Annotated in this window: 55 protein-coding genes (2 of these 55 running past the window's edge); 35 read left to right on the top strand and 20 right to left on the bottom strand. The window is 67.9% G+C overall.

What is annotated here, in order from left to right; all coding sequences use genetic code 11:
- From ABID97_RS01370 to ABID97_RS01275, 20 genes are all read left to right on the top strand, one after another.
- Positions 1-979, top strand: partial view of a cytochrome P450 gene (locus ABID97_RS01370; protein ID WP_354396797.1) — the 3' portion only. Its footprint begins 239 nt before the window's first position; 979 of the gene's 1,218 nt are visible here — the last part of the coding sequence; its start codon lies beyond the left edge, outside the window; the stop codon is at positions 977-979.
- 3 nt (positions 980-982) lie between these two features.
- Entirely contained in the window at positions 983-1,921 is a 939-nt protein-coding gene (locus ABID97_RS01365) for an alpha/beta hydrolase (RefSeq protein WP_354396796.1), read from the top strand.
- A 28-nt stretch (positions 1,922-1,949) separates the two neighbouring features.
- Positions 1,950-2,120 carry a rubredoxin gene (locus tag ABID97_RS01360; protein ID WP_354396795.1) on the top strand — a complete coding sequence of 57 codons (171 nt, stop codon included), beginning with the start codon at positions 1,950-1,952 and terminating at the stop codon, positions 2,118-2,120.
- Between the two features lie 2 nt (positions 2,121-2,122).
- A complete protein-coding gene (locus tag ABID97_RS01355; RefSeq protein ID WP_354396794.1) occupies positions 2,123-2,434 on the top strand; it encodes a ferredoxin family protein in 312 nt (103 codons plus the stop codon).
- Between the two features lie 28 nt (positions 2,435-2,462).
- Positions 2,463-3,851, top strand: coding sequence for an FAD-dependent oxidoreductase (locus ABID97_RS01350; protein WP_354396793.1), 1,389 nt, complete (start codon positions 2,463-2,465; stop codon positions 3,849-3,851).
- Between the two features lie 7 nt (positions 3,852-3,858).
- Positions 3,859-4,662 carry a coniferyl-alcohol dehydrogenase gene (locus ABID97_RS01345; protein WP_354396792.1) on the top strand — a complete coding sequence of 268 codons (804 nt, stop codon included), beginning with the start codon at positions 3,859-3,861 and terminating at the stop codon, positions 4,660-4,662.
- Positions 4,663-4,709: 47 nt separating this feature from the next.
- The gene (locus ABID97_RS01340; protein WP_354396791.1) at positions 4,710-5,279 is read left to right on the top strand and encodes a RidA family protein; all 570 of its coding nucleotides are present in this window, start codon (positions 4,710-4,712) and stop codon (positions 5,277-5,279) included.
- 23 nt (positions 5,280-5,302) lie between these two features.
- Positions 5,303-6,577 (top strand): flavin-dependent oxidoreductase, encoded by a 1,275-nt coding sequence (locus ABID97_RS01335; RefSeq protein ID WP_354396790.1) that lies wholly within the window; start codon positions 5,303-5,305, stop codon positions 6,575-6,577.
- A 51-nt stretch (positions 6,578-6,628) separates the two neighbouring features.
- Entirely contained in the window at positions 6,629-7,567 is a 939-nt protein-coding gene (locus tag ABID97_RS01330; RefSeq protein ID WP_354396789.1) for a branched-chain amino acid ABC transporter permease, read from the top strand.
- Entirely contained in the window at positions 7,540-8,394 is an 855-nt protein-coding gene (locus tag ABID97_RS01325; protein WP_354396788.1) for a branched-chain amino acid ABC transporter permease, read from the top strand. The genes ABID97_RS01330 and ABID97_RS01325 overlap by 28 nt, the downstream gene beginning before the upstream one ends.
- Positions 8,391-9,152 (top strand): ABC transporter ATP-binding protein, encoded by a 762-nt coding sequence (locus ABID97_RS01320; RefSeq protein ID WP_354396787.1) that lies wholly within the window; start codon positions 8,391-8,393, stop codon positions 9,150-9,152. Before ABID97_RS01325 ends, ABID97_RS01320 begins: the two co-directional genes overlap by 4 nt.
- Positions 9,145-9,885, top strand: a complete 741-nt coding sequence (locus tag ABID97_RS01315) for an ABC transporter ATP-binding protein (RefSeq protein WP_354396786.1) — start codon at positions 9,145-9,147, stop codon at positions 9,883-9,885. Before ABID97_RS01320 ends, ABID97_RS01315 begins: the two co-directional genes overlap by 8 nt.
- Positions 9,882-10,817 (top strand): VOC family protein, encoded by a 936-nt coding sequence (locus ABID97_RS01310; protein WP_354396785.1) that lies wholly within the window; start codon positions 9,882-9,884, stop codon positions 10,815-10,817. Before ABID97_RS01315 ends, ABID97_RS01310 begins: the two co-directional genes overlap by 4 nt.
- 14 nt (positions 10,818-10,831) lie before the next feature.
- Positions 10,832-11,236 carry a RidA family protein gene (locus tag ABID97_RS01305; RefSeq protein WP_354396784.1) on the top strand — a complete coding sequence of 135 codons (405 nt, stop codon included), beginning with the start codon at positions 10,832-10,834 and terminating at the stop codon, positions 11,234-11,236.
- A complete protein-coding gene (locus ABID97_RS01300; RefSeq protein ID WP_354396783.1) occupies positions 11,233-12,003 on the top strand; it encodes a ribonuclease activity regulator RraA in 771 nt (256 codons plus the stop codon). Before ABID97_RS01305 ends, ABID97_RS01300 begins: the two co-directional genes overlap by 4 nt.
- On the top strand, positions 12,000-12,425 hold the full coding sequence (locus tag ABID97_RS01295; protein WP_354396782.1) for a cupin domain-containing protein: 426 nt from the start codon (positions 12,000-12,002) through the stop codon (positions 12,423-12,425). Before ABID97_RS01300 ends, ABID97_RS01295 begins: the two co-directional genes overlap by 4 nt.
- 12 nt (positions 12,426-12,437) lie before the next feature.
- Complete coding sequence (locus tag ABID97_RS01290; RefSeq protein ID WP_354396781.1) at positions 12,438-13,967, top strand: aldehyde dehydrogenase family protein; 1,530 nt, start codon at positions 12,438-12,440, stop codon at positions 13,965-13,967.
- Between the two features lie 9 nt (positions 13,968-13,976).
- Positions 13,977-14,882, top strand: coding sequence for a fumarylacetoacetate hydrolase family protein (locus tag ABID97_RS01285; RefSeq protein WP_354396780.1), 906 nt, complete (start codon positions 13,977-13,979; stop codon positions 14,880-14,882).
- A 37-nt stretch (positions 14,883-14,919) separates the two neighbouring features.
- Entirely contained in the window at positions 14,920-15,507 is a 588-nt protein-coding gene (locus ABID97_RS01280) for a flavodoxin family protein (RefSeq protein WP_354396779.1), read from the top strand.
- A 70-nt stretch (positions 15,508-15,577) separates the two neighbouring features.
- Entirely contained in the window at positions 15,578-16,570 is a 993-nt protein-coding gene (locus ABID97_RS01275) for a Bug family tripartite tricarboxylate transporter substrate binding protein (protein WP_503012736.1), read from the top strand.
- A 51-nt stretch (positions 16,571-16,621) separates the two neighbouring features.
- Here the strand turns inward: ABID97_RS01275 and ABID97_RS01270 are convergent, their stop codons facing one another.
- The 7 genes from ABID97_RS01270 to ABID97_RS01240 all read right to left on the bottom strand — a co-directional run bounded on the left by ABID97_RS01270 (position 16,622) and on the right by ABID97_RS01240 (position 23,556).
- Positions 16,622-17,752: an ABC transporter substrate-binding protein gene (locus tag ABID97_RS01270; protein ID WP_354396778.1), complete on the bottom strand. Its 1,131-nt coding sequence runs from the start codon at positions 17,750-17,752 to the stop codon at positions 16,622-16,624.
- A 182-nt stretch (positions 17,753-17,934) separates the two neighbouring features.
- A complete protein-coding gene (locus tag ABID97_RS01265; protein ID WP_354396777.1) occupies positions 17,935-19,287 on the bottom strand; it encodes an MFS transporter in 1,353 nt (450 codons plus the stop codon).
- 146 nt (positions 19,288-19,433) lie between these two features.
- Entirely contained in the window at positions 19,434-19,661 is a 228-nt protein-coding gene (locus ABID97_RS01260) for an acyl-CoA carboxylase biotin carboxyl carrier protein subunit (RefSeq protein ID WP_354396776.1), read from the bottom strand.
- Entirely contained in the window at positions 19,658-20,470 is an 813-nt protein-coding gene (locus ABID97_RS01255) for a LamB/YcsF family protein (protein ID WP_354396775.1), read from the bottom strand. Before ABID97_RS01255 ends, ABID97_RS01260 begins: the two co-directional genes overlap by 4 nt.
- Positions 20,457-21,407 carry a 5-oxoprolinase subunit C family protein gene (locus ABID97_RS01250; protein WP_354396774.1) on the bottom strand — a complete coding sequence of 317 codons (951 nt, stop codon included), beginning with the start codon at positions 21,405-21,407 and terminating at the stop codon, positions 20,457-20,459. The genes ABID97_RS01255 and ABID97_RS01250 overlap by 14 nt, the downstream gene beginning before the upstream one ends.
- A complete protein-coding gene (gene pxpB / locus ABID97_RS01245) occupies positions 21,404-22,150 on the bottom strand; it encodes a 5-oxoprolinase subunit PxpB (RefSeq protein WP_354396773.1) in 747 nt (248 codons plus the stop codon). The genes ABID97_RS01250 and pxpB overlap by 4 nt, the downstream gene beginning before the upstream one ends.
- Positions 22,147-23,556 (bottom strand): acetyl-CoA carboxylase biotin carboxylase subunit, encoded by a 1,410-nt coding sequence (locus ABID97_RS01240; RefSeq protein ID WP_354396772.1) that lies wholly within the window; start codon positions 23,554-23,556, stop codon positions 22,147-22,149. Before ABID97_RS01240 ends, pxpB begins: the two co-directional genes overlap by 4 nt.
- A gap of 209 nt (positions 23,557-23,765) precedes the next feature.
- On the opposite strand from ABID97_RS01240, the gene ABID97_RS01235 reads away from it, so the two are divergent.
- On the top strand, positions 23,766-24,704 hold the full coding sequence (locus tag ABID97_RS01235; RefSeq protein WP_354396771.1) for a LysR family transcriptional regulator: 939 nt from the start codon (positions 23,766-23,768) through the stop codon (positions 24,702-24,704).
- Between the two features lie 67 nt (positions 24,705-24,771).
- On the opposite strand, the gene ABID97_RS01230 is transcribed toward ABID97_RS01235, so the two are convergent.
- The 4 genes from ABID97_RS01230 to ABID97_RS01215 all read right to left on the bottom strand — a co-directional run bounded on the left by ABID97_RS01230 (position 24,772) and on the right by ABID97_RS01215 (position 28,427).
- Positions 24,772-25,686, bottom strand: coding sequence for an amino acid ABC transporter substrate-binding protein (locus ABID97_RS01230; protein WP_354396770.1), 915 nt, complete (start codon positions 25,684-25,686; stop codon positions 24,772-24,774).
- A 9-nt stretch (positions 25,687-25,695) separates the two neighbouring features.
- On the bottom strand, positions 25,696-26,073 hold the full coding sequence (locus ABID97_RS01225) for a VOC family protein (protein ID WP_503012798.1): 378 nt from the start codon (positions 26,071-26,073) through the stop codon (positions 25,696-25,698).
- Positions 26,074-26,249: 176 nt separating this feature from the next.
- Positions 26,250-27,431, bottom strand: a complete 1,182-nt coding sequence (locus ABID97_RS01220) for a M20 aminoacylase family protein (RefSeq protein ID WP_354396768.1) — start codon at positions 27,429-27,431, stop codon at positions 26,250-26,252.
- A gap of 9 nt (positions 27,432-27,440) precedes the next feature.
- The gene (locus tag ABID97_RS01215; protein ID WP_354396767.1) at positions 27,441-28,427 is read right to left on the bottom strand and encodes a tripartite tricarboxylate transporter substrate binding protein; all 987 of its coding nucleotides are present in this window, start codon (positions 28,425-28,427) and stop codon (positions 27,441-27,443) included.
- Positions 28,428-28,556: 129 nt separating this feature from the next.
- Here ABID97_RS01215 and ABID97_RS01210 point away from each other — a divergent pair, with 129 nt between their 5' ends.
- Positions 28,557-29,441 carry a LysR family transcriptional regulator gene (locus ABID97_RS01210; protein WP_354396766.1) on the top strand — a complete coding sequence of 295 codons (885 nt, stop codon included), beginning with the start codon at positions 28,557-28,559 and terminating at the stop codon, positions 29,439-29,441.
- Between the two features lie 110 nt (positions 29,442-29,551).
- The gene (locus tag ABID97_RS01205; RefSeq protein WP_354401639.1) at positions 29,552-30,562 is read left to right on the top strand and encodes a LacI family DNA-binding transcriptional regulator; all 1,011 of its coding nucleotides are present in this window, start codon (positions 29,552-29,554) and stop codon (positions 30,560-30,562) included.
- 6 nt (positions 30,563-30,568) lie between these two features.
- Here the strand turns inward: ABID97_RS01205 and ABID97_RS01200 are convergent, their stop codons facing one another.
- Together ABID97_RS01200 and ABID97_RS01195 are read right to left on the bottom strand one after the other, a co-directional pair.
- Positions 30,569-31,642 carry an L-idonate 5-dehydrogenase gene (locus ABID97_RS01200; RefSeq protein ID WP_354396765.1) on the bottom strand — a complete coding sequence of 358 codons (1,074 nt, stop codon included), beginning with the start codon at positions 31,640-31,642 and terminating at the stop codon, positions 30,569-30,571.
- A 19-nt stretch (positions 31,643-31,661) separates the two neighbouring features.
- Positions 31,662-32,582, bottom strand: coding sequence for a 2-hydroxyacid dehydrogenase (locus ABID97_RS01195; protein WP_354401638.1), 921 nt, complete (start codon positions 32,580-32,582; stop codon positions 31,662-31,664).
- A gap of 218 nt (positions 32,583-32,800) precedes the next feature.
- Between ABID97_RS01195 and ABID97_RS01190 the strand changes: the two genes are divergently transcribed.
- The 8 genes from ABID97_RS01190 to ABID97_RS01155 all read left to right on the top strand — a co-directional run bounded on the left by ABID97_RS01190 (position 32,801) and on the right by ABID97_RS01155 (position 41,823).
- A complete protein-coding gene (locus ABID97_RS01190; RefSeq protein ID WP_354396764.1) occupies positions 32,801-33,562 on the top strand; it encodes an SDR family oxidoreductase in 762 nt (253 codons plus the stop codon).
- 3 nt (positions 33,563-33,565) lie between these two features.
- Entirely contained in the window at positions 33,566-34,468 is a 903-nt protein-coding gene (locus tag ABID97_RS01185) for an NAD(P)-dependent oxidoreductase (protein ID WP_354396763.1), read from the top strand.
- Between the two features lie 35 nt (positions 34,469-34,503).
- On the top strand, positions 34,504-34,842 hold the full coding sequence (locus tag ABID97_RS01180; protein ID WP_354396762.1) for a putative antibiotic biosynthesis monooxygenase: 339 nt from the start codon (positions 34,504-34,506) through the stop codon (positions 34,840-34,842).
- Positions 34,843-35,034: 192 nt separating this feature from the next.
- The gene (gene xylF / locus ABID97_RS01175; RefSeq protein WP_354396761.1) at positions 35,035-36,057 is read left to right on the top strand and encodes a D-xylose ABC transporter substrate-binding protein; all 1,023 of its coding nucleotides are present in this window, start codon (positions 35,035-35,037) and stop codon (positions 36,055-36,057) included.
- Positions 36,058-36,066: 9 nt separating this feature from the next.
- Entirely contained in the window at positions 36,067-37,257 is a 1,191-nt protein-coding gene (locus ABID97_RS01170) for a sugar ABC transporter permease (RefSeq protein ID WP_354396760.1), read from the top strand.
- 1 nt (position 37,258) lies between these two features.
- Positions 37,259-38,035, top strand: coding sequence for an ATP-binding cassette domain-containing protein (locus ABID97_RS01165; RefSeq protein ID WP_354396759.1), 777 nt, complete (start codon positions 37,259-37,261; stop codon positions 38,033-38,035).
- Positions 38,036-38,075: 40 nt separating this feature from the next.
- Positions 38,076-39,236: an ROK family transcriptional regulator gene (locus ABID97_RS01160; protein WP_354396758.1), complete on the top strand. Its 1,161-nt coding sequence runs from the start codon at positions 38,076-38,078 to the stop codon at positions 39,234-39,236.
- A 142-nt stretch (positions 39,237-39,378) separates the two neighbouring features.
- Positions 39,379-41,823 carry a membrane-bound PQQ-dependent dehydrogenase, glucose/quinate/shikimate family gene (locus ABID97_RS01155; RefSeq protein ID WP_354396757.1) on the top strand — a complete coding sequence of 815 codons (2,445 nt, stop codon included), beginning with the start codon at positions 39,379-39,381 and terminating at the stop codon, positions 41,821-41,823.
- Between the two features lie 7 nt (positions 41,824-41,830).
- Here ABID97_RS01155 and ABID97_RS01150 read toward each other — a convergent pair whose 3' ends face one another.
- Positions 41,831-43,096 (bottom strand): helix-turn-helix domain-containing protein, encoded by a 1,266-nt coding sequence (locus tag ABID97_RS01150; protein ID WP_354396756.1) that lies wholly within the window; start codon positions 43,094-43,096, stop codon positions 41,831-41,833.
- 160 nt (positions 43,097-43,256) lie between these two features.
- Here ABID97_RS01150 and ABID97_RS01145 point away from each other — a divergent pair, with 160 nt between their 5' ends.
- Positions 43,257-45,377 carry a PQQ-dependent dehydrogenase, methanol/ethanol family gene (locus ABID97_RS01145; protein ID WP_354396755.1) on the top strand — a complete coding sequence of 707 codons (2,121 nt, stop codon included), beginning with the start codon at positions 43,257-43,259 and terminating at the stop codon, positions 45,375-45,377.
- A gap of 31 nt (positions 45,378-45,408) precedes the next feature.
- Here ABID97_RS01145 and ABID97_RS01140 read toward each other — a convergent pair whose 3' ends face one another.
- Positions 45,409-46,395 carry a LuxR C-terminal-related transcriptional regulator gene (locus ABID97_RS01140; RefSeq protein WP_354396754.1) on the bottom strand — a complete coding sequence of 329 codons (987 nt, stop codon included), beginning with the start codon at positions 46,393-46,395 and terminating at the stop codon, positions 45,409-45,411.
- 210 nt (positions 46,396-46,605) lie between these two features.
- On the opposite strand from ABID97_RS01140, the gene ABID97_RS01135 reads away from it, so the two are divergent.
- The gene (locus tag ABID97_RS01135; protein ID WP_354396753.1) at positions 46,606-48,705 is read left to right on the top strand and encodes a carboxypeptidase regulatory-like domain-containing protein; all 2,100 of its coding nucleotides are present in this window, start codon (positions 46,606-46,608) and stop codon (positions 48,703-48,705) included.
- An 80-nt stretch (positions 48,706-48,785) separates the two neighbouring features.
- On the opposite strand, the gene ABID97_RS01130 is transcribed toward ABID97_RS01135, so the two are convergent.
- Positions 48,786-49,760 (bottom strand): tripartite tricarboxylate transporter substrate-binding protein, encoded by a 975-nt coding sequence (locus ABID97_RS01130; protein ID WP_354396752.1) that lies wholly within the window; start codon positions 49,758-49,760, stop codon positions 48,786-48,788.
- Positions 49,761-50,050: 290 nt separating this feature from the next.
- Between ABID97_RS01130 and ABID97_RS01125 the strand changes: the two genes are divergently transcribed.
- Entirely contained in the window at positions 50,051-50,623 is a 573-nt protein-coding gene (locus ABID97_RS01125) for a type 1 glutamine amidotransferase domain-containing protein (protein ID WP_354396751.1), read from the top strand.
- Between the two features lie 24 nt (positions 50,624-50,647).
- Here ABID97_RS01125 and ABID97_RS01120 read toward each other — a convergent pair whose 3' ends face one another.
- Complete coding sequence (locus tag ABID97_RS01120) at positions 50,648-51,814, bottom strand: citrate synthase (protein ID WP_354396750.1); 1,167 nt, start codon at positions 51,812-51,814, stop codon at positions 50,648-50,650.
- Positions 51,815-51,893: 79 nt separating this feature from the next.
- Between ABID97_RS01120 and ABID97_RS01115 the strand changes: the two genes are divergently transcribed.
- Positions 51,894-53,084 carry a citrate/2-methylcitrate synthase gene (locus ABID97_RS01115; RefSeq protein ID WP_503012735.1) on the top strand — a complete coding sequence of 397 codons (1,191 nt, stop codon included), beginning with the start codon at positions 51,894-51,896 and terminating at the stop codon, positions 53,082-53,084.
- Here the strand turns inward: ABID97_RS01115 and ABID97_RS01105 are convergent.
- From ABID97_RS01105 to ABID97_RS01095, 3 genes are all read right to left on the bottom strand, one after another.
- A complete protein-coding gene (locus tag ABID97_RS01105; RefSeq protein ID WP_354396749.1) occupies positions 53,075-54,322 on the bottom strand; it encodes a phenylacetate--CoA ligase family protein in 1,248 nt (415 codons plus the stop codon). The genes ABID97_RS01115 and ABID97_RS01105 overlap by 10 nt on opposite strands.
- Before the next feature lie 166 nt (positions 54,323-54,488).
- The gene (locus ABID97_RS01100; RefSeq protein ID WP_354396748.1) at positions 54,489-55,301 is read right to left on the bottom strand and encodes an ABC transporter ATP-binding protein; all 813 of its coding nucleotides are present in this window, start codon (positions 55,299-55,301) and stop codon (positions 54,489-54,491) included.
- A 92-nt stretch (positions 55,302-55,393) separates the two neighbouring features.
- A protein-coding gene (locus ABID97_RS01095; RefSeq protein WP_354396747.1) for an ABC transporter substrate-binding protein crosses the window boundary here: on the bottom strand, positions 55,394-56,126 show its 3' portion. Its footprint extends 599 nt past the window's final position; the window shows 733 of its 1,332 coding nt (coding positions 600-1,332); its start codon lies off the right edge, out of view — the gene reads right to left on this strand; it ends in the stop codon at positions 55,394-55,396.

The raw sequence follows: 56,126 nt of genomic DNA, 5'->3' as shown, positions 1-56,126 counted from the left end.
CTGGCTGATGTTCAAGGATCCGCCCGAGCACACCACGATCCGCAGCAGCGTGCAGTCGCACCTGTCCAAGAAGGGCATCGACCTGATCGATGCCGCCATCGACCGCATCAACCGCGAGAGCTTCCAGTACCTGCTGGACGGCCGCGGCGGCGACGCGGCCACCTATTGCCAGCTGTTCCCGGCGGCGGTGGTCAACCACATGCTCGGGATCAAGATCGATCCGCAGCAGATCGACTACTGGATCGGCTGCTCGCTCAGGGCCATGGGCCAGGCCTTCGGCCTGCCAGGCAAGCCGGAAGACCACAAGGGCCAGGCGGATCTCGTCGCGTTCCTCGAGGGCGTGGTGCGCGACTACATCGCGCATCCGGAAGACAACATCGGCTCGCTGCTCGCGCAGAACGCGGCAGAGGGCGGCAAATTGTCCGTGCGCAACGTGGCCGACTTCATGAACATGCTGTTCACCGGCGGACATGAAACGACCACCTTCACCCTCAGCAGCGCCATCGGCATCCTGGCGCAGGACCCGGCGTTGTTCAGGCGCATCAAGGACGATCGCTCGCGCATCCCCGCCTTCATCGACGAGACCCTGCGCTACCGGCCCGTGCTGCAGTCGAACCCCCGCATCGCGGCCGAAGACATCACGATCCGCGGCGTGACGATTCCCAAGGGCTCCATCGTGAAGCTGTGCACCGGCAGCGGGAACATGGACGAAGACGTCTTCGAGAACCCCGAGGCGTTCAACATCGACCGGCCGAACGTGAGCGAGCACCTGTCGTTCAGCCGGGGGGTCCACACCTGCATCGGCGCCGTCCTCGCCCGGCGCGAGTTGTCCAAGGCCATGACGCACTTTTTCGAGACCATCGCGTCCATCCAGCTGGACGCCGATCGTCCCGTGAAGCCCCACCTCGGAGGCACGGGCAACGAGCACGGATTCGATTCCGTGCCCGTGCTGATCGAGACGGATGCGGCGAGGGCCTGAGCCGTGAAATACACGAGCATCGAACGATCGAGTGCGCAGTCGCTCGCAGTGCGTGAGAACACGCGCGGCTTTCGGGCGAGCTGCGAGCAGCCCGACGCGGTGTCGGTCCAGGAACGCAGGCTGGCCATCGCCGGGATGATGGAAGAGGGCTACAGCCAGCACGTGCGGCGTGACGGCGACGTCTTCGGCTCGGTCGACATGAACGGCGTGCCGGCCGAGGTGGTCGGCATCGCGGGGACGACGTCCGACTGCAACCTGCTGTTCATCCACGGCGGCGCCTATTGCCTCGGAAGTCCGCAAACGGCCCGCACCCTCTCGGTGCCATTGGCACGTGACGCCAACGCCAGGGTGTTCGTGCCCGACTACCGCCTGGCCCCGGAGCACAGGTTTCCGGCCGCGGCGGACGACGTGCTGGCTGCGTACAAGTACCTCGTCGAGGTGGAGAAAGCCGATCCGGCGCGCCTGTTCATCGGCGGCGATTCTTGCGGCGTCAACCTCGCGCTCGGCGCCGTGCTCAGGGCGCGGCAAGCCGGATTGCCCGCGCCGCGCGGCATCGTCGCGTTTTCGCCATGGCTCGACCTGACCTCGTCGCTGCCGTCATTCCGCACGAATGCGCAGCGCGATGAGTTCGTGCACCCCAACATCGTCGACACATGGGTCGCGCAGTACATGGGACAGGAGAGCTGGGCCCATCCACTCGCCTCGCCCCTGGGCGCGGATCTCGGCGGCATGCCGGCCTGCTTCATCGCCTGCGGCAGCACCGAGATGTGGCACGACGACGCTGCGGTGCTCGCGAACAGGCTGGACAAGCTCGGCGTCGATGTCGAACTCGAAGTCTGGAAAGACATGCCGCACGTCTGGCCCATCTTTGCCGGGCAGCTGCCCGAAGCCGACGAAGCCCTGGCGAATGCTGCGCGGTTCATGCGCCGCTGCCTTCGCTGATCGACCACATCCCCTGACTGGAAAGAACATGGACTTCAAGAGCTATATCTGTTTGAGCTGCGGCTGGGTGTACCACGAGAACGATGGCTTGCCCGAAGAAGGCATCGCCGCGGGAACGCGCTGGGAAAACATTCCCGACGACTGGCGTTGTCCGCATTGCGGCGACAAGAAGTCGGATTTCAACGTGGTGGAGTTCTGACCATGACAGTCATCGTCACGGAGAAGTGCGATGGGTGCCGGTTCACCGACTGCGTGACCGTCTGCCCCGTGGCCTGCTTCCATACCGACGGCACCATGGTCTACGTGAACCCGGTGGAATGCATCGATTGCGGCGCCTGCATCCCGGTCTGCCCGGTCCACGCCATCTACGAAGCACGCGACCTGCCGGCAGAGTTCGAGCATTGGAAAGGCGTGAACGCCGAGCGCGCCGCGGGCCTGCCGAACATTTCCGAAAAGCTCGAGCCCCTGCCGACGGCACTCAGCCGGCAGCAGGCCCTGGGCTACGGCAGTTGAGCAGCCATTGCACGCGGGAATGAACGCCATGCGAATCGCCATCATCGGTAGCGGACCTTCAGGCTTCTACGCTGCCGAAGCCATGCAGAAGAAGGTACCCGGCGTGGCCATCGACATGTTCGAACGCCTGCACGCGCCCTATGGCCTCGTGCGCTATGGCGTGGCGCCCGACCACGAGAAGCTCAAGGCGGTGACCAAGGTCTTCGACATGGTCGCGGCCAAGCCGGGCCTGCGATGGTTCGGCCAGGTGGAACTGGGGCGCGACATCCATCTCGAGGACCTCACGCGGCGCTACCACGCGGTCGTGCTCGCGACCGGCGCCCAGGCCAGCAAGAGGCTCGGCGTCCCCGGGGACGGCAAGCCGGGCAGCTACAACGCAGCGGACTTCGTCGCCTGGTACAACGGCCATCCCGATTTCCGCCACCTTCGGTTCGACTTGTCGGGCGAGACGGCGGTGGTGGTCGGCCACGGGAACGTGGCACTCGACGTCGCACGCATCCTGCTCAAGCCGGTCGACGAGCTGGCTTGCACCGAGATTGCCAGCCACGCGCTGGAAGCGCTTCGCAACAGCAAGGTGCGCAAGGTCTGCGTGGTCGGAAGGCGCGGACCGGCGCAGGCCAGGTTCACCAACAAGGAGCTGGCCGAATTCGAGCAGCTGGCGGGCGTGACCGCGCTGGCACGGGCCGACGAGATGGCCATCAACGAAGCCACCCGGTTCGAGCTGGAGAGCCCGGCTGCGGATGAGGCGCGCAGGAACGTGGCACTGTTGCGCAAGTTCGCCGACACGGCCAGCGATGCCGCATCTGCCAACGAGCGTTGCGTCGAGTTCAGGTTCTGCCTGGCACCTGCGAGGCTGGAAGGGACCGACGAGGTCGACGCGCTGGTGCTCGAACGCACGGCCTTGACCGGATCCGCTTTCCAGCAGGCGTCGCGCGGCACCGGCGAGTTTCTCCACGTGCCCTGCCATGCCGTGTTTGCGAGCGTTGGCTACCGGGGCGTTGCACCGGCCGGCATTCCTTTCGACGCGCGTGCATCGACCGTGCGCCACGTCGCCGGCAGGGTCGTCGACGAAGCAGGCGTGCCGCATCCGGGCCTCTATTGCACCGGTTGGATCAAACGCGGTCCGACGGGTGTCATCGGCACCAACCGCAACGACAGCGTGGAAACCGTTGCGACCTTGTTGGCGGACCTTCAGGCCGGCGCGCTGGGTGCGCCGGCGGCCGACGACGACATTGCCGACCTGCTGCGAGACCGCGGCGTCGACTTCATGGACTTCCGGGCGTGGTCCCGGCTGGACGCGTTCGAGAAGCAGGCGGGGGCGCACTCCGGCAAGGCGCGAGAAAAACTGGTCCAGCGGCACGAAGTGCGCGCAGCGCTGCAAGCGGCCGCTGGATCTTCATCGACATGCACTACGTGAGAACAACATGGATCTAGATCTTTCCGGCAAGAAATTCTTCGTCACTGGCGTTGCGTCAGGGATCGGCCACGCCACCGCCGAGCTGCTGCTTCGAGCAGGCGCCGAAGTCGTGGGCGCCGACCGCGCCGAGTTGAGCAAGCCGCTGGCACTCGCTGCCTTTCATCATCTGGATTTGAGCGATCCGGCACTGATCGATCGCGCCGTTGCTGCGGCAGGGGACGGCTACGACGCGCTGATCAACGTCGCGGGGGTGTCGTCCCTCGCGTCGACCGACATGCAGTTCCGCGTCAACTTCCTGGGCACGCGGCACCTGACCCTCGCGATGGTGCCGAGGCTCAAGGCCAGGTCGGCCGTGTTCAACGTCGCCTCCAGCACCGCAGTGCGCTGGGAACAGCACCTGGACCGCTTCACGCCGCTGGTCGAGACCCGGAGTTTCGAAGAGGGCTTGCAGTGGCTCGAGGCGAATCCCCAGGAAAGCCCGATCTCCTATGCATGGTCGAAGGAGGCGCTGATCATCTGGACCATGAAGACGGGGCTCGAATGGATCGGCACCGGCCGCCGCATCAATGCCCTGAGCCCGGGGCTGACGTACACGCCGATGCATGCGGAGTTCGTGCAGGCACACGGCGAGGCCCTGCTGAAGAAGGATGCCGAGCGCACCGGCGATGCCGGCAGCGCGGAGGACGTGGCCAAGGCCCTGGTCCTGCTGCAGCACGACTACGCGGGCTGGTGGAACGCGGCCAACATCAATGTCGATGGCGGCTTCAGCGCTTCGGTGCTGCTGGCGAAGGAAAACTTCGGCGACGTCTGAACCGCCGGCAGGCAAGCGTCGACACAAGACTCAATCCAGGAGACATGATGAAAACCGCAATTCGTTCCAAGATCCGACCGGCCTTCGTGCTGGTCACACTGATGCTGGCAGCCGCCACGGCGTCGGCTCAGGCCACAAGCACGGTCGAGTCCAGGCTCAAGGCCGAACTGACCGCCATGGGTTACCCCGAAGGCAAGTTGCCGAACCTGCTGCCCGACAGCGGTCCCTGGCTGCACGGCGCCGTGGTCGGCAACCTGTTGTTTCTCTCGTCCGCCGCGCCGCAGGACGCCAATGGCCAATGGATCAAGGGACCCATCCCGTCCAGGAATTCGGTGCAGGACGCGCCCATGCTCGCGCGCCGGGCGTGCGTGCGCCAGATCGCCCGGATGAAGCAGGTGCTCGGGGACCTGGACCGGGTCAAGCGCATCGCTTATGTGCGCTTCAACATTGCCGTGGATCCAGGATTCTCCGAACTCACCCCGATCGCGGAAGGCTGCTCGACGCTCTACACCGCGGTGTTCGGTGAAGCCGGAAAGCATCCGCGTGTCATGGAAGGTGTCAGCGCCAACCCGAGCAACACGGCGATGGAAGTCGAAACGATTGTGGAAGTCCGGTGATCCGGGTTCCTGAAGGAGCAGATATGGAAGTAATCGTCGCAGGGGCTGGCATCGGTGGATTGAGCACGGCGCTCAGCCTGCACGATGCGGGCATTCCCGTGAAAGTCTATGAAGCAGCGCCCCGCATCGAGGCGATGGGCCTTGGCATCCACCTGCAGCCCAATGCCGTGCGTGAACTCACCGAGCTGGGCTTGGGTGACGCGTTGATGGCGATCTCCGTCGGCATCGAGAACCTCGGGTTCTACAGCGTGCACGGCAACAAGATCTGGAGCGAATCGCGCGGCAGTGCTTCCGGCTACCGCTGGCCGCAGTGCGCGGTGCACAGGGGCGATCTGCAGGTGCTCTTGCTCAAGGCCGCGAGGGAGCGCATCGGGGAGCAGAACATCGTCACCAATCACACCTTGACCGAGTTCGAGCAAGACAAGGATGGCGTGACGCTGCACTTCATCGACAGCGAGACGCGGCAGCGGCTGCCGTCCGTGAAGGGCAGCATCCTGGTGGCCGCGGACGGATTGCATTCGGGTGTGCGAAAGCATTTCTATCCCCAGCAGGGGCTGCGGTTCGGCGGCCAGCTGATGTGGCGCACGGCCGTGGCCGTCGATGCCTGGCTCGGGGGCAACACCATGACGATGGTCGGCCACCGCAACCAGAAGCTGGTGGCCTACCCGATGCGTCACTTGCCCGATGGCCGGGTCCTGGGCAACTTCATCTTCGAGCTGGGACAGTCCGGCGACGGTCCGCCGCGCGAGGAGTGGAACCGCAGGATCGACAAGGCCAAGTTTGCGCACGCCTTCGCGGACTGGAAGTTCGACTGGCTTGATGTGCCGGCGCTCATCCAGGCGGCCGACAGCATCTTCGAGTTTCCGAAGGTCGATCGCGACCCGGTCGAACGCTGGTCGTTCGGGCGCGTCACCTTGCTGGGGGATGCGGCGCACCCGATGCACCCTGTCGGATCGCAGGCCGGTTCCCAGGCCGTGGTGGACGGCCGCGTGCTCGCCAAGCACCTGGCCGACCATCCGGATCGCCCCGAGCTCGCGCTGCAGGCATACGAAGCGGAACGGCTGGCGCCGATGCGCGACATCTGCCTGTCCAACCGCAACCTGTCGCACGAAATCATCATGGACCTCGTGCACGAGCGTGCGCCCGACGGCTTCACCAACATCGACGACGTCATTCCGGCTGCGGAGATCGCAGAGCGTGCCGAGGCATTCCGCACCAGGGCGGGATTCGATGTGACATCCCTGAATGCACGCGAGTCCCACTCGCGGCAGCGGGGCTGTCCGGTTCTTCGCGCCTGAGAGGCCCCGGCCTCTGCCTGATCCATCTTCAAGCAAAGAAGCGCGCTTCCCATGAACCTCATTCTGAATCTCACCACCCAGGGGCTGATCAACGGCGCGATCTACGCGCTGGTGGCCATCGGCCTGGCCATGGTGTTCGGGCTGCTGCGGGTGCTGCACATTGCGCACGCGGGCCTGTTCACCCTCGGCGGCTACCTGGGCCTGGTCATCACCAATGCCACGAGCAGCTTCGCGCTGGGCATGCTCCTGAGCATGGCGTGCGTGGCCGCCTGCGGCATGCTGATGTACCGTTTCTGCTACGAGCCGATCCTGGACCAGCCGCCGTATGTGCCGCTGATCGCTTCAGTGGGCATGTTTCTCGCCATCGAGGAACTCCTGCGGCTGGTGTTCGGCGACTATGGCCTGTCCTACCGCGTGCCGCCGCTGCAAGGCGCCGTGGTGATTGCCGGCATGCAGATCAAGTATGCCGAACTGGGCGCCGTGGCCATGGCCGTCGTTCTTCTGGTGGGCCTTGCGGTCTTTGCCGCGCGCACCCGCGTCGGCATGGCCTGGCGCGCCAGCGTCAGCGAGCCTCGCATGGCGGCATCGTGCGGCATCAGCTTGCGGCAGGTGCGCTATCTGAATTTCGCCATCGGCTCGGCCTTCGCCGCGGCCGCCGGCGTGATGGTAGGCGTGCTCAACAACCTGGTGGAGCCGTCCATGGGCGCGGTGCCCACCTACAAGGCGCTGGCAATCATCGTCCTCGGGGGCCTGGGCAACATGGCCGGCACGCTGGTGGCATCGCTGCTGCTGGGCCTGGTCGAGGCTTTCGGATCGACCTACCTCGCCAACGTGCTGGACCGCGACAGCGTGGCATTCGCCGCAATGCTCGCCGTGCTGCTGGTCAAGCCGGAAGGTCTCTTCTCCGGTGGCCAATGGCGTCGCCGGCTGGTGCAGTTCATGAAACAGAAAGGAGCGACTCAATGGGCGCTTATGAAACGTCACTCCTGACCCTGGTGGCCATCCATGTGATCCTGGCGTTGAGCCTCAACCTCATCACCGGGCTGTGCGGGCAGGTGAGCCTCGGGCACGCGGCGTTCTTCGGCGTGGGCGCGTATGCGACGGCACTGCTCGCCAAGGCCGGTTTCGGCATGGCGGTCACCTTGTCCTCCGCATTGCTGCTGGCCGGCATCGCCGGGCTGTTGGTCGGTTTCTGCAGCCTGCGGGTGCGGGACGATTTCCTCGCGATCGCGACCATGGCGGCGGGCTTCCTGTTCGTCGGTGCGGTGCGCACGACCGATGCACTCGGGGGTGAGCTCGGCATCTCCCAGATACCTGCCACCGGCCTGGGTGACGCGTATCCGGTGTTGGTGATGGCCTGTGCGGCACTGACAGGGCTGGTCTGCTGGGTCGTGAAGCGCAGCTGGCTGGGCTATGTGTTCGAAGCGGTCAGTGCCGACGAGTCCGCTGCGCGCAGCCTTGGCATCGACACGCCGCTCTACAAGCTTGCGGCGTTCACGATCGGCACCGCACTGGCGGGCCTGGCCGGCTGCCTCTACGCGTACCACCTGGGCAATGTGGGCACCGAGGCCTTCGGGTTCCCCGTGTCCGTGATGATCCTCGCCATGGTCGTGATCGGCGGCATGGGTTCGCTGTGGGGCAGCGTGCTCGCCGCGGTGCTGCTGACCCTGGCGCCCGAGTGGTTCCGCTTCGTGAACGACTACAAGCTGCTGGTGTTCGGGCTGCTGCTGTTCGCCATCATGCGGATCGCACCGCAAGGCCTGTTTCCCTGGCTGGCGCAGCACCTGCGTGTGCTGCGGGCGAAGGAGATGGCATGAGCACGAAGCTGTTGCAGGTGCGAGACCTGGGCGTGCGTTTCGGCGGCGTCGTTGCGGTGAACGGGGTTTCGTTCGATCTCGCGACAGGCGAGCTGGTGGGGCTGCTCGGGCCCAATGGCGCGGGCAAGACGACGCTGCTGCGGCTCATTTCCGGAGCGGTCGCGCCGGGATCGGGCGAGATCCGATTCGCGGGCCTGCCAGTCGGCCGGGTGGCGGCGGCTGGGCGCGCGCGGCTCGGCATGGCGATGTCGCACCAGATCGTGCGCCCCTTTCGCAACATGAGCCTGCTGGACAACGTGGTGCTGGCCGCCGGTGCCGAGATCACGCAAACACCTTGGCGCGCCGTCGCCACGCTGGATCGCAAGGGCCTGCGCGAGGCGGCGCTGCGCTGCCTGGAGATGGTCGGCATCGCGGATCTGGCGGACAGCATGCCGTCGACACAGCCGCTCGGGGTGCTCAAGCGCCTGGAGGTTGCCCGTGCCCTGGCCACGCGGCCCAAGCTGCTGCTGCTGGACGAACCGCTGGCAGGCCTCGGGCATGAGGAGGCGGTGCGATTGGCCGACCTCGTTCGGCGGCTGAACGCATTGGGAACCACCATCCTGCTGATCGAACACAACCTGGCCGAAGTGATGCGTATCTGCCCGCGCATCGTCGTGCTGGACAACGGCCGCAAGATTGCCGACGGCCGGGCCGCCGAGGTGATGGCGAACCCGCATGTGGTCGAGGCCTACCTCGGCGAGGGAGCCATCCATGCTTGAAGTCGAGCGCGTGAGTTGCGGCTATGGCGCTGCCGTGGTCCTGCACGAACTCTCACTCACGGTGAACAGGGGAGAGATCGTTGCGCTGATCGGACCGAACGGCGCCGGCAAGACCTCCACCTTGCAGTGCATCGCGGGCCATGTGCGCGCGACCGGCGGCAATGTGCGTTTCGGTGGGCGGGACATCACCGCCCTGGCGCCCCAGGCGCGGGTGCGTGCGGGCATCGCCATCTCGCCCGAAGGCCGCAAGCTGTTCGGCGACATGACCGTGCGGGAGAACCTGCTGGTGGGTGGCTATTCGCAGCCCGCCCGCGTGGCCGCGCACAACATGCAGCGCGTGCTGGACATTTTCCCGCGGCTGCAGGAGCGCTTCGGATCGCTCGGGCGAACGCTTTCGGGCGGCGAGCAGCAGATGGTGGCGATCGGACGTGCGCTCATGGCGCAGCCCGAACTCATCCTCATCGACGAGCTGTCGCTGGGCTTGATGCCGAAGAACGTCGACATCTGCTATGCGGCCCTCCACCAGCTCAGGCAAGCGGGGCTCGCGGTGCTGCTGGTCGAGCAGAACCTTTCCAAGGCACTCGCGTTTTCGGACCGCGTGTACGTCCTCGAATCCGGGCGGCTGGTCTGGTCGGGCAGCGCCAAGGCCGCGCGTGCGCGCGGGGACCTGGCCGCCACCATCCTGGGTCATGCGCCCGCCGAAGCCGGCGTGCAAGAGGAGGCACTGCAATGAAGGCGATCGACCTGGCCTATGTGCGCTACCAGACGCCGGACCTGCCGCGGCTGGAAACCTTCCTGCGCGACTTCGGCATGCATCCGGCCGTGCCCTGCGATGGCAAGCGCCTGCTGATGCGGGGGAGCGGTGCTGCGCCGTTCGTCTACGAGGCGGTTCTGGGCAACGAACCTCGCTTCCTCGGGGCCGGGCTCCAGGTGGCGTCGCGCGGCGACCTCGATGCGCTCGCGCGCTTGGCGGGCTCGAGCGGCGTCGAGCCGGTGCCCGGACTTGCGGGCGGCGGCGAGCGTGTGCGCATGCGCATGCCTGATGGCTTCGAGATCGATGCCTTGCACGGCGCCGTGCCTGCGCAGCCGCTGCACCTGCCGCGCGTCGACGACTTCAACGCCGCGGCGGCCAAGCCGCGCAAGAACGTGCCGGTGCGCGTGCCACGCCAGAGCCAGCCGGTGCGGCGCCTGGGCCATTTCGTGCTGCATGTCAGCGATCACGACGTGTCGGTGGCCTGGCTGCGCGAGCGCTTCGGGCTCGTCGCCTCGGACTACCTGGCCGTGCCCGGCGAGCCGGGTCGCACCATCGGCAGCTTCCTGCGGGTGGATGCGGGAGAGGCGTGGGTGGACCACCACTGCATGCTCGTGCTGCAGGCGCCGGTGATCGGCGTGCACCACTGCTCGTTCGAGATGGACGGGCTGGATGCCGTGATGAGCGCGCACGACTTCCTGCTGGAGCGCGGCTACACGCTCGACTGCGGTGTCGGCAGGCACCTGCTGGGCAGCCAGATCTTCGACTACTGGCGCGACCCTTTCGGCTTCCGGATCGAGCACTACACCGACGGCGACGTGGTGAACCACCTGCACCGTGCCAGCGTCTTCGCCGGCACTGCGGACGAGACCACCCAATGGGGGGCGAAACCGCCTCTGGACTTCTTTTCTTGACGGAAACAAAGCGAATGACGATACAACGCATCAGCAGCCCCGAAGTCACCGAGCCGGCGCCGGGCACCTGGTCCAACTGCCTCAAGGTGGGCGACACGGTGTACGTTGCTGGCCTCACGGCCCGCGACCGCAACCTGCAGCCCATGGGCGGCGACGAGTACGCGCAGGCCCGGTTGATCTTCGAACGGATCGCGCACCTGGTCACCGCCGCGGGCGGCTCGATGCGCGACGTGGTGAAGCTCAACATCTACGTCACGCGAATCGCCAATCGCGAACAGGTCTGGCGTGCACGGCGCGAATTCTTCGAGGGCGCGTTTCCGGTCGCCACGCTGGTGGAGGTCAGCGCATTGGCGCAGGCCGCGATCCTGGTGGAGATCGAAGCGGTCGCCGTGCTGGGACACGGAGGGAGGCCATCATGAACATCAGGGAACAACCGATCCACCGCGACGCCCCACCGGGGCTGTCGCCATCCACACGCGAGAAGCTGGCGCAGGTGGGCACGGCCAACATCGCCAACTCGCTTCTCAGGCGTGGCTTCCGAAACGCCTACCTGCTGGGCCTCCATCCGGTCTCCGGAATGCAGGAATCGATGGTGGGGCCGGCCTACACGCTGCGCTTCATGCCGGCGCGCGAGGACATCGACACCATGGCCAACTACGGCCGCGACGACAACCTGCACCGCCGCGCCGTGGAGGAGTGCCCGCCCGGCCACGTGCTGGTGATCGACACGGGCGGATGCGTGCGTTCGGCGGCCGCTGGCGACCTCATGGCGCTGCGCATGCGCCAGCGCGGCGTGGCAGGCGTCGTCACCGATGGGGGCTTTCGGGACACGCCGGGTATCCGTGCCACGAACCTGCCGGCCTACCAGCGGCAAGCCGCGCCGCCGGCCACGCCCATCGCCATGCACCCGGTCGAGCTCAACGGACCGGTGGGCTGCGCGGACGTGGCGGTGTACCCAGGCGACGTGCTGGTGGGGGACGCCGAGGGCGTGGTGGTGATCCCGCTGCACCTGGTCGACGAAGTTGCCCAGGAGGCACTGGAAGCCGTCGACTACGAGCGCTTCGCGGCACTGCACATCTCGCGCGGGCGCCCGATCTTCGGATTGTTTCCGGCGACCCCGGAGAGCCGCAAGGAATACGACGGCTGGGTCGCAGCCGGACGTCCGGCCCTGGAGGTCCTGCAATGAACCCGCCCAACGAAGCCACGATGAAGACGCTCGAACTGCTGATCCGGACGCAAGCGCTCGATCCGGCGGGATGGATCGACTTTGCCGAGTACGGATTCCGCCAGTACTTTCTCTGGAAGAACGCGGACACCGGCGCCAGCATCGCGCTGCTGGAGTACCGGAAGGGCGGCCGCATCCCCGTGAAGCACTCGCATGCGTCCAACCAGTTCATGTACTGCCTGGAAGGCGACTACGAGTACACGGACAGCCAGCTGCGCTTGACGCCGGGTTCGTTCTACATGAACCCGAAGGACCATCCGCACGGCCCCACCGTGGCGCACGAGCGCAGCGTGCTGATCGAGATCTACGACGGCCCCCATTACTACGAGAAGCCGGCGTTCCACACGGACGAGACCATCTCCGGCTTCCTTTCCAAAAACTGAGGAACTCACGCAATGTTCGACACGCAAGAAGTGCTGCGCCAATTCGGCATCCAGCCGATCCATGCAGGCGCCTGCTCCGGCCCCGGGCGCTGGAGCGCCACCGGGGACCGCGCGCTCATCGACGCGGTCAATCCGGCCGATGCCACGGTGACGTCCCGCGTCGCCGGCGCCAACGCCCTCGACTACGAGGCGGTCATGGCCACGGCGGTCGCCACGCAGCGGTCCTGGCGCATGGTGCCGGCGCCGCGCCGCGGAGAACTGGTGCTGCGCATCGGCCAGCTCGCAGACGAACACCTCGAAGGCCTGGCCGCCGTCGTCGCGCTCGACACCGGCAAGTCGCTGATGGAGGCCCGCTCGGAAGTGAAGGAACTGGTCGACATGGCGACCTTCGCGGCGGGCCAGTCGCGCATGCTGTACGGTTCCACGCAGCAGTCGCAGCGCGCGAAGCACCGCATGTACGACCAGTGGCTCCCGCTCGGCGTGGTGGGCGTGATCTCGGCGTACAACTTTCCGGCGGCGGTCTGGGCGCAGAACGGTTTCCTCGCGGCGATCGGCGGCAACACGGTGGTCTGGAAGCCGAGCCCGAAGGTGCCGCTCACAGCCCTGGCGCTGCAGCACCTCTGCAACATCGCCATGGAGGAAATGGGCCTCGAGGGCGTGTTCACGATCTTCATTCCAGAGACCAACGAACTGGCCGAACTGCTCGTGTCCGATGTGCGCGTGGCGCTGGTCTCGTTCACCGGCTCCACGGCGGTCGGCCGCAAGGTGGCCGACGTGGTGGGCCGCACGCTCGGCCGGCGCTACATGCTGGAGTGTTCGGGCAACAATGGCTGCATCGTGGACGAGACCGCGGACCTCAAGCTGGCCGCGTCCAGCATCACCTTCGGTGCCGTGGGGACCACCGGGCAGCGTTGTACCAGCACGCGCCGCGTGATCGTGCACCGCTCGGTCGAAGGCGAGCTCGTGGAACTGCTGAAGAAATCCTTTGCGCAGATCCGGATCGGCGACCCCCGCGAACCTGGCACCGTGGTCGGGCCGCTCGTGGACAAGGCCGCCGTGGGCCACTTCGAAGCTGCTGTGCGCGAGGCGGCCGCCCTCGGGGGCCAGGTCGTGTTCGGTGGCCGTCGCATCGACCGTCCCGGCCATTACGTGGAGCCGACGCTCATCACGCAGGTTCGTCCGGAGTGGCCTTGCGTGCAGCATGAAACGTTTGCGCCCATCGTGTACGTGGTGCCCTACGACACCATCGAGCAAGCCATCGATATCCACAACGGCGTGCCCCAAGGCCTGGCATCCGGGATCCACAGCACGAACCTGGGCAACATCGAGCTGTTCCTCTCGGCTGCGGGCAGCGATTGCGGCATTGCCAAGGTCAACATGGGGACGACGGGCGCCGACATCGGTGCGGCGTTCGGCGGCGAGAAAGAAACGGGCGGCGGCAGAACGGCCGGGTCCGATGCCTGGAAAGGCTACATGCGGCGGCAGAGCGTGTGCATCAACTGGGGCGGCGAGTCGCCCTGGGGCAGCCGTCTCAAGCTCTGAGGAAGAATCTTGAAACTTGGAACTGTTGAATTGCGCACCGGCGAGGAGCGCCTCGCCTGCCTGCGCGCCGACGGCAACGCCGTGCTGGCGCCGCGCGAGTTCGGTGACATGCAACGCGTGATCGAAGCGTGCGACCTCGCTGTTCCGGCTTTGCGCAAGCTCTGCGAGTCTGCGCAATCCGAGGGCATCGCACTCTCCGAGCTGCGGCTCCTGTCGCCGGTGCGCCGATTGCGCCGCGACGTGCTGTGCACGGGCTGGAACTACTGGGACCACTTCCACGAGAGCGAGGGCAAGCGCGAAGGGCAGGACGTGCCCAAGCCCGAAGCGCCGACCTTCTTCACCAAGGGCCCGGACGTGCTGATCGGGCCGCACGACGACATCGCGTTCGACCCTGCCATCTCGAGCAAGTGGGACTACGAGGCCGAAATCGCGCTCGTCATCGGCAAGGAAGGGCGCAGCATCCCTCGCGAGCACGCGATGGCGCACGTGTTCGGCTACTGCCTCGCCAACGATATCTCGCAACGCGACCTGCAACGCCGGCACGGCGGCCAGTGGCTCAAGGGCAAGAGCATCGACGGCACCATGCCCCTCGGCCCCTGGCTCACGCTGCGCGACGACGCCGAACTGCCCGCTATCACGCTCGAGTGCGAACTGAACGGCGCGGTCATGCAGCAGGCGAGTGCATCGCAGATGGCATTCGGCATTGCCGAGCTGGTGAGCGAACTCTCGTTCGGCATGACTCTGAAACCGGGCGACGTGCTCCTCACGGGCACCCCCAGCGGGATCGGCAATGCACGGACACCGCCCGTGTTCCTCAAGGAGGGCGATCTGGTTGTCGTGCGCGCAACCGGCCTGGGCGAACTGAGAAACCGGCTCGTCGCCAAGGACCTGAGTTCCTACGCCACCCCTGCCTGACATCCGCCACCCACAAACAAACCAAAAGGAATCTTGCATGCCAACCATTGCAGTCGTCTTCCACTCCGGCTACGGCCACACCCAGCGCATGGCGCAGGCCGTGGCGCAAGGCGCCGGCGCGGCGCTGATCGCCATCGACGCCGAGGGCAACCTCCCGGCCGGCGGCTGGGAGCAGCTCAAGGCCGCCGACGCGATCATCTTCGGCACGCCGACCTACATGGGCAACGTCAGCTGGCAGTTCAAGAAATTCGCCGATGGCTCGTCCAAGTACTGGTACGCGCAGGAATGGAAGGACAAGATCGCCGCCGGCTTCACCAACAGTGCCGGATTGAACGGCGACAAGCACGCCGCGCTGAATGCGCTGTTCACGATGGCCATGCAGCACGGGATGATCTGGGTCAGCCAGGGGTTGATGCCCAGCAACACCAAGGCCGCGAAGCGGGATGACGTGAACTACCTCGTGTCGTTCAGCGGTGCCATTGCCCAGTCGCCCTCGGATGCAAGCGCCGGCGAGATGGCGGCGGGCGACCTGGAGACGGCGCGCCTGTTCGGCGAGCGCGTGGCCTCCGTGGCGGCCCGGATGACGGCCGGCCATCCGCTGCATCCGAGCGCCGTGCCGGCTTGATCGCCGGCGCCACGAGGCCGGCCTGAAGCGATTTTCTTCACGACAACGACAACAACCAGGAGCAAACCGAGTGAAAACGCCCATCACCATCAGCCGCCGGACCGCGCTTGCCGCTGCGGCCTGTTTGCTCCCCGCGGCGGCCGCTTTCGCGCAGGAGCCGCCGTTTCCCACACGGCCGGTGCGATTGATCAGTCCGTTCCCCGTCGGCAGCGGGCCCGACGGCGTGGCGCGCCTTGTCGCGGACAAGCTCGCACGCGCCTGGGGCCAGCCCGTCACCGTCGACAACAAGCCGGGCGGCAACGGGTTCATCGCCATCAATGCCTTCAAGCGCGGCGCGACCGACGGGCACGACCTGGTCCACCTGGAGAACGTGCACCTGACGGCGTACCCGCATCTCTTCAAGAAGCTGCCCTTCGACGGCAACAAGGATTTCGAGCTCATCGCGCCGCTGTTCAAGACCTATTTCTTCATCACGGTTTCAGCCGACAGCAAGTACCGCAGCGTGGCCGACCTGGTCGCCGATGCCAAGGCGAACCCGGGCAGGCTGAGCTATGGCTCCTGGTCGGTCGGCAACCCCGCACACCTGGGATCGGCGCTCCTCGAAACGATGACGGGCACCCAGATGCAGCACGTCGTCTACAAGGAGACGAACCAGCTCTACAGCGGTGTCGCCACCGGTGAACTGAGCTTTGCGATGGGGACCATCGCCACCGCCGGACCGCTCCACCGTGGCGGCAAGCTCAAGTTTCTCGCGATTGCGGCGCCCCGCAGGCTCGCGGCATACAAGGACGTGCCGACCGTCTCGGAAGCGGGCGGGCCCGCGGGGTTCGAGGTCGCGGGCTGGACGGCTTTCGCCGCACCGCGCGGCGTTTCCCCGGCGGTCGTCGAAAAGATCCGCCGCGATGTCGAGAAGGCGCTGCGTGAGCCGGATGTCCGCGACAAGTTCGCTGCTTTCGGCTACGAGCCCTTCCTCGCAACGCCCACCGAGTTCGCCCAGCATATTTCCGATGAATCGTCCCGGTTCGCCGAGGTCATCAAGAAAGTCGGCGCGCATCTGGACTGATGCGCATGGTTCAGGAGGCCACCGGTGCGGCTGGCGGATGACGCCGGCGTGCTACTGCCTGATCCTGCCCGCGCTGCTGACGATCGAGAGTTCGACGAAGCTCGATCCGACATGCATCCCGTGCCTGAAGCCGACGACGTAGCCGCCCGCGTCGTAGTTGCCGATGCCGTCGAGCGCTGCGGGCATGCCTTCGCGGCTGACCTTCGCGTTCTGCCGCCGGACCGCCTCCACGATCACCTTCGCCGCGATGAAGCCTTCCATCATGGCGAAACTCACGGATGCGTCCGGATGGCCTGCCCGGTCCACGGCGTCATTGAGCTCTTTCGCGAGCCGGCTTGAAATTCGATACGGGCTGGGCGTCACCTGGGCGATGGCCACGCCCTGCATCTGTTCCTTGCCCAGGCGCTTGGACAATTGCTCGATTTCGGCGCTGGAGCTTGCGAACAGCTGCGCAGACCCGCCGCCTGCGCGGTATTGCTCGATGAAAGCGGCTGCGGGCGCGCCGTTCGACACCATGACGATCGCCTGCGGCGCTGCCTTGGCCAGCAGCTCGACGGCCGGGCCGACGCGGGCGGTGCCCGGTGGATACGAGGCCTTGGCGACGATGGCCACGTGTGCCTTTGCGGCCGCTTCGTCCGATGCGGCAACAACGCCGCCGGCGTCGGGCCCATCCTCGTAGAACAGCCCGAGACGCGTGACGCCGATGGTGGCGAGATGCTCCGTGATCTTGCCGAGCTCGTCGTGCAGGCCCGCGCGGATGCTGTAGAGGTAGGGCGTACTGATCCGGAGGTCGGCTGCGCGGTATCCCACCAGCGCGATCTTCTCTTTCTCGAGAATGCCGGAATCCACCAGGCTGGCGATGTTCCGGTTGCCGAAATAGCCAGCCAGTACCAGCGGCCTCTCTTCGGCAATGAGCCGCCTCGTCACGTTGACCGTGTCTTCGGGCCGGCCACCGTCGTCCCGGCTTGCCAATACGAAGGTGTTGCCGTTCGCACCTCCGGCCTTGTTGACCGTGTCGAAAAGCAGTTGCATGCCCGCGGCATAGGCACGCCCCTGGCTGGCTTCCAGGCCCGACATCGGTCCCACCTGGCCCACGACGAACTGGCCGCCGTGCGCGAACGTCATGAAGATGGCGCCGGCGATGGCCGTCGAGAGGCGTTTTGCGCGAAGGAGGGTCGGCATTCGGAGAATCTTTCTTCTGGAAGGGGCGAGCCGGGCCGGGTCGAGTGAACCGGGGCCGATCGCGGCGTGATTCTTTCCAGATTCGCCCACCACATCCAATGAGATTTTCCGCAAGCGATATGGCCGGACTTGCATGTGCCTGTGGGTCGCCCTCCACTGGCGAGGGCCGCGGCCGCATCCGCCTAGGCGAGACGATCCTTTGAGGTTTCCCGCACCGTCAGCAAGGCAAGCAGGCTGAAGATCGCCGCGGCAATCAGCAGGATCGCGGGGGATTTCAGGTTGCCGGTCGAGGCAATCAGGCTCGTGGCCACATACGGTGTCACGCCGCCTCCGAGGATCGCGCCGATGTTGAAGCTGAATGCCATGCCGGTGTATCGGATGCGGGTCGGAAACTGCTCCGCATAGGTCGGATAGCCGACCGACTGCACGATGGGCAGAGGCAAGGCAATGATGAACATCGCCAGCGCCGCGAGGCCGATGCTTTGCTGGTCCATCAGGATCATCATGGGCCAGACCAGGACCATGTACCCCAGGAAGCCGATCCCCAGAACACGGCGACGGCCCCAGCGGTCCGAGAGGCCGCCCCAGAACGGCATGAGGATGGCCATGGTCACGCCGACCGCGGCCATGATCCAGTAGACGGTCGTCTTGTCGTACTTGAGGTAGGTGGTCAGATAGATGTTCATGAAGACCAGGCCCACCCAGTAGCCGACGTTCTGGCCGAACGCCAGTGCCGTCACCTTCAGCACCTTCGACGCATGTTGCGTCAGCACTTCGCGCAGTGGTGCCTTGGTCGGTTCGTTGTGTGCCTGGAACTCCTGGAATGCCGCGGATTCCTCGACCCGGCGCCTGACGGCGGTCGACACGATCACCATCGGTATCGCAAGCAGGAACGGAATTCGCCAGCCCCATTGCTGCATCTGCTCGGCGCTCAACAGGGCGGAGGTCAGGCCGCATGCCGCGGCAGCCAGGGCGCCTCCCACGGCAACGCCCACCGGCGTGAAGGCGCCGTAGAAGCCCCGCTTGCCGCGAGGCGCCGACTCTGCCACGTAAGCGGCTGCGCCCGTGACTTCGCCCCCGGCGAAGAAGCCCTGCACGAGGCGTATGGCGAGCAGCAGGATGGGCGCGGCAATGCCCGCGGTCGAGGCCACGGGCAAGAGGCCGATGGCCGCGGTGGCAATGCCCATGCCGATCACCGTGACGAGCAGGATGCCGCGCCGGCCGATCCGGTCACCCAGGCGGCCCAGGACAATGCCGCCGATCGGCCGCATCAGGAACGCGCTTCCGAAGACGGCAAGAATGGCCAGCAGCGACGCGGTCGCATCGGTGCTCGGGAAGAACAGCGGGCCGATGGTGGCGGCCATGTAGCCGTAGACGCCGAACTCGTAGTACTCGATGGCGGTTCCCACGGACGCGGCAAGGGCCGCCTTGCGCGCAGTCGCCCTGGCAAGCGGGTCCACCGCATCGTTGGAGAAGGCATGCGCCGGCCGTGCGCCCGGCCCCTCGGGCAAGCCCATCGTTTGGGAAGTGTTCATTTTTTCTCCAGCATGTGGGAGGGATCAAATGGCCTCCGGGAAGGCCGCGGCTCGTCCCGGGCGACGCGTCGCCCGTTTCGAATGGGGTGGGTACGAGGGGGTGTCGCTAGCGGCGGGGCTGGCTGCAGCGCGCCGCCGCAACGGCGTCAACTGGCCACGAAGCGCGCGAGGACGGCATCTTCTTCAAGCAATGCCCCCTCGTCGAAGAAGAACTCGGCGACGAATCCCGCTGCCGGCGCCTGCAGCGGAATCTCCATCTTCATGGACTCCATGATCGCGATGTCGTCCCCCGCGGCCAGAGGTGCATTCGGCGCGGCAACGATTTTCAGGAGCGTGCCTGCGGTGTCTGTGCGGATCTCGATCTCTTGGCTCATGCGTGGGCTCCAGGGGTGAGGGGGGAAGCCGGCCCGAGGGCGATGGCGCGTCGGCTCGCTGGTCGAACGGACACGCCCTCCGCTTCGAGTGCCTGGCGGATCGCGCGCGCAAAATTTGCGGCGTCGGGTTGGTCGCCATGGATGCACAGCGTGTCGGGCCGCACCGGCACGTCCACGCCGTGGACCGAACGCACCACGCCCGAGCGAACCATGCGCAGCACCTGCGCCACGGATTGCCGGATGTCGGTGATCAGGGCACCGGGGTGCGATCGCGGCGTCAGGGCGCCGTCGTCCTGGTAGCTGCGGTCCGCGAACACTTCTTCGGCCACGGCGAGTCCCGCCTCCCGGGCACTGCGGACCAGCTCAGACCCGGCAAGGCCGTAGAAGACCAGCTGCGGATCCACGGCACGCACGGCGTCCGCCACAGCGCGCGCCATTGCCGGATCGCGCGCCGCCATGTTGTAGAGCGCGCCATGTGTCTTGACGTGCGCCAGGCGCGTTCCGGCCGCCGTGCAAAAGGCTTGCAGGGCGCCGATCTGGTAGACCACCAGGTGGTGCAGCTCATCGCGCCCCAGTTGCATCGGCCGCCGTCCGAATCCCTGGAGATCGGCAAAGCCGGGATGCGCCCCGATCGACACGCCTCGGGCGACTGCCAGCGCGACGGTCGCGGCGATGGTCTGCGGGTCTCCGGCGTGCATGCCGCAGGCCACGTTGGCGGAGGTCACGTGGTCCAGCACCGCCGCGTCGTCGCCGAGCCGGTAGACCCCGTAGCTCTCGCCCACGTCGCTGTTGAAGTCAATGGACGCCACGGCCTGCCTCCATCGTCCGGAAGATCTTGCCCTGCGCCACCGCAAGCGCCTGGGCTGCGTCCAGCGAGATCCATTCGAAGCGCACCGGCTCGCCGGCAATGAGCTGCGCCATGCACGGAAGATCGACTGCCGCGACATTCGCGATGCGGGGGTAGCCGCCCGTGGTCTGGCGGTCCGCCAGCAAGACGATCGGATGCCCGTCCGGTGGAACCTGGACGGTCCCGAAGCCCACCGCCTCGGACTGCAGCTCCAGGGGCTCCAGCAAGCGCAAGGGCTCGCATTCCAGTCGATAGCCCATGCGATCGGAGCGCGGACTGACGCGGAAGACCTGCTCGGCCATGGCACGGTGCGCCTGGGGCTCGAATGCCTCCCACTCCCTGCCGGGGACGATGCGGATCGGCGCCCCGGGTGCACGCTGCACTTCGTCCGGGAACGTGAAGCCGCTTGCGCCCGGCGGCAAAGCGGGCGTGGGCGCGCCGCCGAGCGCGATGCGGTCACCCTTTTGCAGCGGACCGCCTTGCGCGCCGCCGAAGCCGCCGCGAACGTAGGTGCTCGTGCTGCCCATGACCGGCCGGAGCGCGTAGCCGCCGGCCACCGCGATGTAGGCGCGCAATCCGTTGGCCCGCTTGCCGAAGGCGAGCAGGTCGCCCGCGGCCACCGAAACCGGTGCGCCGAGCGGCAATGCCCTGCCACCGAGCGTGGCTCCCAGGTCTGCACCGCACACGGCAATCACGGCGGGCACCTCGAACCTCAGCGTGGGGCCGAGCAGCGTGACCTCCAGCGTGGCTTCCGAGGGCGGGTTGCCGACCAGCATGCATGCCAGCCGGTGCGAGCGTTCGTCCATGACGCCGGAGACCGGAATGCCATGGTGCTGGTGGCCGAAGCGGCCCAGGTCTTGAAAGGTCGACAGGGCACCGGGCTTGAGGACTTCGATCATGGTCGCTGGCTCCCCATGGCTTCGAACTCGCCCGCCGAGATGGGCATGAAACGGATGCGGTCGCCTGCCTCGAGCAAGCAGGCCGGATCGCGGGCCGCGTCGAACAGCATCAGTGGGGTCCGGCCGATGAGGTTCCATCCGCCGGGGAGCGTGAAGGGATAGATCACGCTCTGCCGATTGGCGAGCCCGACGGAGCCGACCGGCACGGCTGTTCGGGGCTGCGCGCGCCGCGGGGGTGCCAATCGTTCGTCGAAAGTGCCGATGTAGGGGTGGCCGGGCGCGAAGCCGATCATCTGGACCTCGACCTCCGCGCCGGCATGCAGATCGACCAGGGCCCGGGGCGACAGTCCGCATGCATCGGCCACTGTCTCGAGATCGGGGCCGTGCTCGCCGCCGTAGCAGACCGGAACCTCGACCAGGCGCGTGGAGGCGCGATGGCGGCAATCAAGACCCTGGAGCACCGCACCGACCTGGCGTGCCACGGCCTGGTAGGGCGTCTCGCCAGTCGCCGCGAGGCACGGGATCGATTCCGGCCGGTAGTGGATTGCCACGGTCGCCATGGCCGCCACGATGTCCATCACGCCCGGCAACCCGGCCTCGCGCAATACGGCCGCCGCGGCTGCCGGCCACCGCCCGCCAGCACTGCCGGCAAGCGGTCGTGCCTCCACCACGAGACAGCTGTCGCCCGAAGGTGCCATTCGCCAAGGCGCTTGGTTTTCGGCGAGTGCTTCGACGCCGCTCATGACGTGGCTTTCAGTGAACCGGCGCCGCTCGCGTGCTCATTCAGGCGCGCCAGCAGGGCCTGTTTTTCGCGATCGACGAAGTTCGTGTCGACTGCGCCGGCCTGGAAGGTGGGATGGCCGATGACTTGCCGCAGGAAGGCCGTGTTGTGGCGTATGCCCACGATCTCGATGGATCGCAGGGCCTCGTCCATGCGCTGCAATGCTTGCGCACGGGTGGAGGCCGAAGCGATGAGCTTCGCGATCATCGGGTCGTAGAACGGACTGATCGAATCCCCTTCGCGCACCCCCGTGTCCACGCGCAGGCCATCGATTCCCGAAGGCAGGACGAACCGTTCGAGCAGGCCAGGCGATGGAAGGAAGTTCTTCAGGGGATTCTCGGCATACACACGGCACTCGATGGCGGCACCGTGGCGGCGGATCTCTGCCTGCGGCGTGCGCTCCAGCATTCCCGCAGCCAGCAGGATCTGGTCGCGCACCAGGTCCCTGCCGGTCACCGCTTCGGTGACCCCGTGCTCCACCTGGATGCGGGTGTTCATTTCAAGAAAGTAGAAGGCCTGGCTGTCCGCGTCCAGGATGAACTCGACAGTTCCGGCGCCGCGGTAGCGCTGGCCCGCCGTGAGCGAGACGGCGCTGGCGAGCATCCGGTCGAGCACATCGGGCGCCAGGCCCGGCGCAGGGCTCTCTTCCACGATCTTCTGGAACCGCCGCTGCACGGAGCAGTCGCGTTCGAAAAGATGGATCGCGCTACCGTCGCCAAAGCCGAAAACCTGCACCTCGATGTGCCGGGCGCGCGGCACGAAGCGCTCCAGGTAGACGGAAGCGTCGTTGAAGGCTTTCGAAGCCTGCGACTGGGTCGACGCAACGGCCGCCGCCAGGGCCGCGGGCGCGTCCACCCGCTTCATGCCGATGCCGCCGCCGCCCCCTGCCGCCTTGACCAGCAAGGGAAAGCCGACACGCGCCGCTTCGAGTTCCAGCAGGTCCGCGTCTTCGCCTGGGAGAAAGGCACGGCTGCCTGGCAGCACCGGAACGCCGCACGCGTGGGCGATGCTTCGCGCACGGTGCTTGTCGCCCATCTCTTCGATCGATTCCGGCGTGGGTCCGATCCATCGAATCCCATGGCGTTCCGCGGCCCGCGCAAAGGCGGTGTTCTCGGAAAGGAAGCCGTAGCCCGGATGCACCCCCTGGGCCTCGTGCTGCAGGCCGGCCCCAAGAACCGCATCGACATTCAGGTAGCTTTCGCTTGCAGGACCCGGGCCGATGCGAACCGCGAAGTCGGCCATCTCGCAGTGCAGGGAGCCGGCATCCGCGTCTGAATAGACCGCGATCGTTTCGATGTTCAGATCGCGCGCCGCCCGGATGATGCGGCAGGCGATCTCGCCGCGATTGGCGATCAGGATTCTCTTCATTCTCTGGCTCCTGTTGCGGTGATTCGGGCCGAGCTTTCCTCATGCCCTGATCGCATTTCTTCGTGGTGATCCCTGCCGATGCCGCGAAGTCTATGAACGCGGAGGGTCAAAGAAAAGCAATATAAATTCGCGCTTAGCATCGACAATTTCGATGAATATTTTTCCGATGGTCGATTGACCCGACCATCGATTCTTGAGATGCTCGGCGCGTGATCAGCGAACTCAGAACCTTCATCGCCGTGTGCAAGCACGGCACCTTCGCCGCTGCGGGAGACCGTATCGGCCTCACGCAGTCCGCCGTGAGCAGCCAGATCAAACGGCTCGAGGAAGCACTGGGGTTCGAGCTGTTCGATCGAACCGGGCGCTCGGCCACCTTGAACGTTGCGGGCCAGACGACCCTTCCGCGCGTGGAAGAGATCTGTGCGCTGTTCGCAAAGTTGGGGGAACTCCCCGAAGACAACGCCACGCGCGGATTGCTGCGCATCGGCTCGATCGCCTCGGCCCAGCCCACCTTGCTGGCACGCGCACTCGAAGGGCTTCGCAAAGCCTTTCCCCTGGTACGCGTCCATGTGTCGCCGGGCGTTTCGATGCGCCTGATGGACGACCTCGACGCGGGCAAGATCGATGCGGCGGTGATCATCCGGCCCCCGTTCGGCATGCCTCCCGACCTGACGTGGCAGGCCCTGATCCACGAGCCCTATGTGCTGGTCGTGCCCAAGACTGCGCCTGCGACGAAGGACTGGCGCCAGCTGATCCAGCAGCAGCCGTTCCTGCGCTACGACCGGGCCTCTTTCGGCGGGCGCATGGTCGAGGGCTTTCTTCGCCGCGAGGGCATCGCGGTCAACGATGCCATCGAGATCGACGAGATCGCGGGGTTGATCCACCTCGCGTCCAAGGGCCTCGGCGTTGCGCTTGTGCCGCTGGTCGAGGCGCACCTGCCCCTGCCTGCAGGCGTGCGCATCGTCCCGCTCGGGGAGTTCACCTTCTATCGGGAGATCGGCCTGCTTCAGCGCAAGCCGCGCGCCAGTCCGCCGATGGTGGCGCATTTTGCGCAGCACCTGCGCGATGCGGCAGACGCGCAGCCGGGCAGTCCGCTCGTGCCGAAACGCCGATCCGCAGCCAAGCCGGGCCGGACGCGCGCACTTTAGCGAGGGCTCCCGGGCCTCCCACGACCCGGTCGTGTTGGCGCCGAGTCACGCGTGAGCCGGTTTCGCATCAGCGCGCCTCGTAGGCCTCCAGCGGCTTGTCCGATGGCGCAGCCCAGGCGGCCTTGGTCATGGCGTTGGCCGGCAGGCCCACCTTCGAGCCGTTCGGAGGAATCGGCTGCATGAACCACTTGTCGTAGAGGCGCGGGACTTCACCGCTCCTGGCGAGTGCCAGGATGCTGTCGTCGACGACCTTCTTGAATGCCGGATCGCCCTTGCGGAACATGATGGCGATGGGTTCGACACCGAGGACCTGGTCCAGCAGCTTGTACTTCTCGGGTTCCTTGCTCTTGGAGATCAGCGTTGCCAGGATCTGGCCGTCGGCGACAAAGCCGTCGGCGCGCCCGCCTTCGAGAAGCAGGAAGCCTTCGCTGTTGTCCTTGGACAGCACCTCGGAGACGCCGCCCACGCCGTCGCGCCCGAGCTTTCGCAGCGCCTGCACGCTGGTGCTGCCGGTGGTGGCCGCCACCGTCTTGCCGGCCAGCTGCGCCGGGGCTGCGATGCCCGAACCTGCCTTGACGGCGATCCGGATGCCCTCGACATACAAGGTGGGCGCGAACGCGACGTCCTTCTGCCGCGCGGCGTTGTTGGTCGTCGTCCCGCACTCGATGTCGACCGTGCCGTTCTGCACCAGGGGAATCCGGTTCTGGGGCGTCACGAGCTGGTACTTCACATCGATCTTGTCGAGCTGCACAGCCTTCCTGATGTCGGCGACGACCCGCTCGCAGATCTCCACATGGAAGCCCGTGTACTTGCCGGGCCCCGTGGTGAACGACATGGCGCCCGATGCATCGCGCACGCCCATGGTGATGGAGCCGGACTCCTTGACCTTGCCCAGGGTCTCGGAGGGCTGCGCCGCGGCAGAGCCGCAGACCGCGGCCAGCATGGCAGCCAGTGCCACGGACGTCGTGTTGCTCTTGGTCATGGCGATCGCTCAGCGTGCGAAGAGGGAGCTCAGGTCGGCGAAGGACTTCATCTCGATGGCATTGCCCGAGGGATCGAGAAAGAACATCGTCGCCTGCTCGCCGGGCTCGCCCTTGAAGCGGACATAGGGCTCGATGACGAACTCGGTCTTGCGCGCCACGAGTTTGTCGGCCATGAGCTGCCACTGGTCCATCGGCAGGATCGCGCCGAAATGGCGAACCGGCACGTCGTGGCCGTCGACGGCACTGCTCTGGCGATGACCGCACTCGTCCGGTGCCAGGTGGGCCACGATCTGGTGGCCATGGAAATCGAAGTCCACCCACTCCGGCGCACTGCGGCCCTCGGGACAGCCGAGCAGTTCGCCGTAGAACGCGCGGGCTTCGGCAATGTCGCGGACTGGAAACGCCAGGTGGAATGGGATGCGGGCGGTGGCGGAGGACATGGGATTTCTCATCGGGAGAGTTGCGGTGGACGCAACTTTAAGCAGGGCCTCTCATGATCGAAAGTGGTTTATTTAGGTGCTGAGCAACACCAGAATCGATGGATGAAAAAAGTGGGCTTGCGTCACTCCACGGACCGCAGGAAGCGCTCGGCCAACAGCACCCAGAACGCCGAGCCCACCGCCACGTTGTCGTCGTTGAAGTCGTAGCCCGGGTTGTGCACCATGCAGGCGCCATGGCCGTCGCCTTCGCCATTGCCGATCTGTACATAGCTGCCGGGCACGCGCTCGAGCATGAAGGCGAAGTCTTCGCTGGCGGGCACAGCGGGGCCCTGCAGCACGACCCGGTCGGCGCCGACCAGTTCGAGCGCCACCTCGCGCGCCAGCGCGGTTTCTCCGGGCGTGTTGACCAGCACCGCATAGCCCGGCCGCCAGTCGGTGCGGGCAGCGACGCCAAAGCTCTCGGCCTGTGCCGCGACCAGCGACCTGATGCGTGCTTCGAGGGTGCTGCGCACACCGCGGTCGAGTGCGCGCACGCTGATCTCTAGAACGGCGTCCTGGGGAATGACGTTGTTGGCCTTGCCGGCATGGATGGCACCGACCGTGACCACGGCCATCTGCAACGGATCGATGTTGCGCGACACGATGGTCTGCAAGGCCATCACGATGCTGGCCGCCGCCACGATGGGATCCGCGGCGCGGTGGGGCATGGCGCCGTGTCCGCCGATGCCGGTGAGCGTGACCGTGGCGTAGTCCGACGACGCCATCGCCGGGCCATCCCGCAACGCCAATCGGCCTTGCGCCAGGCCCGGCAGGTTGTGCATCGCGAAGATCGCATCGCACGGGTACCGGTCGAACAGGCCGTCTTCCATCATCCGGAGCGCGCCGCCGCCGCCTTCCTCGGCCGGCTGGAAAACCAGGTTCAGCGTTCCGTCGAAGTGCCCTCGCGTGGCGAGATGGTGCGCAGCCGCCAGCAGCATCGCGGTGTGGCCGTCATGGCCGCAGGCATGCATCACCCCGGCGTGGCGGCTGGCGTAGGGCAGGCCGGTGGCTTCGTCGATCGGCAAGGCGTCCATGTCGGCGCGCAGGCCGAGCCGGCGCGTGCCGTTGCCGCGTACCAGCCGGCCGACAACGCCCGTGCCGCCGATGCCTTGCTCGACCTCGTAGCCCCATTGCCGCAGCTTGCCGGCCACGAGCTCCGAAGTGCGGTGCTCGTCGAAGGCCAGCTCCGGGTGGCGGTGGATGTCGCGGCGCAGGCCGATGAATTCGCCGGCCTGCGCATGCAGTTGTTCCAATAGCGTGTGCATGGCCCCGGCTCACTGCGGCTGCAGGTTGATCGACCGGGCGATGGCGCGGTAGCGCGCCGTTTCTTCCTCGAAGAACCTCGACGATTCCGCAAGCGTCATCGGTGCCGAGGCCAGTTGCGTCTGGGCCGCCAGCTGCGAGCGCACCTCGGGGTCCTTCAGCGTCGCGCCGACGGCCTTGTGCAGCAGCTGCACCACGTCTTCCGGCGTGCTCTTGGGCACCATGAAGCCGCTCCAGATCTTGTAGGAGAAGTTTTTCAGCTCCTTGCCTTCGCTCGCTGCCGGCACGTTCCGGAGCAGCTCGGAGCGCTGCGCGCCGAGCTGGCCGATCACCTTGAGCCTGCCCTGGTCCGCCATCGCGCCCATGGCCGCGCTGTACACCAGGACGGCGAAGTCCACCTGCCCGCCGCCGATGTCCTGCAGCAGCGGCGCGTTGCCCTTGTAGGGCGCATGCACGAGCTTGATGCCGGCCTGCTGCTGCACGCTCTCCAGGATCAGGTGGTAGAGCGAACCGATGCCCACGCTGCCGTAGGTCAGCGGCGCCGCGCTGGACTTGCGCGCGAGCGCGACCAGCTCGTCGACGCTGTTGACCGGCAGGTCCTTGCGCGTGACGAACACCATCACCGCTTCGGAGACCGGATGCACGAGGCGGAAGTCCTCGGTCTTGAGCTTGACCGCCGCATTGGCCAGGGGCGAGAGGATCACCTCGTTGGGCGAGCCCTGGAAGATGTAGTAGCCGTTCGCCGGTGCCGCCAGCACTTTCTGCGCTGCCATCGCGCCGCTGACGCCGCCGAGGTTTTCCACCACCACCTGCTGCCCCAGCGCCGCGCCCAGCGGCACGGTGAAGATGCGGGCCGTGGCGTCGGACGGGCCGCCGGCCGGGTACGGGACCATCAGGCTGACCGGCTTGGCCGGATAGGTCTGCGCATGGGCCGTGGCAGCCGACAGCAGCAGGCCGGCAAGAAGAAAGGCGCTCGCGCGTCGGGACAGCAGCTTCATCGGGACTCCAGTTGGACCGGCGTGAATGCCGGTTGCAGGCGGATCGTAGAAGCCGGGAAAACCAACGTCCAATGCATTGTTGTTTGCATTAGCATGAGTTCCAAACACCTTCGCTCCGGCCCCTCGACGATGACATTGGTTCAATTGCGGCACCTGATCGCACTGGCGCAGAGCGGCTCTTTCAGCAAGTCGTCCCAGGCGCTGCACCTCACGCAACCCGCATTGAGCCGCAGCATCCGTGCGCTCGAGGACGAGCTGGGCACGCCGCTTTTCGACCGGGTCGGCCGCCGCAACGAACTCACGGTCTTCGGACGCGAGGTGCTGGACCGCGCGCGCCAGCTGGTGTTCGACGCGGACGAGCTTCGCGGCAGCGGACGCCAGATGAGCGAAGGGGAGGGCGGCTCGATCCGCATCGGCATGGGATCGGGCCCCGGCGCGATGCTGATGACGCCCTTCCTGATGCGCATGGCCACCCGCCATCCGAAGATGCGGGCGGTGGTGTCGCGCGGGGGCACCGAAATGCTCACGCAGGCGCTTCGGGCCCGCACGATGGATGCGCTCGTGGTCGATGTGCGTTCGCTCAAGCCCGCGCCGGACCTCGTGGTGAGTGCATTGCACGAAATGCGCGGCACCTTCATGTGCCGCGCCGGCCATCCGCTCGCAAGGCGGCGCGGCGGGGTCACCTTCGAGGCGCTTCGGCGCTACCCGATCGCTTCCACGCCGCTGAGCGACGAGGTGGCCCGCACCTTCATCGCGGCCTACGGCCCCGATGCGCACCCGGACCAGTTCGTGACGCTGCAGTGCGAGGAGCTTTCAAGCCTGGTGGACGTCGTGCGCCGAAGCGACGCCGTGCTGCTGGCGATTCGCGCCGCGGCGCCCGGCCTGGCCGAGCTGAAGATGACGCCCGCCTCGAACGGCATTGCGCGTTTCGGCCTGGTGACCTTGCGCCACCGCACGGAGGCGCCGGCGCTGGCGTTCGTGCGGGAACTGATGGATGAGCTGCTCCGCGATTGAGCCCCACCCAGGCGCACCATCCACCCCGCCAGTCGCCTATCCTCCGACCTGCACCCAGAGAAAGCACCTTGCCCCCGACCAAAGCCCCTTCCCCCGCGCGCCCGGCCACGATGGCCGATGTCGCGGCGCGCGTCGGCGTCTCGAAGATGACGGTGTCGCGCGCGCTCAACCGCAGCACGGGCAGCGACCGCGCCACCTCCGAAGCGCTGCGCCAGCGCATCCTGCAGGCCTGCGAGGAGATGGGCTACGTCATCGACCAGACCGCGCGCACTTTCTCCAGCAAGCGCTCGGGCTTCGTCGCGGTGCTGATCCCGTCGCTGAACAACTCCAACTTTTCCGAGACCGCGCAAGGCATTGCCGCCGCGCTGGAGGCGCGCGGGCTGCAGCTGCTGCTGGGCTATACCGACTACCGCGTGGAGACCGAGGAGCGCCTGGTGCGTGCGATGCTCGCGCGCCGCCCCGAAGGCGTGATCCTCACCGGCGGCGCCCACACGCCCGCCGCGCGCGCCATGCTGCAGGCGGCCGGCATCCCGGTGGTCGAGACCTGGGACCTGCCGGCCACGCCCATCGAGCACACGGTGGGCTTCTCGAACGCGCAGGCCGCGGCCGCGATGGTGCGGCACCTGCATGGCCAGGGCTACCGGCGCATCGCCTTCATCGGCGGCACCTCGAACCGCGACACCCGCGGCGCCGACCGGCAGCGCGGCTATGCCGAGGCGATCCGCGAACTGGGACTGCCCGACGGGCGCGTGATCAGTTTCGGCCAGCCGCCCATCTCGATGGCGCAGGGCGGCGAGGCGGTGGTTCAGCTGATCCGGCAATGGCCCGACGTGGATGCGGTGATGTGCGTGTCCGACCTCTCGGCCTTCGGTGCGCTGATGGAATGCAAGCGCCGCGGCTGGGACGTGCCGGGGCGCATCGCGATCGCGGGCTTCGGCGATTTCGAGGTCGCGCGCGCCTCGCACCCGCGCATCACCACCGTGGCGGTGGATTGCGCCGGCATCGGGCGGGCCGCGGGCGAACTGCTGCTGCGGGTGATCGACGGCGCCCGCGAAGGACATCGTCCGCCGGCGGAAACGGTGCTGATCCCGTTCCGCGTCGAGCAGCGCGAAAGCTCCTGAGGCCGATCAGGCCGCGGCGGTTTCCGCGCCGGCGTCGGCAAAGTCGATCAGCACCTTCATCGCACGCTGCCGGTCGCTCGCCAGCTCGAAGGCCTCGCGCGCCTGCAGCATCGGGAAGGTGTGCGTGACCACGGGCGACAAGTCGACCCGCCCTTCGTTGATGAGCCGCACCGCCAGCGCAAACTCCGTGTGGAAGCGGAACGAGCCGCAGATGCTGAGCTCCTTCGCCACCACCATGTTCTGCGGGATGCTCACGTCGCCGCCCAGGCCCAGCTGCACGACCACGCCGCGCGGGCGCATCACCTCGAGCCCGTCGCGCAGCGCGCGCTCGTTGCCCGAGCATTCGAGCATCACGTCGAAGGTGCCCTTGTCGGCCGAATAGCGCGACACCCAGGCCTTGTCTTCCGCCACGTTGATGGCGTGGTCCGCGCCCATGGCGCGCGCAATGGCCAGCGGTTCGCCGACCACGTCGGTGGCGGTGATCTCGGCCGCGCCGTGCGCACGCGCCGCCGCAATGGCCAGCACGCCGATGGGCCCGCAGCCCGACACCAGCACGCGCTTGCCCAGCAGCGGACCCGCGCGCGACACGCCATGCAGCCCGACCGAGAACGGCTCGGCCAATGCCGCCAGGCGCAGCGGCACATGCGCCGCCACCTTCACGCACTGCGTGGCCTCGCACAGCAGCATGTTGCGGAACGCGCCCTGCACGTGCGGCATGCGCATCGCGCTGCCGTAGAAGCGCATGTCCAGGCACTGGTTGGGCAGGCCTTCGAGGCAGAACTTGCAGGCGCCGCACGGGCGGCTCGGATTGATGGCGACCTTGTCGCCGATGCGCACGCTCTCGACGCCCGGGGCCGTGGCCACCACCGTGCCGGCCACCTCGTGGCCCAGCACCATCGGCTCCTTGATGCGCACGGTGCCGAAGCCGCCGTTGTGGAAGTAATGCAGGTCGGAGCCGCAGATGCCTCCCATGCCCACCTTCACCAGCACCTGGCCCGGTCCGATCTCGCCGGCGTCCTGTTCTTCCAGGCGCAGGTCGTCGGGGGCGTGGATCACGAGGCACATACAACGCAAACGCATGGGGTTCTCCTTCAGGCCGTCAGGCGACCGGGGTGACGAGGGGCTGGCCACCGAAGTGGGCCTGCAGGTTGCGGCGGACCAGCTCGCCCATGGCGCGGCGGGTCTGCTCGGTGCCGCTGCCATGGTGCGGGTGCAGCACCACATTGTCGAGCGCCGCGAAGCGCGGGTCGATGCGCGGCTCGTTCAGGAACACATCGAGCGCGGCGCCCGCGATGGTGCGCTGCTCGAGCGCCTGCAGCAGCGCGTCCTCGTCGACCGTGGTGCCGCGCGACACGTTCACCAGCCAGCCCTTGGGGCCGAGCGCCTGCAGCACGCCGGCATCGACGATGCCGCGCGTCGCCTCGCCACCCGGCAGGATCACGATGAGCACGTCGCACCATTCGGCCATGGCCGCCAGGTTGCCGAAGTGGCGCAGCAGGCTGTCCTCGCGCGCGGTGCGGCTGAAGTAGCCCAGTTCCATGTCGAAGCCCGAGAGCCTGCGCGCGATGGTGCTGCCGATGCGGCCGAAACCCGCGATGCCCACGCGCTGGCCGAACACGCGCGTCGCCAGCGGCATCGGGCCCTTGGCCCAATCGCCGCTGCGCACGAAGCGGTCGGCCGCCGGAATGGCGCGCTGCAGCGCGAGCGTGAGGCCCACCGCCAGGTCGGCCACGTCGCCGTTGAGCACGTCGGGCGTGTTGCTCACGCGGATGCCGCGCGCGCGGCAGGCCGCCAGGTCGATGCCGTCGGTGCCCACGCCGTAGCAGGCGACCAGCTCCAGGTTCGGGAGCGATGCGATCAGCTCGGTGCTGGCCCCCAGTTCGCCGCGGGTGGCCACCGCGCGGATGGACGGGGCGTGCTCGGCGAGGAAGGCCGGCTTGTCTGCCGCCTCCCACCAGCGAAGCAACGTGTAGCTCGACTGCATCGGCGCCATGTCCCAGTCCGGATAGGGGCCGGGCATCAGCACGTGCGGGAGTGGAGTGGCGATGGTCAAGCGGGTTCTCCTCGAAGGACGGCGCAGCACAGGCGCAATATGGATACCGGTAACTTTAACCGGAGTCGTCGCGCCCTGTAGGAAGCTTTCGTGGAGGTTTTTACCATTGACGGACCAAAAAGATACCGGTAACGTATTTACACTGCCGTCTCCTCCCCCGTTCAGCCATCCTCCTGGAGCCCCGCTTGAAACTCTTCGACCTCTCCGGGCGCACCGCCCTCATCACCGGCTCCAGCAAGGGCATCGGCTTTGCGCTGGCCTCGGCGCTGGGCTCGGCGGGCGCGCGCATCGTGCTCAATGCACGCGATGCCGGCGCGCTCGAAGCAGCGCGCGACGCCTTGCGCGCCCGCGGCGTCGCGGCCGAGGCCGTGGCCTTCGACGTGACCGATGCCCAGGCGGTGGAAGCCGGCGTGGCGCGCATCGAAGCCGAAGTCGGCGCCATCGACATCCTGGTCAACAACGCCGGCATGCAGCACCGCGGCGCGTTCGCGGAGTTTCCGATCGATGCCTGGCACAAGATCACGACCACCAACATTGACAGCGTGTTCTTCGTGGGCCGCTTCGTGGCGCAGCGCATGATCGAGCGCAAGCGCGGCAAGATCATCAACGTCTGCTCGGTGCAAAGCGAGCTGGGCCGGCCGGGCATCGCGCCCTATGCCGCCACCAAGGGCGCCGTGAAGATGCTCACCAAGGGCATGGCCATCGATCTCGGCAAGCACGGCATCCAGGTCAACGGCCTGGGCCCGGGCTACTTCAAGACCGAGCTGACCGAGACGCTGGTGGCCGACGAGGCATTCACCGCGTGGCTCTCCGGCCGCACGCCCGCCGGGCGCTGGGGCGACGTGGAAGAACTCGGCGGCGCCGCCATCTTTCTCGCGTCGGACGCCTCCAGCTTCGTCAACGGCCACATCCTGTACGTGGACGGCGGCATCACCGCCAGCCTCTGAGCGATGGCCGTGGAGCCAACCCGCCAGCGCGTGGCCGTGATCGGCGCCGGCGTCATGGGCTCGGCCATTGCGCGCCGCCTGCTCGACTGCGGCCATGCGGTGCGGGTGTTCGACCTCGATGCCGCCAAGGTCGCGGCGCTGGCGCAGCACGGTGCAGAGGCCGCCGCCGATGCGGCCGCTGCCGCCGCGGCGAGCGACTTCGTCATCACCAGCCTCAATTCCGCCGCGGTGGTCGAGCATGTGCTCTTCGGCGAAGGCGGCGTGGCTGCGGCCGCGCCCGCCGATCCGCACCGGCTGCTGATCGACATGTCCTCCATCGACCCGGCCGCCACGCGCCGGCTCGCGCAGCGGCTGCGCGAACGCACGGGCATGGGCTTCGTCGATGCGCCGCTCTCGGGCGGTGCGCCCAAGGCGCTGCTCGGCCAGCTGACCGTGATGGCGGGCGGCAGCGACGACGACGTGGCACGTGCGCGCGCCGTGATGGACAGCCTGTGCGCCAACTACACCCGCATGGGTGAAAGCGGTGCCGGGCAGACCACCAAGCTGGTCAACCAGCTGCTCTGCGCCATCGGCTTCCAGGCCATGGCCGAGGCGGTGCGGCTGGCGGAAGCCGGCGGCGTCGATGCCTCGAAGCTGCACACCGCGCTGGCCGGCGGCCGGGCCGACAGCCAGATCCTGCGCGAGTTCGGCCCCAAGATGGCCGCGCGCGATCTCACGCCCACCGGCCGCATCGACAACATGCTCAAGGACCTCGAGGCGGTGCAGGCCTTTGCACACGCCGAACGCCTGCCGCTGCCATTGGCGGGTGCGGTCTCCGAACTGCATCGCGCCTTCGTGGCGGCCGGGCTCGGGCCCGAGGACACGGCCGCCATGATGCGGCAGTTCAGCGGCTACGCGCGCGACTGAGGCGCATGCATTCCAACCACGAAAGAAGACATCCCATGTTCATCCGTTGCGCGTTTTTCCGGGGCCGGGTCAAGGCCGGCATGGAAGAGGCTTTCGACCGGCACGTGCACGACAAGCTGGTGCCGCTGTGGACCCGCTTTCCCGGCGTGCTCGAAGTGCGCGTGCTGCGCCAGGTCGAGAGCGACGTGAGCGACCCCGAGCTGGCGATGGTGCTGTCGACGCGCTACGCGAGCCGCGAGGACATCGCGCTCGCGCTCGACTCGCCCGTGCGCTACGAAAGCCGCGAAGTCTCGAAGCACCTGTTCGAGATGTTCGACGGCACGGTCTTTCATACGGTGTTCAGCGCCGAGGAATTTCCGCTCGCCAACGCTTGATGCGGCAGGGCAGTCCGGCGGCGCTTGCCGCTGCCGGGCTTGCCTTCTGGCCCGCCAATCGCATGTCTCCGGTCCCCGGGAATTCCCGGATGCCGTTCGCTTTGCCGCGATGGGATAGTTAGTTCGCCCTTCAAACTAACTAATTTCTTACACGGCTTCCGCGCCGGGCAAACCTTCCTAGGAGAGACATCGATGCAACTCAAGCACACCCTGGCCGCCATGGCCTTCGGCCTCACCGCAGTGGGCGCAGTGGCGCAGACCGTGGTCGGCGTGAGCTGGTCCAACTTCCAGGAAGAGCGGTGGAAGACCGACGAGGCGGCGATCAAGGCGCAGCTGGAGAAGCTGGGCGCCAAGTACATCAGCGCCGATGCGGGCGGCTCGCCCGAGAAGCAGCTCGGCGACATCGAGGGGCTGATGTCCAAGGGCGCCAAGGCGCTGATCGTGCTGGCGATGGACAAGGACGCGATCCTGCCCGCCATCACCAAGGCCACGCGCCAGAAGGTGCCCGTGGTCGCGTACGACCGGCTGATCGAGGCGCCCGGCGTGTTCTACATCACCTTCGACAACGTCGAGGTGGGGCGCATGGAAGCGCGCGAGGTCTTCAAGGTCAAGCCCCAGGGCAACTACGTGATCATCAAGGGCTCGCCCAGCGACCCCAATGCGGACTTCCTGCGCGCAGGCCAGCAAGAGGTGCTGGACGCCGCAGTGAAGAAGGGCGACATCAAGATCGTCGGCGACGAATACACCGAAGGCTGGAAGCCCGAGGTCGCGCAGAAGAACATGGAGCAGATCCTCACCAAGGTCGGCAACAAGGTCGATGCGGTGGTGGCCGCCAACGACGGCACGGCCGGCGGCGCGGTGGCCGCGCTCACGGCCAAGGGCCTGCGCGGCATTCCGGTGTCGGGCCAGGACGCGGACTTTGCGGCGCTCAACCGCATCGCGCTGGGCACGCAGACCGCCACCATCTTCAAGGACTCGCGCGAACTCGGCCGCGAAGCCGCCAGCGCCGCCATCGCGCTCACGCAGGGCAAGCCGGTGGAGAAGGCCGCGCCGTGGAATTCGGGGCCCAAGAAGATCTCGCTGTCGTCGCGGCTGCTCACGCCGGTGCCGATCACGCGCGACAACCTCGACGTGGTCGTGAAGGCCGGCTGGATCAAGAAGGACGAGCTCTGCAAGGGCGTGCAGGCGGCCAGCGCGCCGGCGGCCTGCAAGTAGACCCGCCCCATGAGCAATCCAACGCCGGGCTGGTGGCGCCGCACGGGCGTCGATCTGCGCCTGCTGCTGATGAGCGTGCTGCTGGTCGCCATGGGCATCGTCTTCAACGTGATGTCGGGCGGCGTGTTCCTGTCGCCCGAGAACCTTTACAACGTGGCGCAGCAGACGGCCGTGGTGGGCATCGTCGCGACCGTGATGGTGCTGGTCATCGTGGCGCGGCACATCGACCTGTCCGTCGGCTCGGTGATGGGCTTCGTCGGCGTGCTGATTGCGTACCTGCAGTACACCTCGGGCTGGTCGTGGCCCACGGCGTGCCTGGCGGGGCTCGCCGTGGCGCTGCTGGTGTCGATCTACCAGGGCTGGCTCACGGCCATGCTGGGCGTGCCGTCGTTCGTGGTCACGCTGGGCGGGCTGATGTCGTTCCGCGGCGCCGCGTTCCTCGTGGCCGACGGCAAGACGCAGCCGGTCAACGACGAGTTCTTCCAGCGGCTGGGCGGCGGCTACGACGGCGGCATCGGCACCACCGCGACCTGGGTCCTCGCGGCGTTCGTGGCGGTGGTGCTGTTCGCGCGCATGCTGCAGAAGCGCCGCGCGCGCGCGCACCACGAGATGCCCAACGAGCCGCTGTGGCTCGAGCTGCTGCTGACCGCGGTGCCGGTGGCGGTGGTGCTGGTCTTTGCCGCGGTCATGAACAGCTACCGGATTCCCTCCAAGGATGCGCCGCAAGGGCTGCCGATCCCGGTGCTGATCTGGGCCGTGGTGGCGATCGTGCTGTCGTTCATCGTGCACCGCACGCGCTTCGGCCGCTACGTGTTCGCGATGGGCGGCAACCCCGACGCCGCGGCGCTGGTCGGTATTCCGGTCAAGCGCGTCACGCTGATGCTGTTCGCGCTGCTCGCGGTGCTGGTGACGGTGGCGGCCATCGTGTCGATCGCGCGGCTCAACGCCGGCACCAACTCGCTCGGCAACGGCATGGAGCTGTATGTGATCGCGGCCGCCGTGATCGGCGGCACGGCGCTCGCGGGCGGCAGCGGCTCGATCTTCGGCTCGGTGCTGGGCGCGCTCATCATGCAGTCGCTCGACAGCGGCATGCTGCTGCTGGACGTGCCGATCGGCAAGCGCATGGTGATCATCGGGCAGGTGCTGATCGTGGCGGTGGTGTTCGATGTGCTGTACCGGCGCAAGTTCGGGGAGAACTGAGATGAACGGTGCCGGCACTCCCCAACCCCTGGTCGAACTGCGCGACATCCGCAAGGCCTTCGGCGGCGTGAAGGCCGTGGACGGCGTGAGCGTCAACCTTCATCCGGGCGAGGTGGTCGCGGTGCTCGGCCACAACGGCGCGGGCAAGTCCACGCTCATGAAGATGCTCGCGGGCGCCTACCCCATCGACTCGGGCGACACGCTGATCGCGGGCGAGAAGGTCCACATCCGCACGCCCGCCGAGGCGCAGGCGCTGGGCATCGAGACCATCTACCAGACGCTGGCGCTGGCCGACAACCTGGACTCGGTGTCCAACCTCTTTCTCGGCCGCGAGAAGATGACGCGCTGGAACACGCTCGACGACCACTTCATGGAGGTGCAGGCGCGCAAGGTGTTCCACCGCCTGAACAGGAACTTCACCAACATCCGCATTCCGGTGCGCCGCCTCTCGGGCGGCCAGCGGCAGGTGGTGGCGATTTCGCGCGCGCTGTACTTCAATGCGCGCATCCTCATCATGGACGAGCCCTGCGCGGCGCTCGGCCCTGAAGAGACGGCGATGGTCGGCGGGCTGGTGAAGCAGCTCAAGGCCGATGGCGTCGGCATCTTCCTCATCACGCACGATATGCCCGACGTGTTCTCGCTCAGCGACCGTGTCGCCGTCATGAAGAACGGCAAGCTCGTCGGCACCTACCGCACCGCGGACGTCACCGAAGACGAAGTGCTCGGCATGATCATCGCCGGCAAGCGGCCCGAAGGAAAAGAGCAGGCGCACAGGTGAACGCCCGCGCGGTCGTGCTTCGCAGGCCCGGGGTCGGACCATGACCATCGGCGACCAGCAGCTGCTCAAGCGCATGAACCGCAGCGTCCTGCTGCGCCTGCTGCGCGCACGGCCCGGCCTGTCGCGCGCGCGGCTCGCCGACGAGAGCGGCCTCACCAAATCGACCGTGAGCCTGCTGGTGCGCGAACTGCTCGACGAAGGCTGGCTCAGCGAGGCCGGAACGGCCGTGGCCGAAGGCCTGGGGCGGCCCTCCACGCCGCTGCGGATCAACGTCGGCGTGCGCGCATTGATGGGCGTCGAGATCGCGGTCGAAACCGTGCGCCTGGCCTGCGTCTCGCTGCAGGGCGAGGTGCTCCATGCCGACACCCAGGCGCTGGCCGACAGCGCACCGGATGGCGCCTGCGCACAGGTGGCGCGCATGGCTGCGGCGGCATACAGGCAACTCGGTGCGATGGGCCTCGGCCTGTCGGGCATCGGCGTCTGCGTGCCCGGTGCGGTGGACGATTGCACCGGCGTGGTCCGCTTTGCGCCCAACCTCGGATGGCGCAACGTGAGCCTGCTGCCCGCGCTCGAGAATGCCTTTGCCGCGGCGGGCCTGCCGGGGGTGACGGTGCAGCTGCAGAACGATGCCGACGCCGCCGCGCTCGGCGAGTACGAGTTCTTCGGCGGCGAAGGCGGCGACCCGCTGATCTTCGTCAGCTGCGACGTCGGCGTGGGGGCCGGCGTGGTGCTGAACGACCGCCTCTTCACGGGCGCGCAAGGCATGGCGGGCGAGATCGGCCACACCATCCTGCAGATCGACGGGCCGCCGTGCTCGTGCGGGCGCAAGGGCTGCGCCGAAGCCTTCTTCGGCTCGCGCGCACTGGCGCGCGACGCGCCCGGCACGGCGCGCGCGGCGGCCTTCTTCGGCGTGCTGCTGCAGAACCTCTGGGTCACCTTCGATCCGCGTGCCATCGTGCTCGGCGGCAAGTCATGCACCCGGCATGGCGGCCTGGTGCAGGCGGCCTTCGACAGCGTCAAGCGCCATGCCGATGCCGCCGGCATGCCCGCGCCCGACCTGCGCCTGGCCCGCTATGGCGAACTGGCACCGGCCGTGGGCGCCGCCGCGCTGGCGCTGCACGAGTACCTCCGGCCGCTGCAGCCCGATGCGCGCGCACGCCGGGCGCGCGCGGCGCGCGAGATCCGAATACCTTCGGCCTAAGAGATCGCCGGCAAGGCCCCGGCTGCACCCGCCCTGCACGGCCACATGCGCAAACCGCCTACGCGCATCGCCCGGGCCTTGGCCTAGGTTCTGGGCTTCCAGCCACCGAGAACCCCCCAGGAACGTCCAGGAGCTTCATGCCATGCCCGATGCCGCCGTGCGCGTTCGCGCGCCTTCTTCGACCCTGCTGACCGTCACGGCCGCCGTCATCGGCCTTGCCGGCCTGTGCCTGGGTGCCGCGGGCGCGTGGCTCGCCGTGCTTGGCGGCTCCTGGTACTACCTTGCCGCGGGGCTCGGGCTCATGCTGGCCGCGGTGCTGCTGCCGCGTGGCGGCGGCGCGGGCCTGTGGGCCTATGCGCTCGTGGTGGCGTTCACATTGGCGTGGGCGCTGTGGGAGGTGGGCTTCGACTGGTGGCCGCTGGCGGCGCGGGGCGACGTGTTCTTCGTGATCGGCCTGTTCCTGCTCACGCCCTGGGTGGCGCGCGCGCTCTCGCGCCGCCATCCACGCGGCGTGGCGCCCGCAAGAGCTTTCCTCGGCGTGGTGCTGCTGGCCTTCCTGCTTGCCGCGGTGGTCTCGTGGACGCGCGATCCGACGCGGGTGGAAGGCAATGCGCCTGCGTCCGCAGCGCCTGCTGCCGCCGCGGAGGCAAGCGCGGCGGGCAGCCCGGCCCCGCCGAAGGACGACTGGACAGCCTACGGCGGCAACGGCATGGGCCAGCGCTATTCGGCGCTCGACCAGATCACGCCGGCCAACGTCGGCCAGCTCGAAGAGGCCTGGCACTTTCGCACCGGCGACGTGCGCGGCCGGCGCGGCGACCCGGAGGAGACGACCTTCGAGGTCACGCCCCTGAAGATCGGCGACACGCTTTTTCTTTGCACGCCGCACCAGTCGGTGGTGGCGCTGAACGCGACCACCGGCACGCAGTTGTGGCGCTACACGCCGCAGATCCGGCAACCGCTCGCGTTGCAGCACCTGACCTGCCGCGGCCTGTCCTATGACCCGGGCAGCGCAGTGCGGCCTGCCGCCGCTTCGGCCTCCCGCCCTTCCGTGCCCGCGCCGGGCGACTGCGACGCCAAGCTCTTCATGCCCACGGCCGACGGCCGTGTCATCGCGCTCGACCCCGGAAGCGGCAAGCCCTGCATGCGCTTCGGCGGCGGCAGCGGCCAGATCGATCTCTGGCAGAACATGCCCAACGTGCGGCCCGGGTCCTACTACTCGACCTCGCCCGTGGTCGTGACGCGCTCGCTCATCATCGTGGGCGGCACCGTGCTGGACAACGTCTCGACCCAGGAGACCTCGGGCGTGATCCGCGCATTCGACATCGACACCGGCGCGCTGGTGTGGAACTGGGACGCGGGCAACCCCGGGGACACCGCGCCCATCGCGCCGGGCCGCACCTACACGGCCAATTCGCCGAACAGCTGGTCCATCTCCAGCGTGGACGAAGCGCTGGGCATGGTCTACGTGCCCACCGGCAACCAACCGCCGGACCAGTGGGGCGGAAAGCGCAGCGAAGGTGCCGAGCGCTATTCGTCGTCGGTGGTGGCGCTCGACCTGGCCACCGGCCGCGTGCGCTGGAGTTTCCAGACCGTGCACCACGACCTGTGGGACTACGACGTGCCGTCGCAGCCCAGCCTGGTCGACCTGCGCGTCGGCAACGAGACCGTGCCGGCGCTGGTGCAGCCCACCAAGCAGGGCGAGCTGTTCGTGCTCGACCGCCGCGACGGAAAACCGGTGGTGAAGGTGCACGAGCGGCCCGCGCCGCAGGATGCGGCCGCGGGCGACCATGCCTCGCTCACGCAGCCGGTGTCGGAGCTGTCGTTCGATCCGCCCGCGCTCAGGCCGGCCGACATGTGGGGCGGCACCATCTTCGACCAGCTGGCCTGCCGCATCGCTTTTCACCGGCTGCGCTACGAAGGCCGCTACACGCCGCCGTCCACCCGGGGCTCGCTGATCTACCCGGGCAACTTCGGCGTCTTCAACTGGGGCAGCATTGCGGTCGATCCGCAGCGGCAAGTGGCGTTCACCACGCCGGCCTCGCTGGCCTTCGTCTCCAGGCTCGTTCCACGCAAGGACGACACCTCCCTCTACGTGCAGGGCAAGGACCGTCCCGGCGACAGCCTGCCCGCGCTCAACGAGAACTTCGGTGCGCCGTTCGCGGTGCAGCTCAGCGCGTTCACCTCGGTCTTCGGCCTGCCGTGCCAGGCGCCGCCATGGGGCTACGTGGCCGGTGCCGACCTGCGCACCGGCCGTGTGCTCTGGAAACACAAGAACGGTACCGTGCGGGACAGTTCGCCGCTGCCGCTGCCCTTTGCGATGGGTGTGCCCAACCTCGGCGGTCCGGTGATGACGGCCGGCGGCGTGGCCTTTCTGTCGGGCACGCTCGACTACTTCGTGCGGGCCTATGACGTGGCCGACGGCAAGGAGCTTTGGCGCAGCCGCCTGCCGGCCGGCGGACAAGCCACGCCGATGACCTACCGCGGCAGCGACGGACGCCAGTACGTGGTGGTGGCCGCGGGCGGCCATGGCTCGCTCGGCACGCGCACCGGCGACCATGTGATCGCCTACGCGCTGCCCCGGCGCTAGAGGAGGCTCAGGCTTCCTCTGCCGCGCGCCGCTTGTCTTCCGCGCGCCAGTCTTGCAGCCGCCGGTACAGCGTGCCGCGCGACACGCCCAGCTGCCGCGCCGCCTGCGAAACGTTGCCGCCTTGCATGGCCAGTGCGTCCTCGATCAGCTTGCGGCTGTGCTCCCGCAGGGTTTCGCCGTGCGGCGCTTCCGGCGCCTGCGCCTTGGCCGCGCCTTTTTCCGGCGGCACCGTTTCGATCGGTGCCGGCGTGAGCGCCGCGACCGCAATGCTCTCCCCAGGCATGGCCACCGCATGCCTGAAGTCCGCGCCGTCCGCGGCCTTGAGCCGGGCCTGCACCCACACGCCCAGGCCGCTGGCCAGGCGCAGCGGCTGCGCGGCTTCGCGCCGCTCCAGCCGCAGCAGGCTCGCGAGGTCATGGCCCAGCATGGACTCGACGTCGCGCTCGCAGGCCTCCTCGGGCAAGCGGCCAATGAGGCGCGCGCCGGCACTGTTGAGCCACGCGATGGTGCCGTCGGGCGCCACGCCGGCCAGCGCTTCCATCGGGGTGCCCAGCAGGTTGGGGCTGGCCTGGAAGCGCAAGATCAGGTGGTCGCGCGACTGGGACTGCAGCAGCCGGTTCTCGATGGTGGTGGCATAGAGCGCCACCATCGAGGCCGCGTCGAAGCCGAAGCGCCGCGCCTCCATCGTGATGTCGAGCACGCCTGCGAGCCTGCCCGTCACGTCGCGGATGGGCGCCGCGGCGCATTGCATCTGCGACAGCACGTCGAAGTAATGCTCCGCGCCGTCGACCGTGCAGGCCTGCCCCGTGGTCGCGACGATGCCGGGCGCCGTGGTGCCCACCATGCGCTCTGAAATGTTCACGCCCACGCGCGCCGTCTTGCGCAGCACCGGCTGGTGTGCGCCCGTCGGGTGCTGCGTGACATGCACCACCACGCCTTCGCCGTCCGTGAGGATCACGCGGGAGTCGGTGCCCGAGAGCGCGCTCTCCATGCTCGCGAGCTCTTGCCGAGCCACTTCGAGCAGTTCGCGGTTGCGCGCCAGCGTGGCGTGCAGGCGGCTCGGCGTCACGGCGTCGAAAGGCACGATGCGCTGCCGGTCGCTGTGGTTGCGGGTGCAGCGCAGCCACGACTGGATCACCGCCTCGCCCACGAGACCCGAGGGCCGCACGCCCTCCTCGAAGAACTGCTGCCGTGCGAGCGCCACGCGCTGCGCGGGCGTGGTGCTGAAGAGTTGGCGCGGCGCGGTCGCCGTGCCCAGCCTTTCGAAAGCCATGCTGTTCGCTGCTCCTCGAAGTCGGGGGAACCAGGAAATGGGGAATTGCCGACCCCCCTCTGGAATGTGTTCTGCAATGGAACAGCGCCGGACTGGGGAAATCCCGAAGATGAACGCGAGCGCGACACCAACGATCCTTGCGGCACAAAGGAGACTCACGATGACAAAGATCCACGCCGGGCTGCTTCCGCTCGCCGTTGCATGGCTGTGCCTGGGCGCGTCGACGGCTTCGGCCCAGCCGGGCGGCAACCCGCAGGCCCGCGCCGGCGCGGCCATCCAGCGGGTGAACGGCAACTTCATCCGCGACAACGCGGCGCAGAAGAAGACCCCCGACTGGCCGAGCTATGGCCTGGACTACGCCGAGTCGCGCTTCAGCAAGCTCGACCAGGTGAACGCCGGCAACGTGAAGCAGCTGGGGCTGGTGTGGTCGTACAACCTCGAATCGACACGCGGCGTGGAGGCCACGCCGCTGGTGGTCGATGGCGTGATGTACGTCACCGCATCGTGGAGCGTGGTGCACGCGATCGACACGCGCACGGGCCAGAAGCTCTGGACCTTCGATCCGCAGGTCGACAAGTCCAAGGGATTCCGGGGCTGCTGCGACGTGGTGAACCGCGGCGTGGCGCTGCACGAAGGCAAGGTCTACGTCGCCGCCTACGACGGCCGGCTCATCGCGCTCGATGCCGCCACGGGCCAGAAGGTCTGGGAGAAGAACACCATCGAGGGCCAGAAGGGCTCCTACACCATCACCGGCGCGCCGCGCGTCTTCAAGGGCAAGGTCATCATCGGCAACGGCGGCGCCGAATACGGCGTGCGCGGCTACGTCACCGCCTACGACGCGAAGACCGGCGACCAGAAGTGGCGCTGGTTCGTGGTGCCGGGCGATCCGGGCAAGCCCTTCGAGGACGAGTCGATGGCGCGCGCCGCCAAGACCTGGGACCCGAGCGGCAAGTACTGGGAAGCCGGTGGCGGCGGCACCGCATGGGACAGCTTCGCCTTCGACCCCGAGCTCAACCTGATGTACGTGGGCACCGGCAACGGCTCGCCCTGGGCGCACAGCAAGCGCAGCCCCAAGGGCGGCGACAACCTCTACCTGGGCTCGGTGGTGGCGCTGAACCCCGACACCGGCAAGTACGTGTGGCACTACCAGGAGACCCCGGGCGACAACTGGGACTACACCTCGACCCAGTCGATGATCCTGGCCAACGTCAAGCTCGGCGGCAAGGCGCGCAAGGTGCTGCTGCATGCGCCGAAGAATGGCTTCTTCTTCGTCATCGACCGCACCAACGGCAAGTTCATCTCGGCGAAGAACTTCGTCGAGGTGAACTGGGCCACCGGCTTCGACGCCAACGGCCGCCCCATCGAGATCGCCGCCGCGCGGCAGAACGAGAAGCCCGGCGACAGCATCCCCGGGCCCTTCGGCGCGCACAACTGGCACCCGATGTCGTTCAACCCGCAGACCGGACTGGCCTACCTGCCCGCGCAGAACGTGCCGATCAACCTGATGGACGACAAGGACTGGAAGTTCGACCAGAACGTGCCCGGCCGTCCCCATTCCGGGATGGGCTGGAACACCGGCATGTTCGCCAATGCCGAGCCGCCCAAGAGCAAGCCCTTCGGCCGGCTGATCGCCTGGGACCCGGTCGCGCAGAAAGAGGCCTGGGGCGTGGACTACGCATCGCCATGGAACGGCGGCACGCTCACGACCGCGGGCAACCTGGTGTTCCAGGGCACGGCCGACGGGCGCCTGCTGGCCTACAACGCCAGGTCGGGCGAGAAGCTCTGGGAGACGCCCACCGGCACCGGCGTGGTCGCGGCGCCGTCCACCTACATGGTCGACGGCAAGCAGTACGTGTCGGTCGCGGTCGGCTGGGGCGGCGTCTACGGCCTGGCGCAGCGCGCCACCGAGCGGCAGGGCCCGGGCACGGTCTACACCTTTGCGGTCGGCGGCAGCGCCAAGATGCCCGACTTCGTGCAGTACCGCATGAGCAAGCTGGTGGAGGGCGTGAAGTACGACCCGGCCAAGGTGCAGGCCGGCACCATGCTCTATGTGAGCAACTGCGTGTTCTGCCACGGCGTGCCGGGCGTGGACCGCGGCGGCAACATCCCGAACCTCGGCTACATGGACGCGGCCTACATCGAGAACCTCGACAAGTTCGTGCTCAACGGCCCGGCCATGGCGCGCGGCATGCCCGACTTCACGGGCAAGCTCACGGGCGAGGACATCGAGAGCATCAAGGCCTTCATCCAGGGCACGGCGGACGCGATCCGGCCGAAGTGAAGCGGCGGAGTGCGGAGGGCGAGCCGTTCGTTCAGCTCGCCAGCCGCAGTTCGTGGATCAGGCCCGCCACGTTGTTGACCTGCAGCTTGTCGTAGATCGACTGGATGTGATTGCGCACGGTGGCGGGCGAGCGGCTCAGGATGGCCGCGATGTCCTTGTGGGTGTCGCCCCCCGCGAGCAGCTTGGCGATCGTGTGCTCGCGCGGCGTGAGGTCGTCGGCGCGGCAGCGCTGGCGCGCACCGAGGAACAGCAGGCGCTGTTCGAGCCGGTACGACACCGCCACATGCCTTCCCAGGTAGACGGACTGCACCGTCATGAAATGTTCCAGCAGCGACTGCGGCAACGCCTGCCGCGGCCAGCCGGCAAACTCTTCCTGCATCAGCGCGACGAAGCTCACGTCGCAGTGATAGATCGCGCCCTTCAGGTCGGCGATGGCCGAGCCGCGGGGCTGTGCGCCCGAGGCGGGCGAGAGCGTGCGGTCCAGGTGCATCACGCGGTTGAGCGCCAGTGCCTGCATGAAGTGCGGCGACACGCTGGCCAGGAAGCTCACCTCCTCGGGCCTGCAATGCGCATCGGGGTCGGCCCGGAACAGCGAGAACCAATGCATGAAGTTGGTCCGCGGATCGCTGTCCATCGTGATGAAGATGTTGTTCTGGTCGTAGCGCTGCACGTAGTCCAGGAACGGCGCGTACCGGGGTCCGCTCCACCAGCTCGCCGAGTTGAAGCCCCGGGTGCCGTGTCCCTTGCCGAAGAAGCTCGCGGCCGCGGAGTCGAGGTGCTTGAAGCTGTCGTACTCCATCATCATCTCGGGCGTCTTCTGGTGCAGGTGCAGCGTGTGCACCTCGATGCCCTCGTCGGCCGTGGAGGCCGTGCCCCACATCGACGAATCGAAGGGCAGCACGGGCTTGATGAGCTCGAGCGCGGCATCCTGGAAGGCGCTGATCGGCAGCTCGTGCGAGAAGCGGTAGAGCCGCAGCAGCAGTTCGCTGAGGTCGTTCAGGGCAGCCGGTCTGGTCATCGCGGCGAGTCTTCACTGCCCCTGCGGCGCACGCATCCCATATTCCCGTGAGTCCTTCCGCCGCTCGTCGGGCGCACTGAAGAATGGTGCATTTGCATCATTCGATTCCCGAAAAGCCAAAGCTATGGTTCGTGCACCTCGGGAGGTCCGGGGCCCAACCTTTTCGAAGAACCACCGATGCTCGCTCTCACCCGGAAAATTCCTTGCGCCTTGTCCGTCGTCACCCTGGCGCTTCTCGGCGCCTGCGGTGGAGGGGGAGGAGGCGGCGGCGGTGGTGGCTTCGGCTTCCTGCCGCCGGCCTCGACACCGGCAGCGGGCGGCGGCGGCAACGAGACCCCGGCCGCCACCACGCTCAGCGGCACGGTCGCCACCGGTGCGGCCTTCGCGGGCGCGGCGCTTACTGTGTTCGACCAGACCGGCGCCAAGGTCTGCGAAGTGACCACCACGGCCGAAGGCACCTACAGTTGCTCGCTGCCGGCCGGAACCAAGGCACCGCTGGTCGTCCGGGCCGTGCGCGACGACCTCACGCTCTACAGCACCACCGCGAGCACCGCCACCGGCACCACCAACGTGACGCCGCTGACCACCATCGTGGTGGCGCAGCTGTCGCCCAACGGCGACCCCTCGCAGCTGGCCGCTGCAATCCAGGCCGATGCGGGCGCCGTCACGGCCGGATCGATCGGCGACCAGGTCGCCAAGCTGGTCGCCGCGCTGCAGCCCCTCTTGTCCGCGCTCAACCTGAGCATCGATCCGATGAGCGGTGCGTTCACGGCCGACGGCACGGGACAGGACCGCCTGCTCGACGCCATCAACGTGTCGGTTCGTCCGGACGGCAGCGCCGCGAACATCGAGATCACCGTGAAAGCGCTGCCCGACGGGGAAGACAGCCCGCCGGTGTCCATCGTCTTTCGCAGCGGCGATGCGGTCATCGGGACCCTGCCTGCCGTGGATGCCGCAGCCCTGGCCTCGCCGCCCACGCCGGCCATGGTGCAGTCCCTCTTCGAGCGGATCAACGCCTGCTATGCGCTGCCGCTCGCACAACGCGTGGACAGTGCGATCGAGGCGGACGGCAACGCCTACGGCACCGCGGCCAATGTCGTGGCGCCTGCATGCCGCACCTTGTTCGTGGGCGACGACCCCGCCAGCTTCGTGTCGTCGGGCGCTCCCGTCGGCCGCGTGAGCAGCGGCGCGCGCCGTGCCTTCGAAAGCCTTTTCCGCACCGGCCCGACCAACCTGAAGCACGACCGCGGCAACTTCGAATACTTCCATCCCAACGGCGATGTCGCGCTGACCTATCGCTGGACGGATGTCGTGGGCAACACCGACAACGACACCTTCAACGCGAAGATCGTGGACGGCGCCCTGAAGCTCACCGGCAACAGCCACGCCTACCGTGCGTTCGTGCGTCCGCAGCTCGAGAAGAAAGACTACCTGAAGCACCAGAACCTGGTCTTCCATTCGGTCGGCTACGCCATATCGATCGACAACGTGCGCGACGGCAACGGCGACCCGGTCCTGTCGAAAGTGGTGGCGACCACCGCGTCGCTGCCGGGCAAGGAGCTGGTCCTGGTGCCCAAGGCCGGCCTGAACACGCTGGTGCTCACGCCGGACGGCACCGCGGGCTCGGCCCTCAACTCGGCGCTCTGGCGCATGTCCGCGCGCTACCTGGATCCGGCGCAGGCGGGCAGCCCGGGCGATTTCGAGAACGCCAACCTCTTCGCCTCCCCGCCGTACACCGACGAGCAACTCGGCAAGATTGCAGACCAGACCGTGTGGAGGCTGGAGTTCTTCCGCGCGGACGGCGCGCTGCCCAACGCCGTGCAGCACGTGCGCACCTTCTCCCGCGTGCCGACCATCGCGGAAGCCGTGCAGACGCCCATGGTGGAGCTCACGCCGGCGCTGCGCGCCGAGTTGCTCGCCGAAAGCCTGGGTTCCGCGCGCGGCATCGTGTTCACGGCACCGACCCCCTCGGAGCCCAACAACGTCGACTTCAGCGCCGACGGCAACACGGACGGCTGGATGGTCCCGGCCGGTGCGCTCGCGCCCACGTCCCTCGGCGTCTTCGGCCGGGCGCCCGGCCCGGGCGGTGCCCGCTTCAGCGAGACCACCACGGTGCGCAGCACGGCCCGCAAGGCGATCGTCTATTGCCAGCCGGTGGGTGGCAGCGACGCGCACTGCGTGCCCGCAGGCAGCACCGGCTGGCAGTACGCGGAAGGCGCCTCCCTTAGCACGTTCACCTTCACGGCGCGCACGGCCCGCCAGGTCGACGTGCGCAAGAACTTCGAGGTGTGGACCGTCACGCTGCCCTGATCCCCCGCCCCGCGCTCGGAATGAAAAAAGCCGCCGGACCTGCAGGTCCGGCGGCTTTTTCTGGCGGGGAAGCGAAACGGTCAGTCGGCGTACACGCCCGCGGCCTTGATGATCGGGCCCCACTTGGCGATCTCGGCCGAGACGAACTTCTTGTGTTCTGCCGGCTCGGTGCGCTTGTCGGTGACGATCACGGCGCCCAGCGCTTCTTCGCGCTTGATGAAGCCCGGGTCCTTCATTGCGGCCTTGACGGCCTCGTTGAGCTTCTTGAGCACCGGCGCCGGCGTGCCCTTGGGCGCATACACGCCGTGCCAGATCGAGACCTCGAAGTCCTTCAGGCCCGATTCGGCCAGCGTCGGCAGGTCCTTCAGGGCCGGCGTGGTCAAGCGCTTGCTGGTGGTCACGGCATAGGCCTTGACCTTCTTGGCCTCGATCTGCGACGTGGTGTTGGTGGTCTGGTCGCACAGCAGGTCGATCTGGCCGCCCAGCAGGTCGGCGATGGCGGGTGCGGTGCCCTTGTAGGGAACCGGCGTCATCTCGACCTTGAGCGCGCTCTGGAACAACAGGCCGCACAGGTGCGACGCAGCGCCCAGGCCGGCGTTGCCGAGGTTGATCTTGCCCTTGTTGGCCGCGATCCAGGCGGTCAGTTCCTTGTAGTTGTTGGCCGGAAGCCCGGGCTTGCCGATCAGCGTCATCGGCACTTCATTGACCATGCCGAGGTATTCGAAGTCGTTCTCGACGTTGAACGGCAGCTTGCGGTAGAGCGCCGGCATCGTCGACATGCCGATGTGGTTCACGAGGATCGTGTAGCCGTCCGGTGCGGCGCGGGCCACCTTGGCGGTGCCGATGGAGCTGCCGGCGCCCGCGGTGTTGTCCACCACGATCGTGGTGCCGAGCGTCTTCTGCATGGCTTCGGCCAGGTCGCGCGCCACCCGGTCCGTCGGGCCGCCCGCCGCAAAGGGCACGACCAGCGTGACGGTCTTGCCTGCGGGAAAGTCCTGGGCGTGGACGCCGGCGGCAGCGGCGGCGATCGCCGTAAATGCAAGCAGTTTCTTCATGGTGTGTCTCCCGACGATTGGATTGAAAACGGCCGCGATCATAAATGCTGACCGGGGCCTGACCCATAGCGAATAGCCCTATGAACGCGTGAATAAGTGGCACTTCTGCCGCCTCGTGCGCGCCCAAGTGTCGCGCTCGTGCAGGCAAGGTAAAGACCATGAACGCCGCGTAAGTGAAGTTTGCCGCCCGTCGAACTGTCCGACAGCCGGACCCGGCGGGTGCCGATCCACGCCGCCCGCATGGCTTCTAGGGTGAAGTCTTTGTTGCATCGACAAGGAGAACTTCAGCCATGCCCATCACCTCATCCTCGCTGGACGGAATGAAGGTCGCGATCCTGGTCTCGGATGGCTTCGAACAGGCCGAGATGACCGAGCCGCGCAAGGCCCTGGAGAGTGCAGGCGCGCAGACGCAGATCGTCTCGCCGCTGGACGGCAGCGTGCGCGGCTGGAAACACCTCGAACCTGCCGACCCCTTCGAAGTCGACGTGCCGCTGCAGCGCGCCAATGCCGACGACTTCGACGCGCTGCTCCTGCCCGGCGGTGTCGTCAACCCCGATGCGCTGCGCATCGACCCGAAGGCCGTGGCCTTCGTGCGCGCCTTCGTCCAGGCGGACAAGCCCATCGCCGCGATCTGCCACGGTCCCTGGACCCTCATCGACGCCGGTGGCGTCAAGGGGCGCAAGATGACCTCGTGGCCGTCGCTGCGCACCGACCTCCAGAATGCCGGCGCCAAGTGGGTCGACCAGGACGTGGTGGTCGACCAGAACATGGTGACGAGCCGAAAGCCCGACGACCTGCCCGCCTTCAACCGCGAGATGATGAAGCTGTTCGAGCTCGCACACGAAGACGCGCTCCAGCACTGACGCGAAACCGGCCCTGGCCGGCGTTCAGCGCGCGAGTTCCGGACCCGTGTAGCGCGCACGCGGGCGGATCAGCTGCCCCGTGGCCTGCTGCTCGAGCGCATGGGCTGTCCAGCCGACCGAGCGCGCCAGGGCGAACAGCGTCAGCGGCGCGTCCGCGGGCAGCTTGTGCACCGCGGCCATCGCCGCGAGCGCGAAGTCGACATTGGGTGCTTCGCCCACCAGCGTTTCGCCGGCCGCGCGCAGTGCCGCGAGCACGGGTGGCAGCGCCATGTGCGGGAGCAGGGCGGCAGAGCGCGCATCCCCTTGCGGATAGAGCGGATGCCCGAAGGCCGCCAGCGGGCGATCGTGCGCGAGCCACTCGCGCACCGCGGCCTCGCTGCCCATGGCCGCGGCACTGCGCACCAGCGCCTGCACGGTCGCTGCGGCGCCGCCATGCAGCGGACCGGTGAGCGTCGACAGGCCGGTGAGCAGGCAAGCCGCGAGCGATGCGCCGGTCGATGCCGTGACGCGCGCCGCAAAGGTCGAGGCATTGAGTTCGTGGTCGGCCAGCAGCACCAGTGCGCGGCGCAGCACATCGGCCGCACGCGGACGGCGCCATGCCGCGGCCATGCGCATGTGCAGCGGCGCGGCGCGCGAAGCCGAGGGCCCGAGCAATGCGTCGGCCAGCGTGCCGATCACTTCGGCCGCCTCGGACTTCAACACCGCGGGAGCGCGCCCGCGCAAGGGCGGGTCGGTCGCGGCGCGGGCCGCGAGCGCCAGCAGGCCGGCCTGCAGCGGCGTTGCGCGGCCCGCGGGCACCGGCAGCGCGCCGCCGGCGGCAAAGCGCGGCGGCGCGCTTTCCCACAGCAGTCCCGCGATTTCTTCGAGCCCGGCGTGTTCAGCCAGCAGGCAGGCGTCCTGTCCGCGATACCAGAGCCGCCCTTCGGCCACGGTGGACACGGCCGACGGCAGCACCGGCTCGCCCCATCGGATCGCCTCGCTCGCCACCGCCTCGCTGCTGCGGCGGCCGTGCGTGCGCGACGCGATGCGCTGCACGTCGTCCCGGTGATAGAGGCTGCGCCGCGGGTCCGCCGCATCGGGCTTGGCGCGCACGCGCCCGCGGCTCACGCTGGCGTAGAGCGTCTGCGGACGGACCTGCATCAGCGCGAGGGCTTCGGCGGCCGGGAGCCAGAGCGGCGTCTTCGTCGTCATGTTGATGGAATGGATCAAGATTGACGTCAATATTAGCGCCGCCAGAATCGATGTCATGCGAACAAAGGAGTACAGGCACATGAACGACGATGACGACGGCCTCGAAGGCGTGGTGGCCGCGCACACGGTGCTGTCCGAGGTGGACGGCGCCGCGGGCCGGCTGGTGATCCGGGGTCACGCGCTCGACGACATCGCGCCGCACTGGCGCCATGAAGACGCGATGAGGCTGCTGTTCCAGGGTTTCTTCGACACGCTGCCGGATGCGGCCGGCCTGCGCGCGCTACTGGGCCGCGCGCGGTGCGAGGTGTTCGAGCGCCTGCAGCCGGGCGATGCAGCCACGTTGCGCCAGCTGCCGCCGATCGAAGCCGTGCGCGCCTTGCTCGCGCGCCTGCCCGACGGCGACGACCTGGCGACCGCGCTGCGGCTGGTGGCCGCGCCCGCGGTCTACACCGCGGCGGTGATGCGCTGGCGGCTGGGCGTGCAGGCGCTCGCGCCCGACGCCAGCTGGCCGCATGCGGCCGACATGCTGCGCATGCTGCACGGCCGCGCGCCCACCGCATCGCAGGTGGGCGCGCTGGACACCTACCTCGTCACGGTGTGCGACCACGGCCTCAACGCATCGACCTTTGCGGCGCGCGTGGTGGCCTCGACGGGTGCCGGGCTCGCATCGGCCGTGCTGGCCGGCCTCAGCGCGCTCAAGGGCCCGCTGCATGGCGGCGCGCCGGGCCCGGTGCTCGATGCGCTCGATGCCATCGGCACCGCGGCCCATGCGCGCGCGTGGCTCGAGGAGGCGGTGGCGGGTGGCCAGCGGCTGATGGGTTTCGGCCACCGCATCTACCGCGTGCGCGATCCGCGCGCCGATGCGCTCAAGGGCGCGCTGCAACGCCTGAGCGCACAAGGCCAGGTCGGTGCCGCGCGCTTCGAACTCGCCGAGGCCACGGAGCATGGCCGCGCTCGCGATCCTGCGCGAGAAAAAGCCCGGCCGCGCGCTCGAGACCAACGTCGAGTTCTACACCGCGCTGCTGCTCGAAGCGCTGGGCTTCGGCCGCGAGAGCTTCACCTGCGTGTTCGCGGCCGGCCGCGTGAGCGGATGGGTGGCGCATGCGCGCGAGCAGGTGAAGAAGGGGCGGCTGATCCGGCCGCAGTCGGTGTACGTGGGGCCCGCCGCACAAGACGCCGAGGCCGTGCTCGCGCACTGAGCGGCTGCCTCGCGCTGCTGATGGTCCTGGCGCGCAAGGCCGCGCGCAGGTTCTGCCGCCGCTACTTGTAGCTGCGCGCGTCCTCGATCACCTTGCCGTCGTTCGGCAAGGTGCCTGGCGGCACCAGCTCGATGGTGCCGCGCAGCTTGGTCACTTCGCGCACCGCGTCGGCAATGCGCGCATCGAGCCCGGCCGGTGCACCCGCGCATTCGAGCCGGAAGGTCATGCGGTCGTCGCCCATCTCGCCCGACACCACGAGGCGCGCGCGCTGGATCTCCGGAAAGCGCCGCACGATGTCAGCCACCTGCGAAGGATGGACGAACATGCCGCGCACCTTGGTGGTCTGGTCGGCGCGGCCGAGCCAGCCCTTGATGCGCTTGTTGGTGCGGCCGGTGGGGCAGGTGCCCGCGAGCACGGCCGAGAGATCGCCGGTGCCGAAGCGCACCAGCGGATAGTCAGGGTTGAACGTGGTCACCACGATCTCGCCCACCTCGCCGTCGGGCACCGGGTCGCCGGTGCCGGGCCGCACGATCTCGACCAGCACGCCTTCATCGATCACCAGGCCCTCGCGTGCGCTGGTTTCGTAGGCGATGAGGCCGAGGTCGGCCGTGGCGTAGCACTGCGTCCCCTTCACGCCGTGCGCGGCGATCCAGTCGTGCAGGCTGGGCGGAAAGGCCTCGCCGGAAACCAGCGCCTTGGTGAGCGAAGGCAGCTGCAGGCCCTTCTCCTCGGCCTTTTCCAGCAGGATCTTGAGGAAGCTCGGCGTGCCCGCATAGCCCTCGGGCTTGAGGTCGGCCATGGCCTCGAGCTGCTGCTCGGTCTGGCCGGTGCCGCCGGCGAACACGGTGCAGCCCATGGCCCGCGCACCGCTCTCCATGATGGAGCCGGCCGGTGTCATGTGGTAGCTGAAGCTGTTGTGAATGAGTTCGCCGGCGCGAAAGCCCGCCGCGTGCAACGCGCGTGCGGTGCGCCAGTAGTCGCGCGCTTCGCCCTCAGGCTCGTAGATGGTGCCGGGGCTTGCGAACACGCGTGGCATGCGACTGCCGCGGCCGATGGCAGAAAAGCCGCCGAAGGGATCGTCGGCGCGCCGCTGCTTCTGCAGGTCGAGCAGTTCGGTCTTGCGTGTGACGGGCAGCCTGGCGAGCGCCTCGCGTGTCGTGATGTCCGCCGGCTTCACGCCGTCGAGGATCTTCGCAAACGCGGGCGCGGCGGTCTGGGCTTGGGCAATCTGCTTCGGCAGCGCAGCCAGCAGGTCGCGCTCGCGTTCGGCCGGGTCTCGGATTTCGAGGGCGTCGTAGTGGTCGGTCATGTCCGTACCCTTTGTCTTTCTGTTCGGTCTTGCTCCCTCTCCCCTTGGGGAGAGGGCTGGGGTGAGGGCCGCAGCCTCGAAGCCGCGACGGTCGTGTGTATGTGCCGCTGCACCCTCACCCTGGCCCTCTCCCGGAGGGAGAGGGAACAACACGAAATGAACGCCATCAAGCCAACCACCTCTTGCGCCGCTTGTAGCTCTTCACGTCGCGGAAACTCTTGCGGTCCGCACCGCCGACGCCGAGGTAGAACTCCTTCACGTCCTCGTTCTCGCGCAGGCTCCTGGCCTCGCCGTCCATCACGATGCGGCCGTTCTCCAGGATGTAGCCGTAGTCGGCGTAGCGCAGCGCCATGTTGGTGTTCTGCTCGGCCAAGAGGAAGGTCACGCGTTCCTTGGTGTTGAGGTCCTTGACGATCTCGAACACCTCCTCGACGATCTGCGGCGCGAGGCCCATCGAGGGTTCGTCGAGCAGCACCATCGTCGGGTTGGCCATCAGCGCACGGCCGATCGCGCACATCTGCTGCTCGCCGCCCGAGGTGTAGGCGGCCTGCGAAGTGCGGCGCGTCTTCAGGCGCGGAAAGTACGCGTACACCTTTTCCAGCGTCTGCTGCACCGCGGCCTTGCCGTCGGTGCGTGTATAGGCGCCGGTCATCAGGTTCTCCTCGATGGTCAGGTGCGCGAAGCAGTGGCGGCCCTCCATCACCTGGATCAGGCCGCGCCGGACGAGTTCGGCCGGCGAGAGCGCCTCGATGCGGTCGCCGCGCAGTTCGATGGTGCCCTTGGTCACCGCGCCGCGCTCGCCCGCGAGCAGGTTGCTCACCGCGCGAAGCGTGGTCGTCTTGCCCGCGCCGTTGCCGCCGAGCAGCGCCACGATGCCGCCTTCGGGCACCGTGAGCGACACGCCCTTGAGCACCAGGATCACGTGGTTGTAGATGACCTCGATGCCGTTGACATTGAGAAGGATGGTGGGTTCGCTCATGGTGTAGTCCGAAGCATTCGAAAAAGGAGCGGCAGCGCGCTGCTCCTCTTGCGAATGGCGGCTCTCGCGAGCCGCCACGGTCCGTCAGGTCCTTACATGCTGCAGTCGGCAGCGTCGCGGCGCGTGAGCTTCTTCTCGCCCGCGTACTTTTCGGCCGCCACCTTCACCATCGGCTTGATGATCTGCTCGTCGGCCTGGTACCAGTCGGACATGTCGCCCCACTTGGTGCCGTCCCAGGTGTGCACGCGCGCCCAACTCGAGCCCATGTGGTCCTGGCACGACGTGCTCAGCGGACGCAGCACCCCCGAGAAGCCCAGCGCGTCGAGCCTCTTCTGGTCGAGCGCCAGGTTCTCCATGCCCCAGCGCACTTGCTCGCCGGTCATGACCTTGCCCTTGCCGAAGCGTTCCTGCGCGCGCTTCACGGCCTCGATGCCCAGCATCTGGATGATCACGCCGCGCGTGTAGAGCACCGAGCCCACTTCTTCCTTCGGGCCCGTGCCCTGGCCCTTGTCGTGCACCTGCTTGAGGATTTCCTGGATCACCTTGGGCTGCGTGCCCGAGGTGTTCAGCGCCAGCGCGTTGTAGCCCTTGGCGTTGGCACCCACGTCCTTCACGTCGGGCTCGGCGCCGGCCCACCACACGCCGTACATCTTCTCGCGCGGGTAGCCCGTGGCCACCGCTTCCTTGAGCGCGGTGGAGTTCATCACGCCCCAGCCCCACAACAGCACGTAGTCGGGCCGCGACTGGCGCACCTGCAGCCAGGCGGACTTCTGCTCCACGCCGGGTGCGGTGACAGGGATCAGCGAGAGTTCGAAGCCGTTCTGC

The organism is Variovorax sp. OAS795, from assembly GCF_040546685.1.
Lineage (GTDB): Bacteria > Pseudomonadota > Gammaproteobacteria > Burkholderiales > Burkholderiaceae_C > Variovorax.
This window is presented reverse-complemented; position numbering and strand designations above follow the sequence as displayed.

Coding starts and splice junctions, on each gene's coding strand:
- ABID97_RS01305 (WP_354396784.1), top strand. CDS start 10,832: ATGACGATACAACGCATCAGCAGCCCCGAAGTCACCGAGCCGGCGCCG.
- pxpB (WP_354396773.1), bottom strand. CDS start 22,150: ATGAGCGGCGTCGAAGCACTCGCCGAAAACCAAGCGCCTTGGCGAATG.
- ABID97_RS01260 (WP_354396776.1), bottom strand. CDS start 19,661: ATGAGCCAAGAGATCGAGATCCGCACAGACACCGCAGGCACGCTCCTG.
- ABID97_RS01145 (WP_354396755.1), top strand. CDS start 43,257: ATGACAAAGATCCACGCCGGGCTGCTTCCGCTCGCCGTTGCATGGCTG.
- ABID97_RS01290 (WP_354396781.1), top strand. CDS start 12,438: ATGTTCGACACGCAAGAAGTGCTGCGCCAATTCGGCATCCAGCCGATC.
- ABID97_RS01320 (WP_354396787.1), top strand. CDS start 8,391: ATGAGCACGAAGCTGTTGCAGGTGCGAGACCTGGGCGTGCGTTTCGGC.
- ABID97_RS01165 (WP_354396759.1), top strand. CDS start 37,259: ATGAACGGTGCCGGCACTCCCCAACCCCTGGTCGAACTGCGCGACATC.
- ABID97_RS01265 (WP_354396777.1), bottom strand. CDS start 19,287: ATGAACACTTCCCAAACGATGGGCTTGCCCGAGGGGCCGGGCGCACGG.
- ABID97_RS01335 (WP_354396790.1), top strand. CDS start 5,303: ATGGAAGTAATCGTCGCAGGGGCTGGCATCGGTGGATTGAGCACGGCG.
- ABID97_RS01230 (WP_354396770.1), bottom strand. CDS start 25,686: ATGACCAAGAGCAACACGACGTCCGTGGCACTGGCTGCCATGCTGGCC.
- ABID97_RS01120 (WP_354396750.1), bottom strand. CDS start 51,814: ATGACGACGAAGACGCCGCTCTGGCTCCCGGCCGCCGAAGCCCTCGCG.
- ABID97_RS01130 (WP_354396752.1), bottom strand. CDS start 49,760: ATGAAGAAACTGCTTGCATTTACGGCGATCGCCGCCGCTGCCGCCGGC.
- ABID97_RS01185 (WP_354396763.1), top strand. CDS start 33,566: ATGGCCGTGGAGCCAACCCGCCAGCGCGTGGCCGTGATCGGCGCCGGC.
- ABID97_RS01240 (WP_354396772.1), bottom strand. CDS start 23,556: ATGAAGAGAATCCTGATCGCCAATCGCGGCGAGATCGCCTGCCGCATC.
- ABID97_RS01300 (WP_354396783.1), top strand. CDS start 11,233: ATGAACATCAGGGAACAACCGATCCACCGCGACGCCCCACCGGGGCTG.
- ABID97_RS01215 (WP_354396767.1), bottom strand. CDS start 28,427: ATGAAGCTGCTGTCCCGACGCGCGAGCGCCTTTCTTCTTGCCGGCCTG.
- ABID97_RS01115 (WP_503012735.1), top strand. CDS start 51,894: ATGAACGACGATGACGACGGCCTCGAAGGCGTGGTGGCCGCGCACACG.
- ABID97_RS01170 (WP_354396760.1), top strand. CDS start 36,067: ATGAGCAATCCAACGCCGGGCTGGTGGCGCCGCACGGGCGTCGATCTG.
- ABID97_RS01105 (WP_354396749.1), bottom strand. CDS start 54,322: ATGACCGACCACTACGACGCCCTCGAAATCCGAGACCCGGCCGAACGC.
- ABID97_RS01140 (WP_354396754.1), bottom strand. CDS start 46,395: ATGACCAGACCGGCTGCCCTGAACGACCTCAGCGAACTGCTGCTGCGG.
- ABID97_RS01200 (WP_354396765.1), bottom strand. CDS start 31,642: ATGCGTTTGCGTTGTATGTGCCTCGTGATCCACGCCCCCGACGACCTG.
- ABID97_RS01355 (WP_354396794.1), top strand. CDS start 2,123: ATGACAGTCATCGTCACGGAGAAGTGCGATGGGTGCCGGTTCACCGAC.
- ABID97_RS01330 (WP_354396789.1), top strand. CDS start 6,629: ATGAACCTCATTCTGAATCTCACCACCCAGGGGCTGATCAACGGCGCG.
- ABID97_RS01210 (WP_354396766.1), top strand. CDS start 28,557: ATGACATTGGTTCAATTGCGGCACCTGATCGCACTGGCGCAGAGCGGC.
- ABID97_RS01360 (WP_354396795.1), top strand. CDS start 1,950: ATGGACTTCAAGAGCTATATCTGTTTGAGCTGCGGCTGGGTGTACCAC.
- ABID97_RS01100 (WP_354396748.1), bottom strand. CDS start 55,301: ATGAGCGAACCCACCATCCTTCTCAATGTCAACGGCATCGAGGTCATC.
- ABID97_RS01250 (WP_354396774.1), bottom strand. CDS start 21,407: ATGATCGAAGTCCTCAAGCCCGGTGCCCTGTCGACCTTTCAAGACCTG.
- ABID97_RS01150 (WP_354396756.1), bottom strand. CDS start 43,096: ATGGCTTTCGAAAGGCTGGGCACGGCGACCGCGCCGCGCCAACTCTTC.
- ABID97_RS01205 (WP_354401639.1), top strand. CDS start 29,552: ATGGCCGATGTCGCGGCGCGCGTCGGCGTCTCGAAGATGACGGTGTCG.
- ABID97_RS01160 (WP_354396758.1), top strand. CDS start 38,076: ATGACCATCGGCGACCAGCAGCTGCTCAAGCGCATGAACCGCAGCGTC.
- ABID97_RS01340 (WP_354396791.1), top strand. CDS start 4,710: ATGAAAACCGCAATTCGTTCCAAGATCCGACCGGCCTTCGTGCTGGTC.
- ABID97_RS01315 (WP_354396786.1), top strand. CDS start 9,145: ATGCTTGAAGTCGAGCGCGTGAGTTGCGGCTATGGCGCTGCCGTGGTC.
- ABID97_RS01350 (WP_354396793.1), top strand. CDS start 2,463: ATGCGAATCGCCATCATCGGTAGCGGACCTTCAGGCTTCTACGCTGCC.
- ABID97_RS01295 (WP_354396782.1), top strand. CDS start 12,000: ATGAACCCGCCCAACGAAGCCACGATGAAGACGCTCGAACTGCTGATC.
- ABID97_RS01325 (WP_354396788.1), top strand. CDS start 7,540: ATGGGCGCTTATGAAACGTCACTCCTGACCCTGGTGGCCATCCATGTG.
- ABID97_RS01180 (WP_354396762.1), top strand. CDS start 34,504: ATGTTCATCCGTTGCGCGTTTTTCCGGGGCCGGGTCAAGGCCGGCATG.
- ABID97_RS01270 (WP_354396778.1), bottom strand. CDS start 17,752: ATGCCGACCCTCCTTCGCGCAAAACGCCTCTCGACGGCCATCGCCGGC.
- ABID97_RS01155 (WP_354396757.1), top strand. CDS start 39,379: ATGCCCGATGCCGCCGTGCGCGTTCGCGCGCCTTCTTCGACCCTGCTG.
- ABID97_RS01125 (WP_354396751.1), top strand. CDS start 50,051: ATGCCCATCACCTCATCCTCGCTGGACGGAATGAAGGTCGCGATCCTG.
- ABID97_RS01310 (WP_354396785.1), top strand. CDS start 9,882: ATGAAGGCGATCGACCTGGCCTATGTGCGCTACCAGACGCCGGACCTG.
- ABID97_RS01195 (WP_354401638.1), bottom strand. CDS start 32,582: ATGCCCGGCCCCTATCCGGACTGGGACATGGCGCCGATGCAGTCGAGC.
- ABID97_RS01345 (WP_354396792.1), top strand. CDS start 3,859: ATGGATCTAGATCTTTCCGGCAAGAAATTCTTCGTCACTGGCGTTGCG.
- xylF (WP_354396761.1), top strand. CDS start 35,035: ATGCAACTCAAGCACACCCTGGCCGCCATGGCCTTCGGCCTCACCGCA.
- ABID97_RS01220 (WP_354396768.1), bottom strand. CDS start 27,431: ATGCACACGCTATTGGAACAACTGCATGCGCAGGCCGGCGAATTCATC.
- ABID97_RS01280 (WP_354396779.1), top strand. CDS start 14,920: ATGCCAACCATTGCAGTCGTCTTCCACTCCGGCTACGGCCACACCCAG.